Here is a 56,710-nt window from a genome sequence, read left to right on the forward strand (position 1 = left end):
CACGGACCACCCCCGCTCGCGCGGGGAAGACATTGCGCCACCGACGACGAAAATGTCCGGCGACGGACCACCCCCGCTCGCGCGGGGAAGACCAGGATTCCGCTCATTGCCTTGTCTCCCAACGTGGACCACCCCCGCTCGCGCGGGGAAGACCCAGATCGCCGCCTCGGGCACCTCCAGGCCGGTGGACCACCCCCGCTCGCGCGGGGAAGACCGCTTGGCCGGCCACCCGTCCAGCACGACACGGGGACCACCCCCGCTCGCGCGGGGAAGACGTCTGCGTGCGCGGACCCGGCGGCCCGCAGTCCGGACCACCCCCGCTCGCGCGGGGAAGACTAAGGAAAGCTCCCACCTGGGCTCTCTTCATGCGGACCACCCCCGCTCGCGCGGGGAAGACGGCAGCGGAAACCCAAGTCGTTTTTCTGAAGGGGACCACCCCCGCTCGCGCGGGGAAGACAGGGGTTTTGCGACTACTCGGCACCGGCAGCTCCGGACCACCCCCGCTCGCGCGGGGAAGACGTCGTTCTGCGCCATCCGGTCGAGCCGGTCGGCGGACCACCCCCGCTCGCGCGGGGAAGACGCTTGGCGTCTTAGCGCTAGCTCGGTGCTCCGGGGACCACCCCCGCTCGCGCGGGGAAGACGGCAGGATCAGGGTCTCGTCGAGCGTGGTGCGCGGACCACCCCCGCTCGCGCGGGGAAGACGTTGACGTCGAGCTGCTTCGCGGCTGCGGCCGCGGACCACCCCCGCTCGCGCGGGGAAGACCGCCAGCCGTGGCGGCCCGCACGACGACACCTCGGACCACCCCCGCTCGCGCGGGGAAGACACTTTCTGACCAGCGAGGTTACAAGGTGATCATGGGTTTTGCATTCGGTTCACGGCCGTCTCGTTAATCTGCTCAAGGGGCGTGGCGTCGCTGCACAAGTTACGGACTGGGTGCTGCAGGCGTTCAGGAGGGCAGTGGTCGTTCACCATGGGCAATGGCGTGGCCCCGGCCGCCTTGGTCTTCCTGCACGGGCAAGTGGGTCCGGTCCGGACAAGGCTTCACCGACTCGCCGCGGGTCCGGGTCGGCCTGCAGGAGGCTGCCGGGCAGCGGTGTCGGAGGCGATGTGGACGGCCAGGCTGGTGTGTCGGTCGAAGAGGCCGCCATCGCCGTTGAGGTACTGGTCGTCCGACGGTTCGGTCCAGGGTGTGTGCTGTCCTTTGTCGGCGCAGCGTCGCAGGGCGAGTTGCGTTGGAGTAGGCGTTCCAGTGACGGCCAGAGCCAGCGGTCCCGGTAGTGGATTGGGTTGGAGGTGGGGCCGGTGGCGCCGTGGTAGGCGTCCTGGGCGGCGGCGAGGAGGGCTGTGAGGTCTTCGACGGCTCGGCCGTGGAGGTACCAGCAGGGCGGGATGCGGTGGTGGGTGCCCAGTTCCTCGCGGGTGTTGAGGTGGTCGATGAAGTCTGCCAGCCAGGCCCAGACGACGGCGGCGCGTTCAGCGTTCGTGTGGGACCAGGACCAGGCGCCGGGGCGGGAACGTCGTGAGGGTGGAGCTTCCTGTTCCAGGGCTTCGAGGAGGTGTTCGACGGTGGCGGCGAGTTGGTCCTGGGTGGTGCGCAGGTCGGTGATGGCGGCGGCCAGATCCTGGGGTGTCGGTGGGGTCATGGTGTTCGGCCCATGCGGTGTTCTGCTTGCTGTTTGAGGCGGGCCAGTCGGTCGGCGTGGGGGAATTCGTACCAGGCGTCGAGTTTGACGATAGTCGCAGGGATGTTGCGGTAGAGCAGGAGAGCTTGGCCGTCGGGGAGTGTGCGGAGCTGGTCGATGCGCAGGGCCCGCTCCCAGCTGTAGGTGGTGGACCGGGTGTGGCGGAATTCGCCGGTGCTGGTGCTGGTACTGGTCTGCAGTGTCTTGATCTCGTCGACGAGGCGGGAGAGGTCGTCGAGGGTGTCGGCTTCGGCGACGCCGTCGAAGATCAGGCGGGTGGTGGCGGAGTTTCCGCGTAGCCGCACCACCGACAACGGGCCGGCGCATCGTCTGGTCAGGCGATGCGCCGGCCCTGCTCGCACAGCACGGTCACGCCCTGCTCTACCGCCTGCAACGCCGCGGCGAGACGGTCGGCCAACGACGGCTTCACCTTCGCCCTGGCCTGCTGGACCTTGTGGAACCCGGCGGAGAGGATCTCACCGTCGCCGAACACCATGCCCACCAGGTCGGTCTCACCCAGCACGCCGCCGTCGAACACGAACGCCACCCCTTCGGGGCGGCAGTCCTGCGGGCGCACGTAGTCCACCACCAGCAACTGACCCGGTGGCCGGTCCCAGCCCAGCTCCTCGGCCAACTCGCGGGTGGCCGCGGCCCACGGCGGCTCGTCGGCCTCTACGCCTGCGCCGCCGGGGACACCGACGAGGCGGTCCGCATCACGGCCCTGATCCGGCGGTACCTGGACGATCCGACTGCCCCCTGAACGCCGGGCGGCCGGATCGCCCTACTGGTGGCGGTGCGCGCCGTCGAAGTAGTTCGGCCACCCGCCGAACCCCTCCGCCGCCCGTCCCTTGTTCCTGTTCCGCTGCCTGGCCTCACATCCCACCCGGCGGGCTCAATGGATCACCCCGTGGCCCGGGTGGTCAGCGCCGGTTGGCCCGGAAGAAGTTCAGCAGCACGGGGTTGACCACGTCCGACCGTTCCCAGTGGACGTTGTGCCCGCACTCGTTGGCCACCACCGTGCTCACCCTGCGGAAGTGCCCGGCCAGCAGGCGCTGCACCGGCGGTGAGGTGTGCGGGTCGGCGTCCCCCCACAGCAGCAGGGTGGGCACGGTGAGCCGTTCGATCACGGCCCAGCTCAGCGAGGTCGCCCTGGGCTGGATGATCCCGTCGGGCCCGGACCGGTGATGGATGTCCAGCCACCTGGCGACACCGTCCGGGTCGATCGCGCGGTAGGACGGGCCCAACTCCCGGAAGTGGATGGGCAGCGCGTCGACCTCGGGCGACCGCAACCGCTCCACCATGTCCTGGTAGTCCTGCTCCCGGACCTGGAGCACGCACGCGCCGATCACCAGGCTGTGCAGCCGGTCCGGGTGGTTGAGCGCGTAGTCCATCGCGTACCAGCCGCCACCGGCAACGCCGACGACGTGAAACTTCCTGATCCCCAGGAAATCCACGAGGTCCTGCAGATCCTCGATGCCGGTCCTCGGGTCGTTCGGGTCCTGCACCGGCGAATTGGTGTACCCCCGACGCGAGTAGCCGATGACCCGGTACCCCGCACGGGCGAGGTACCGCTGCTGGTACGGCCAGCTCTCGCCACTGCCGCTCAGAGCGTGCAGCAGGACCACCGGCTCACCGGGCCCGCCGGTGTCCCAGTACCACAGCCGCGCCCCGGGCACCTGGAACAAGCCCTGGGTGGCCGGAACCTGCTCGGGCACCGGGATCGGGCGCACCGGGCTGCCGGGGCCCGGGACCGGAACGCCCGGTGGGTGCGCGTCGGCGGTCCCGTTGGCCAGGGCCGTGCCGCCGAGGGCGAGCCCGGTTCCCTGCAACAGGGTCCGGCGGGATATCGGGAGCGACGGGTTCGGGTTGGCCTCGGCGTTGCCCATGTGACCTCATCTCGGGTGACCGGTTCCCGCCGACGTGCCGGACGTGCCGAGGAGCCGAACCACTGGCGCATCGGTGATCACGTGCCGAGTCGGGCGGATGCGGCGGCCGTCCGGAGCGTAGCGAACGGTCCGCACCCGACTCCAGGCGTTCACCGTAAAGAACGCACCCTGGTGATTACCATTGCCTGTCGGCCGTTGCCATGTCGATCTGGCCCCGGTGGGTACGGAACGGGGACTGGTCCGCGTACCGCTGGCCTCGACGGGGAGCGACGTCGGGAGGGCGCCCCGCACACGAAGACGACCCGAACATGATCGGTCGGTGGGTGCGGGAGATCCGCAGTTGGCGGCGTATGAGCGTCAAGGCCACGGCTGAGCTCGCCGAGGCCGATGGTCCCGTCGAGTCGGCCGCCGTGTACGAGCCGTGCCGGTGACCCGCCGGTCGGGTCGGGGACGACCCGGCTCGACCGGCGGGCGGCCGCGGAACTACCTGGCGTATCGGCCCCTGGTCCGGCCGGGGAGCCGGGCAGGGGCGAGGCGCGTCACCGCGACCAGCAGCGCCACGGCGAGGACGGGCGTCAGCAGCACCCGCAGCGTGCCGGACCCGGACAGCGGTGTGGGGTTGACAGCCCTGACCGGTCGCCTGCCGTTGTTCGCCGCGTGGGAGCGACGCGTCGGCGCATCGCCGCCGTCAGTCGCGGCGCCTGCGTTCCACGGTCGTCGTGGTCACGGAGCAGGAAGTGCAGGGACTCCGTTCGGTGTCCGGGGTCGGCGGTGAGGTTTCCGGCCTGTTGCGTGGTCCATGCCTGTGTCGGATAGGCGCTGACGCCGCAGACCGGCCCGCCGCCCTGCGGTCATCACACTGCCGCCGTCCTCCACGCAGGATGACAGCGGCATCACTCGAACAAGTGATCCGTTCTCCCGGTAGTCGTGTCGCTCGGACAGCCTCATGCTGGCTTCACTACGTTCTGTGGTCATGACTGGAATTCGGGATCTCAAGTACCGCCAGTGGTTCAGGGGCGCGGACGGCGACGGCGACGGTGTGATCACCCTCCAGGACGTCCGGTTGATGGGCGAGCGCTACATCGCGGCCCGTGCTGCCGCCCCGGAGTCCGAGACCGCCCGCCGGCTGACCGAGGGGCTGGACGCGTTCTGGGCCACCGTGATCGAGCCGATGGACCGGGACGGGGACGGGAAGGTCGACCTGCGGGAGATGACCGAGGGGTTCCGGCGAGCGCTGGCCGATCCCGCCCTGTACCCGCAGCAGGTCGGACCGGTGGCCGACTGCTACTTCGACCTGGTCGACCTCGACGGCGACGACAGGATCGACCGTGCGGAGTTCCGGGAGATCTTCGGTCTGGCGGGCAACGTGTCCTCCGAGGACTGCGCCGCCGTCTTCGACGCGTTGGACGTGGACGGCTCGGGCGGGCTGAATCGTGCCGAGTTCCACCGGGCGCTCGCGGAGTTCTTCTACGGCGAGGACCCGGAAGCTCCTGCCGCGCACCTGTTCGGCCGGATCGCCGGCTGACCAGTCGTGCCGGGTCGTCCCGGTGCCGGGTTCCAGGGCGGGCGGGGCCGTTCGCACACCGGCGGAGGCCATCCGGCCGGGCGGGACGCCGGGTCTCGGGGTGATCGCGGTCCGCTCCGGGCGACGACCTGCGCTCCTGGCTGGACCTCACCGTGCCCGACGATCGGTTCGTCACCTCCACCCTCCTGCTGCGATCGCGGCACATCGGCTCAACGCCCTACGTCGCCACCAGTGACAACAACCTGCGAACCGGTTCTTCCCGGGTGATGCTGGAGTGGTGGAGGACCGTTACGTGGTGATCAACGGCAGGCGGTGGCGAGCCACCGATCCGGCGATCCCGGAGGAGAGGGCCGCGCGGTTGCGCAAAGCCCTCATGTCGGCACGGCGTGATGTCGGCGCGGCGTTGCGCGCCGGTGACGAGGTGGCGGAGGCCCAGGCCCGCCGCCGGGTCCACGCGGCGAAGGTGGCGCTGGGTGAGCGCGGGACGCCGTGGTGGGAGCAGACCGCCGAGGAACGCCGACAACGCTGGGAGTCGGCGACGGATCTGTGACGTTGCGGTCTGCGCATCCGCCGTGAATTTGCTGAACTGCACCTCGGAGCAGTCGCCGGGGGCGTCGGCGTGGGAGTCTGTCGCCCGGTTGAAGTAGCCATTGGGGGAGTTGTCGTGGGTATGACGCTGTCGTTCACCAGGGTCACGCCGGAGGAGTTGGACCGGGCGTTCGAGGACCCCGACCTGGCGGAGGGGTTCGTGGACGACGAGGGCCGGCCGTGCTGCTTCCTGGAGAAGTCGTGGGGCGGCATCGGGTTCCTGCTGCGCACGGCCGGTGTGGACGCGGACCTGTACGAGGACGGCGATCCGATCGCCAGCTGAAGCAAGTCTGTTGGTGGAGAGCATGTGCCCAATGGGCATCTCGGGCCTCGGACACGTTCACTACGCACACGGGTGGTTGCGGCCGGGTTTCGGCGGTGACTGCCCGTGTTTCGTCGTTGTAGGTGAGTCTCGCACCGAGTTGGCGGTAGAGTTCCAGCTTGTCCCCGGCCTCGGCTTGGCGCAGCGCGCCGGCGAGTCCGCCGAGTTGGTCCACGACCTGGCGTATCCGATCGGTGTCGGGCTGTTCCTGTTTCGTCGATCTCCTTCAACGCTTGGCGGGTCCCGTCGTGCTCGGGTGGTGCGGGGGTGTCGCGCAGGGCGGTGAGCGTGGCGTTGATGCGGGTGGGGTGGTCGGCGTGGACCCACTGCGCGTGGTCGTTCTGGACGAGTCGGGTGCGGTGGCCGAGCGCGACGTCGTCGACGTCGAGCAGGGACTCGTGCTTGCGCTGCTTGTTCCACACCTCCTGGTCGGTGTAGCGGGGGTTGGTCAGGATGGTGCGCACCGCGCCCTTGGACCAGGCCACACCGCAGCGGTGCCGGTTGCGTGCCGGGTCGGCCGCGGACGGGCACAGGATCCCTTCCGTCGTCAGCGTTGGGCGATGGCGAACACCCCGAACCCGGTCAGGTACTCGCGGAAGATCCGCTGCGTGGGCCTCGGAGTCCGGATCGATCGGCCCGCCCACCTCCGGCACCCACAACCCGACCCCGTAGTGCACGAACAGCGGGAAGGTGAGCCCGAACTGGTTGCCGTAGAACGTCCGCTGCGGCTCTCCGACCAGCACGGCGTCGAACCCGCGATCCTCCGCAACAACCGCAGCAGGGCCTCGGCGGTCCCTGGAGTCAGCACCGGAGGCTCCTCGGGCACCACGACGCGAACAGGCTGCTCGGTCACGACACCCTCCTCGGACTGGCGCGCACTACTCCGAACAGCCCGTGCCGCGAGAAACCACGTCGTCGGCATTCGACTCGTGAACCTGGAACACGGCGTGAAAAAGTCGGAACTGAGTGGTGTCCTACGGTCATTGCGACAGCTGGTACGATCTTGTTCGACAACCGATGGAGTTGTCGTGTGGCCCGTGGTCCGTTGGGGCTGGTCCGGCGAATAGCGGTGGAGGGTTGACGAGCATCTGCGTCATCGTTGATCACGGTAAGTCGTGACGGCGTTCCCGTTCCGGGCGAGTGGCGAAAAGCTGAGAAACCCGTGATTCACTTCTCTTTTGAGGTCCCAGGGGCCGGGTCGTTCTGGCGCGACACCTGGGACAAGGCGCGCCAACGGGTCGGCCCGGCAGCCATCAGCGAGACCGACCTCTGCTACAAGTACTTCGGGGTACGCGCAGAGCTGGTGGTCAATGGGGTTGAGGTCATATCCGGGCGGGGTCACCGGACCCTTGTGGACCTGGCCTTGTGCCTCCGTCATGCGGTGAACCGCCTTTCTTCGGGGGAAGATTCGGCGATCAGCTTCACGGAGAACGACGAAGTCATTCGACTTCGGTGCGAGGGGGATCGCGTCGTGATTACGTCGTCGAAGCGCGACTGGCGAGTCGCTGTCGATCGCGAAGAGCTCGTGGGTGCATTCGTTGAATTCCTGCGGGAGGCGCATTCTTGCCTGACCGGGTTCATTCCCGGGTTGGTGGACAATCCGGTTATCCGGGAATTCTCTCCGGAATAGGGGATGTCACCCCCTGTGAGGTGGCAGAACCCGAGGGCGCGGGCGGCCTCATCCGCCCGTGCGGCGCTGCTGCAGAGGCAGATCGTCGGTCCCCGCTCGGCGGCTGCGGCACAGGGACGGGGTCGGTCGGCCCCGAGGTCCGAGGTCCGAGGTCCGAGGTCCGAGGTCCGAGCGATGAAGGACCAGTGCTCCGGCGCGGTCACCTGCCGCCACAGCGCGATCTGCGACGTCGTGTCGCCTGCGGGCGCCGCCCTGACTGCCGCATCGAGGCGGTCCAGCCCGGCGACTGTCTCGGGATTGTCCCCGGTCATCCGGTCTCTCTCGTCTGCTCGGCTGTCCGCGGTGGCGGCCATGCGGTCGGACCTGTCGCCGTCGACCCTGTGCGACGGGCAAGGCTGCCGCCGACTCCGGCGACAGCCTTGCGCAGCACGGCGTAGTCGGTGCATGAGCCGCACCACCACCTCGACATCGTCACCGGCCGGCACCTCGGCCCCGGACCGCTTCGGATGCGGGTGTCCGCTCGCCGCCTACTTGAAGAACCTGGTGACCGAGCGCATCCTGTCGAACTGCTTGGCGGCGAGGTCTTCCAGGTCGATCAGGAAGCACCCGTAGTGGTTCTCGCTTCCGGTGGAGAACTGGGCGAGCGGCACCCACTCGCGGCTCAGCAGGTACTCCTCCACCTCACCGGAGTGCAACCGCTCCGCTCCCGGCAAGGCCGCTCGGGTCTCCGGTCGGCTGGTGAAGCCGGCCCCCGCCAGCTCGGCCAGCGGAGAATCGCCGTAACCGGCGTGCTCGCAGTACCCGCCGAGGTTGAACGTGCAGCACCGCCCCTCCGGCCAGAGCTCGTCGACCAGCTCGCACAGCTCGTCAACGTGCTCCAGCTCGTTGAACAACCGCTCCAGCACCTCCGAGTCGTCGAACTCGAACTCGTCGCGCTCCTCGATCCAGGGCGGCAGAACCGGCGCGACCGACGCCGAGAGCTCGAACTCGGGAGCGAGGAACGGGATGTCCTGGTGGAAGAACCCCTCCTCGTCGTGGCCGGGCGGCGGTGACGCGACCTCCGTCTCCGTGCCCGCCGGGACGTACACGACTCGCGCGTGCTCCGGGCCGTCCGCACCGAGCGGCGCCGGCCAGTCCTCCTCGTGGTTCAGGAAGAAGAGCAGCGAGCCGTCTTCGGGCAGGGGCAGCCCCTCGGCCCGCGGCAGGGCCGCGCAGTCGACGGAGGCGATGAACGGCAGCGGCCGTCCGCTCCGGCTGCTCGGCCACTCCGCGCCCACCGGTAACCGGGGAAGGCCGCCGCTCTGCCCGACGACCTCCTCGCCGGGCTCGGTGGAGCCCAGCAGGATCTCGAACCTGAGCTGATCGATGAACTTCTCGACCTCGTCGGCGGGGATGTCGCGATCGACCGCCGCGCGGCGGAATCGCTCGTAACTGTCCATAGAGGAATTGTTGCAGACGGCTGTGGGCGCCATTCGGAGTGTGTCCATACGAGATCGGTCTTCTGCGCGTTCGTCTCGACAGGTTGCCCGATCGGGCAGGTTCCTCTTCGTGGTGCCCGAGGACGGCATCGCGGCGAGCACGGCTCCGTGGAGGCCGAAGGGCCTACCCCGCCTGGCCCATGGCCCACCCTCGACTGATGGACGGGTCGCCCGCGGGTGGGCGGGAACGTGCCTCCCCGCCCACCCGCGTCGGGTGTCACGCGTCGTACCCGCTGACGACGTCGACGACCCAGACGACGCCGAAACGGTCGCGCAGCATCCCGTAGGCGGGCGCCCAACCCGCCGGGCCGATCGGGATCACGACGGTCGCCCCGGCGGAAAGGCCCTCCCAGTAGCCGGTGACCTCGGCGGCGGTCTCGCCGCGCACGGAGACGAAGAACCCGTTCTCGCCCTGGTCGTAACCCATTCCCGAGGGGACGTCGTAGGCCATCACGTGGAAGCCGTTCTCGGCGAGCACCTGGCCCCACATCACCTGGTCGGCCTCGGACTCCTGCTGGACGTTGCCGGCGTCCTGGTAGGTGACAACGGCGAGGTGGCCGCCGAACACGGACTGGTAGAACTCCAGCGCCGCACGCGCGTCGCCGCGGAAGTTCAGGTGGGTGGTGGTCGTGAGGGACAAGGTCGCTCCTAAGGTGAACTCGTTGCCTGATGCACGGCAAAGGTCGCAGGGGAAGCGGCCGGCCTGTGTCCTCTGCTGCGCGCGGGCCGAAAAAGCTCGGGTGGCGCCGAGCACACCCGCCGGCAGCCCGCCTGCTACCGGCTCCGAACGCGGTGGGGGCGCCGGGCACCTCGGTCAGCAGGCCGGGGCCGCCGAGCGAGTGAACGGCGCCCGGCAGGTGGGGGAACAGGTGCAGGCGGTCCACGAAGTCCTGCCCGTCCAGGAGCCGGCGGACCATGGCGGTGGGCAAGGATCGGAGCGGGCGGTTGACATCGCTTACCTGGACGACCTCGGACGGGAAGTGAACCGCCTCGACCGTCCGCAGGTCCCGGTCCGGCAAGATCGTGGACGAGGCGTTGTACGTGATCATGCGGCGGTCGAGGCTCGAACCGCTCGCCGTGGAGGAGTACCGGAAGCCTCTGGAGCTGCCCGGGGTGAGGCCCCCGTACGGGCGGTACCTCTGCTTCTTCCAGAGCTACCGGATCGAGGGCACCGACGAGTTCGCCTCGTCGGTGAACGTGGAGCACTACCCGGCGCGGTAAGACCCGTCCGGGGCGCCACATCAGCCGTGCGCCGGCCCGGATCCGAGCGCGTCGGCGGACCACCCAAGTCCACCCAGTCGGTCCACTGGCCGTTCGGAGTTGGTGCAGGATGGCCGGCGTGGTCGCACCAGTAGTGGACTCGTGGCGTGGAATCACGTCCTGGCTCGAAGTCCACGCCCCTGTGACATTCGCTGCCCTTGCACCGCCCGCTCGCATGGACGAGATACAGGCTGTGCGCGACGACGTCGGGCAGGACCTCCCGGACGACCTGGTCGCGTGGTGGCGGCTGTGCGGCGGCACCGAATCCGGCGGTGGGACAGGCCAACTGCTACCGCCGTTCTACGAGCCGTGCCCTCTGCGTGCTGTCCGTGCGATAAGGGGGTTCGCGGTCGGTTCCGGTTCAGCCGCCGCCATCCGCAACGCCGGCGCCGGTGAGGCGGGCAGCCTCACCGGGGCGTTCCTCGCCTCGTTCGTCCCGATCGCTGCCGACGGCGGCGGCGACTACCTCTTCGTCGACCTCCGCACCGGACCCTCACAGGGCTGCATCCAGCACTGGAGCGGCGACGACGGCGCTGCCGGTGTGGTGTGGTGGTCGGGTGTCGCCGAGATGCTCGCCGATGTGTCCGAAGCCCTGCGGTACGGATCCGAAGCACGTCGCGGCTACGCCGACGCAGCTACCCGACGGCACTTCCGGGTGTCCACGGACCGGGCATCGGTCAGCGACGGCCGGCTGATCTGGGAATCCACGCCGATCAGCCCTCCGCTGTCCGGCCGATGACCCGGCATCGCGATCAACCGCGGGCCGCGGCCGACACACGTCGTGCGGGCGCGTTGTGGGCCGCGATCGTGGCTGCGTCAACGCTTATCGCCACCACAGAGGATCCTGCTCCTCACGGCAGCCTGCTGTACGCGATCCAGGTCGACGACCGCACCTGTGTCATCGGCTATCTGAACCGAGTGCCTCTCGGGATGAGCGGCCCGTCGACGTCGAGGAAGAGCAGCGGACGCTGCCCAGGTCCGGTCACGGCAACACCGTAGCGGCTCGTTCCGTCCCGCGGCCCGGAACCGGCGGCGGCGACCACTGCCTGCTGTGGCAGTGGTTGTAGTGGTCTGGTGTCGGCGATGCCTGGGTGGGGCCGGTGGGTGTTGTAGAAGTGCTCGTACTCGCGCAGGGAGCGGAGCAGGCACGGGGTCCCGGGTCACCAGGTGACGGGGAGGCGGTCCAGGCCGCGCGCCATCCGCCCGTGCCGCCAGGACAGCTCCTGCTCACCGACTGCCAGGCGCAGTCCCGGGAAGCGGCGCAGCAGGGACCCGATGGCCACGCGCAGCTCGGCCTTGGCGAGCTGCGCGGCGACGCAGTAGTGCGGGCCGAACCCGAACGCCAGGTGCGGGTTCGGCCTGCGGGTGACGTCCAGTTCGTCGGGGCGCTCGAAGACGCGCCCGTCGCGGTTGGCGGCGTCGAGGTGCACCATCACCGCGTCACCGGCGCGGATGAGCACGCCGCCCAGTTCGACGTCCTCCAGCGCGATGCGGGTGAACCCCGCCGAGGTCACCAGGGGGTTGAAGCGCAGCAGCTCGTCCACCGCCCGGTCGATCAGCGCCGGGTCGGCGCGCAGCGCGGCGAGCTGGTCGGGGTGGGTGAGCAGGGTGTGGATGCCGTTGCCCAGTTCGCTGGTCGTCGTCTCCAGGCCCGCGTAAAGCAGGGTCACGCCCAGCACGACCAACTCGTCCTCGCTGAGCCGGTCCTCCTTGTCCCGCGCTTCGACCAGGGCGCCGAGCAGGTCGTCGCCCGGTTCGCGGCGGCGGGCGGCGACCAGGCCCGCCACGTAGCCCTTCAGCTCGGCGAACGCGTCGTGGATCTCCTCGCTGGAGAACGCGGTGGTGGCCAGGGCGACGTCGATCCAGCCGGCGAACCGGTCGCGGTCGGCGACCGGCACGCCCAGCATCTGGCAGATGACGGCGACGGGCACCGGCACCGCGAAGCCGGCGATCAGGTCCGCGGGCGGTCCCTGCTCCTCGATGCGGTCGAGCAACGCGTCGGTGACGCGCTGGGCGTGCTCGGCCAGGTGCTCGACCCGCCGGGGGCTGAACGCGGCGGCGACCAGGCGGCGCAGCCGGGTGTGCTCGGGCGGGTCCACCGTGTGCAGCGTCGCATCGGTGTGCCTGCGGGGCGAGGCGCGGGGCACGTCGCGGTCCAGCAGCGCGGCCCGGCTGAACCGGGGGTCGCCGAGCACCGCGCGCACGTCCTCGTGCCGCACCGCCAGCCACGCGTCGCCGCCGTGGGGCAGGGAGATGCGGCTGAGCGGTTCGTGCTCCCGAAGGTGGGCGTACTCCGGTTCCAGCACCAGTGCGGTCGGCTCGCGGAACGGGTAGGCGCGGGCTGCCTGCGCGGGTCGCATCGGTGTCCCCAATCCCGTGAGGTCCGGTCGTCACCACCAGTGGTCGTGCCGACGTGCCGGGGAGTTCCCCGACCCCGGCGGCGGTCCGCGTGCCGCGGGAACCGATCGGCGCCGGCCGACGACCAGTGGGGCGGGACGGGTGCTGATCCGCACGGGGACGACAGGGCTGGAGCGGCATGGGCTGGTACGAGGACGACGACCTCTGGACGGGGTTCGCCGAGGTGATGTTCCCGCCGCGCCGCGCGGCGGAGGCGGAGCAGGTGGTGGCCACGTCGCCGCTGTTCGAGGTCGCCCCGGGCGATCGGGTGCTGGACCTGGCGTGCGGGCCGGCGACGCACCTGGTGCCGCTGGCCCGGCGCGGGGCGGCGGTCACCGGGGTGGACCTGAGCGGGGCCATGCTCGCGCGGGCGCGCGAGGCGTGCGAGCGGGCGGGGGTCGACGCGCGGCTGGTGCGGGCGGACATGCGCGCGCACGTCGAGCCGGGCGCCTACGACCTGGTGATCAACATGTACACGTCGTTCGGCTACTTCACCGACCCGGGGGAGAACCTGGCGGTGCTGCGCAACGCCCACGCCTGCCTCGCCCCGGGCGGTCGCCTGCTGGTCGACGTGATGGGCAAGGAGGTGTTCGCCGGCTGGGTGGGCCGCCCGCAGGCCGTGGACGTCGGCGGTGGCACGGTCTTCATGCGCGACACGGTCCTGGACGACTGGACGCGCGTGCGCAGCGACTGGACCTGGGTGCGCGGTGACGAGGTGCGCCGCACCTCGCTCCACTCCACCCTCTACAGCGCCGCCGAGCTGCGCGGGCTGTTCGAGGCCGCCGGGTTCGGCGGTGTCGAGTGCTTCGGCGACTTCGACTGCTCGCCCTACGACAACCACGCCCGCCGGCTGATCGTGCGGGGCACCCGCGCCTGAGGCGCCGCGTCCCGGCCCGCCGGGTGACGGGCCGGCGGACCGGGACGGCCTGCCTCAGGAGGCTCGGGTGAAGCAGGCGCCCTTGGCGCCGGGGAACAACTCGGGCGCCAAGCCGATGGCGAAGTCGCGGATGAGCACGTCCACGTCCAGGTAGGTCTTGGCGCGGCACTCCTCGAAGTTCTCGTCGACGCCCGCGATGAAGGCGTTGTCCCTGAAGGGCCGGAACCGGCTCGTGCGCGGGTCGGCGGCCAGGGCGTCGCGGGTCGCCCTCATGGGGTCGTAGACGATGAAGAAGTCCGCGTCGGCCGCGGTGCCGACGGCCTTCTCGAAGTCGTAGGGCTGGCCGTTGGGGGCGGGGTTGTCGGGCGCGAAGACGTTGCCCACCCCGAGCTGGGTGAGCAGGCGGCCGACGAGGGTCTCGGCGCCGTGGCCGTGGACGAACTCGCAGCCGCGTTCGGGCGCGATGCACAGGTAGCCCGCGTTGCGGGCGCCGACCCTGCCCGAGGCGGTGGCGACGACCTCGTCGTACTTCGCCTTGATGGCGTCGAACTCGGCGTTGGCGGCGGCTTCGGCGTTGTAGAACGCCGCGACCATCTTGATCCACTCGGCCGAGGCCAGGGCGTGGCGCTCCAGCCGGTTGGACACGCTCACCCCGGGCATCCCGGCGGCGCGGGCGTTGCTGATGTCGTCGAAACCCCGCCCGAACCCGGACATCAGGACGACCTGGTTCCCCAGCCCCAGGACGGCTTCCTTGTTCAGGTCGGTGTACTCGCCCACCGACATGGGGTTGCCCGCGGCCTCGACGACCCCGGCGTACCACCGGTCCTTCCCGGCGTTGCCCAGGAGTTGGCCGCTCAAGCCGGTGACGGTGCTGTTCTTGCCGAGCCGGTCGACCATGGCCAGGGCGTTGAACGAGGTGACCGAGACGTTGGTGACCGGCACCTGGACGACCAGCGCGCCCTCCAGGTCCCCGACGGCCTCGGGCCGGGGCGTGCCGCACTGGTAGAGCACGTACTTGAGCCGGGAGCCGTCGGCGTTCTCGGTGTCGGTGAGCGTGATGGTCTTGTAGGAGCCGTGGTAGTCGATGTCCCACAGCTCCGACTCGGTGACCGCGCTCTTGTCGGGGAAGTAGTCGCGCCCCTCGGCGTAGTCGGTGACGCAGCCCTCGGCATCACCCCGGCCGCCCGACGCGCCGGGGTCCGAACCCCCGCACCCGGCGAGGGCGAGGGGCAGCGCGAGCAGCGCGACGGCTGAGCGGATGAGTGCGTTCACAGTGGTGCTCTCCTGCGTGTGGGTGGGGAGTCCGGTGGCGGCGGGGGTGGTCGTCGGCCGGCCGCGGTCACCCGGCCCGCGCGTCTTCGCGCAGCGGCGCGGCGCGACCGCGCAGGTGGGCGACGAGGGAGCCGAAGCCGACCCCGTGCGCGCGCTCCGCGCCCGGCGCCCGGACCCCGTCGACCCGCCAACGGCACGGTGCGCCGGGCTCGACGGTCAGGACGTGGTCGGTGGCGTCCGGGGTCGGGGTCCAGCCGGCCCGTCGGGCGGCGTGGTCGGCCCACTGCCGCAGCCGTCCCTCGCCGACCACCCGCACGGTGGCGCCGGGCACCTGGTCGTCGGCGACGACGATCGTGGCCGCCGCGTCGTCGAAGGACATGTTCCGGCCGGTGAAGGCGCGGGTGATCGCGTCGCCGCACGCGAGGTCCTCGGGCGCGCCGGCGGTCACCGCGCCGTCGCCGTCGACCAGCCACACCTGGTCGGCGCGGCGCAGCGCGAACGCCAAGTCGTGGGTGGACAGCACGATCGCCGCGCCGGTGGTCGCGCTCAGCCGGGTCAGCATCGCCGCGAACTCGATGCGGCGGGCCACGTCCAGGAACGCGGTGGGCTCGTCCAGCACCAGCACCGCCGGCTCCTGCGCCAGGGCGCGGGCCACCATGACCCGCTGCCGCTCGCCGTCGGACAGGTCGGTCAGCGGGCGGTCGCGCAGGTCGGCGACCCCGGCGTCGACCAGCGCCCGGTCCACCGCGGCGCGGTCCCGCGCGCTCGCCCGGCCGAGCCACGACCGGTGGGGGATCCGACCCAGCGCCACCACCGCCTCGACCCTCATCTGCCCCACGTCGACCGGCTCGGTCAGGGTGACCGCGAGCCGCCGGGCCCGCTGCCGCGCGGACAGGGCCGCCAGGTCCCGGCCGTCGAGCAAGACGTGGCCGGCCAACGCCGGCTGCGCCCCGACCAGGGTGCGCAGCAGGGTGGACTTGCCCGCGCCGTTGGGGCCGATCAGGGTGATCAGCTCGCCGGGCCGGGCGGCCAGGTGCACGTCGCGCAGCACGGTGACGGCGGGGTGGCGGCGGCGTCGCCGGTAGCCCGCGCTCACCGCGACGGCCTGCAGGGCCGGGTGGGGTTCGACGGTCATCGCGCCTGCCTCCTCGCCCGACCCGACAGCAGCACCCACAGGATCACCGGCGCGCCGACGAACGCGGTCACCGAGTTCAGCGGCAGCGAGGTCCTGGTCAACCCGTTGCCGCCCGCGACGTACTCGGCCACCAGCACGATCACCGCCCCGATCAGCGCGCTGGCCGGCAGCACCACCCGGTGGTCGGCGGTGCGCATCAGCCCCCGGGCCAGGTGCGGCGCGGCGAGGCCGACGAAGCCGATGGCGCCGCAGTAGGCGGTGATCACGCCCGACAGCACCGCGACGCCGGCCAGGGACAGGAAGTGGACCCGCCGGACGTCGATCCCCAGGCTGCCCGCGTACCGCTCGCCCAGCAGCAGGGCGTTGAGCGGCTGGGCCAGGAACACCGACAGCAGCAGCACCACCGCGCAGGACACGGCGACGACCCGCAGCTCGTCCCACGTCACGTTGCGCACCGAGCCGCGGGTGAACGTGGTCAGCGCCTGCAACCGGTCCGGGTCGGTGTAGTAGACCAGCATGTCCACCACGGCGCCGGCCAGGTAGCCCAGCATCACGCCCACCACCAGGACCACCACCGGGTCGCCGACCCGCCGGGCGATGCCCAGGGCGATCAGCAGCACCCCGGCGGCCCCCGCGACGGCCGCGCCGGTCACCCCGAGCTGGCTGACCACGCCGAGCCCGGACAACCAGCCCACGCCGCCGGTGCCCAGGATGACGATCGCCGCGCCCAGGATCGCGCCGGAGCTGACCCCGAGCACGAACGGGTCGGCCAGCGGGTTGCGGAACAACGTCTGCATCTGCACGCCGCCGACGGCCAGCGCGGCCCCGGCCAGCAACCCGGCCACGACCTTGGGCAGCCGGGCGTCCAGCACGATGGTGCGGCCGACCTCCGACTCGGCGCCCTGACCGGTCAGGATGCGCAGCACCTCCAGGACCGGGATGGCGATCGAACCCTGGGCGATCAACACCACCACGGCGCCCAGCAACAACAGGACCAGCAGCCCGAACAGCCCGGCCACGTACCCGACGCGCCCGAGGGACGCGGAACGGCGCTCCGGTGCGGTCCTGCCCGCGACCTCGTCCTCGACACCCGTGCCACTACCCGACACCGCGCACCCCGCTCCTCCCTCCGGAGTGGAACCGGCCACCACCACAGGAGTCGTGCCACGACGGCGTTCGGTTCCCGGGATCGGGAAAACACCGGTGGACGCAATTCCGCACGGCCGGGAACCCCGCTGATCGGCGAACCGACCTGTGGGGCGTGTGGTGGTGCGACGAGCGGCGTCCACCGGCAGCCCGGCCGTGGTCGACGACGCAGGCTCCCGGGCGCCGAGCCCGGACGACCGCGCGTTCCCGACCGCAAGCCCCCCTGCCCACCCGTTTCGCCGCCACGCGGCAGTGCCCGGGACGACGCGGGGGTTCGCGCAACCCCGCGTCATCGACCGCCGGGGACGAGCCCACCACGTCGGCCGCTGAACCGACCCTCGGAGGACCTTCCATGGAGAAGCACGGACCGGAGACCTACGGCGAGCTGAACGCCGACGTCTACGACGAGTGGCACGCCGCGCACGACCCCGCGGAGGCCGTGCGGGGCTTGGTCGAGCTGATCCGGGAGGGGCCCGCCGGCCCGGTGTTCGAGCTGGCGGTGGGCACCGGGCGGGTGACCATCCCGCTGGCCGCGACGGGCGTCGACCTGCGCGGCGTCGACGCCTCCGAGGCGATGGTCGCGCGCCTGCGCGCCAAGCCCGGCGGCGACCGCATCCCGGTCGTCATCGGCGACATGGCCGACGTCGACCCCGGCACCGACGACCTGTTCGCCATGGTGTTCGTCGTGTTCAGCACCTTCTTCTTCCTGGCCGACCAGGAGCAGCAGGTGCGCTGCTTCGCCAACGTCGCCGAGCGCCTGCTGCCCGGCGGCCGGTTCGTCCTGGAGTGCCCGGTGCCGGACGTCGCGCGCTACGAGCGCAACCAGACCCTGGAGACTTACCAGGTCGGGCTCGACCGGGTCCGGGTCGTCGCCGTCCGCCACGACCCGGTGAACCAGCGCCTCGACGGGCACCACGTGCTGATCACCAACGACGGCACCCGGCTGGCACCGGCGTTCATGCGCTACGCCTGGCCGGCCGAGCTCGACCTCATGGCCCGCTTGGCGGGGCTCGAACGCGTGCACCGGTGGGGCGGCTGGCGCCGTGAGCCGTTCCGCGGCGAGGGGAATCACGTGACCGTCTACGAGAAGCCCGCGGGGCCGACCCCCTGATCACGCGGGCGCCCGGCGCCGCACCGGCCCGCGCGGGTCACCTCGCGCGGAGCCGGCGCCGCGCCGCCACCAGCACCAGCGGGGGGAGCAGGACGCACTGCGCGGCGACGGCCAGCCAGAACCCCGGCAGCAGGCCCGCCTGCTCGAACCCCCCGTACGCGGCGCCGCCGACGACGCCGCTGAGCAGCGAGCCCGCGCCGACCGCCAGCCGCTGCTGCCCGAAGGTCACCGTGGCCGACCGCCTCGACCCCGCCAACGCCTCCAGGTCGTTCTTGAGGAACAGCACCGCGGTGCCCGCGCTCATCAGCACGACACCGACCGCGAGGGCGACCGGCCGGCCGCCGGCGAAGGCCAGCATCCCCAGCGCCATGCAGCCGAAGCCCGCCGCCATCGCCACCGGGTAGCGGACGCGGTCGACGCGCCCCGCCAGGAGCGGTTGCGCCGCCACCAGGCCCAGCGAGTACCCCGTCATGATCACCCCGTAGACCGCCGTGGGCATCCGGCCCTCCGCGAAGGTCGACAGGTACTGGTAGAACTGCATGTACAGGTAGTGGGTCAGCACGGTGACCGCGAAGGGCAGCACGGCCAGGCCCCGCAGCACCCGCCGGAACGGCTCGACCACGGGCCCGGCCGCCGCCGCCCGCTCCGGGCGCAGGAAGAGGTGGCCGACCGCGAGCACCGCGTAGAGCGCCGTGGTCATCGTGAACAACCGGCTCGGGGCGTGCAGGAACAGCGCCCCGACCACCGGTCCGAGCGCGATGCCGAGGTTGCCCGCGGCACTGCCCGCCGACAGCAGCCCCGGGCGCTGCTCGGCGGTCGCCCGGTGCACCAGGTAGCCGCGGTAGGCCGGTGAGTAGAGCGCACCGGCGGCACAGCCCAGGAACAGCGCGAGCACCGTCAGCGCCGGGTCGTCCGCCCCGACCAGGTAGGTCGCCGCGCTCAGGAAGTACACGAGCGTGGCCGAGGACAGGCACCGCTTCAACCCGATCCGCTCGGCGAGCGCCGCGGTGAACGGCGCGCTCGCGAACTGCACCAACGTGGCCACGCCGAGCACCACGCCGACCTGCGCCATCCCGACGCCCAGCCGGTCCCGCAGCAGGACGGCCAGGTACGGGTAGACCGCGAAGGTGCCGGTGTTGACCAGGCACCCGCCCACCAGCAGCGCGGACCGGGCGCCGGTCGGACCCCGTCCCACCCCGCCGCCCCGGGAACGCCTTCGGGCTCCCGTACGAGGCGACATCCCCGTGCCCATCGACCACCCCAGCCCCTGCGCGGCTGCCCTGCTCCTGCCGTGCCCGGCACCAGCCGGTCCGCAGGGCTCGGCACGGAACTGGTCGTTCCACCACCCGGGAGAGTTCCCGGGCGCGCGCACCCGATTCCACCGCCCCGGGAACCGGCGGAGTCCCGCCGACGACCAGTAGTACCGGAGCGGTGCGACCCCCGAACGGCGGGCCGACCGCGTGGAGGGACATGCGCCCGCACGAGGGCACCACGGTCCGGCTCCGGTCCGTCCCCAGGACCGGGCGCAGATCTTCGACGGCAACCGGCTCCGGGAGCGCCACGGCCCGGCCGGGCGGTCCGGCAGCGGTCCCACGCGCCCTCGACCCGCACCGGCGCCGCCCGGCGACACGACCACACCCGAAGGGGCTCGACCATGACCCTGACGCGCACGACGGCGACACCGGGCACAACGCGCTGCCCGCGACCGATCGGGAGGTGAGGACCGTGCTCGACCACAACGCCACGGCGCCGCAGGTCCACGAGCACGTCACCGACGCCATCAAGACGCCCGCGCTGATCCGGCTCACGCCCAACACCGTGCTGGTCCGCTTCGAAACCCTCAAGGTCTACGCCGCGCTCGGCGCGGTGCGCCACCTGCTCGACACCGGCGCGGTCCGCCCGGGTCAGACGGTGGTGGACAGCTCCAGCGGCATCTACGCCCTGGCCCTGGCCCTGGCCTGCCACCGCTACGGCCTGCGCTGCCACATCGTCGCCTCCACCACGGTCGACGACACCATGCGCGCCCAGTTGGAAGTCCTGGGCGTCACCGTGGACCGGATGCCGCCCTCGGACGACTTGCGCCTGGACCAGAGCAGGCGGGTCGCGCGGGTCCGGGAGCTGCTCGCCGGGCGGCCCGACATGCACTGGATGCGGCAGTACCACGACCCCGTGCACCACCTCGGCTACGCCGAGCTGGCCGACCTGCTGGTCCGGGCCCTGCCCGGCGAGTCGCTGACCGTGGTGGGCAGCGTGGGCACCGGCGCCTCCACCGGCGGGCTCACCCGCGCGCTGCGCGAGCACGACCCGCTGGTGCGGCTGGTGGGCGTGCAGCCCTTCGGCAGCGTCACCTTCGGCAGCGAGCGCTTCACCGACCCCGACGCCATCATCGCCGGCATCGGCAGCGCCATCCACTTCCACAACGTCCACCACGAGCTCTACGACCGCATCCACTGGGTCGACTTCCGGCACGCCATGGCCGCCACCATCGGCCTGCTGCGCGCCCACGCGGTGTTCGCCGGGCTGTCCACCGGCGCCGCCCACCTGGTCGCCTCCTGGGAGGCGCGGCGGGACCCCGCCCGCACGCACGTGGTCATCGGCGCGGACACCGGCCACCGCTACACCGAGCGGGTCTTCAACCGCCACCGCGAGGCGCTGGACCCCGCCCTGCTGGCGCCGGTGGTGATCACCTCGCTGGAGGACCTGGCCCCGCCGTGGGCCGCCATGGACTGGGCCCGACGCCCTCACGGATCGATCGTCCCCACCCAGGAACGCCGGAAGGACCCCGTGCCGTGACCCTCGTGCTGCTGGAAGCCCTCACCTTCGGCCTCGGCCGGCTCGCCGACGCCGCGGAGGACGCGGGGCACGACCTCGTCCTGCTCACCGGCAACCGCTCGATCTACACCCACGAGCTGTCCCGCCACGGCGACCGGCTGCGGGTCGTGGACGTCGACACCACCGACGTCGCCGAGTGCGAGCGCGCGCTGCGGAGCACCCCGGACCTGGCCGGGCTGATCAGCTCCACCGACACCTGGGCGCTGCCCGGCGCGGACCTCGCCCGGCGCCTGGGACTGCCCGGCCCCGACCCCGCCGCGATCCGCGTCCTGCGGGACAAGGCCGCCGTCCGCGCCGAGCTGCACGCGCACGGCCTGAGCCGCAGCGGCCCCCTCGACCCCGCTTCGACCGGGGTGTTCCCGCTGGTGCTCAAGGACTCGGCGGGCACCTCCTCCCGGGCGGTGTGGCTGGCGCGCTCCCCGGCCGAGCGCGACGCGGCCCTGCTGGAGGCCGCCGTCACCCCGCTCAAGGGCCGCCTGGTCGCCGAGCCCTACTTCCAGGGCCCCCTCTACAGCGCCGAGACCATCACCTGGCAGGGGCGGACGCGGCTGCTGGGCGTGCTGAGCCGGGGCCTCTCGCCCGAGCCCGCGCGCCGGGAGGAGACCTCCGCGTTCCCGGTCGCCTTCCCGGAGCCCGACCTCGCCGGGCTGGGGGACTGGATCAGCCGGGTCCTGGCGGCGGCGGGGCACGAGCGCGGCTTCGCGCACACCGAGTTCGTCCTCACCACCCACGGCCCCGAGGTCGTCGAGGTCAACGCCCGCATCGGCGGGGCCCTCGTCGGCGAGGCCCTGTGCCGGGCCCTGGGGGTCAACGCCTACGACGCGATGGTCCAGATCGCCCTCGGCGCGCGGCCCGACCTGCTCGACGGCGCGACGGGCGGGGGCACCGCGACCGGTTTCGTGGCGCTCTACCCGCGTGAGGCCGGGGTGCTGGAGGGGTGGACCGGGCTGGAGCGCCTGGCCGACCTTCCCGGCAACCCCGAGTGGTACCCGACCGCGCGCCCCGGCGACGTGCTGGAGCACCTGGCCGACCAGCGCTCCTGCACCGGCATCGTCCTCGCCGAGGGCCCCACCGCCGAACTCGCCCTGCACCGCGCCCTGGCCGCCGCGGGCGGCATCACCCCGCTGGTCCGGGTCGGGGAACGCCTCGACGCGGTGGTGTGACGGCGACGCCGACGACCGCGGCGCACGGGTGCTCGCACCGACGTCGGCCGCCTCCTCGGCGGGCGAGCACCCGTGCGCCACCGGGTGACGCGAGCGGTGCGCGTCCGGATGGAGGACACAAGCCGGCCGCTTCCCCTGCGACAGTGGGGGCGCGGGGCGGGGTTCCCCCTCTCCTCGCGCGGTCCCTCCGGACCACGTTCACCACCCGCACGTGACAGGACACCACCGCGATGAGAACACGCCCCCTCGGCCGCACCGGGATCCAGGCCGGCCCCTACTGCGTCGGCGCCGTGGACTTCGGCATCGGCGACCCCGAGCGTGACGACCGCGCCCGGATCGTGCCGCCGGGCGCCGACCCCGGCCCGCTCGACACCTCCTGCGTCCCACCGACCCCTGAAGACCCGGCGTCGCGCCGTCGCCACGCCGCCGAACGAGCAGCGGGCCGACGATGACCGTGCTGAGCACCCGGGCGCTCAACCGGGCGACGCTCGCCCGGCAGTTGCTGCTCGATCGCGCCGAACTGCCGGTGCTCGACGCCGTGGCGCACCTGTGCGGAATGCAGGCGCAGGAACCCCAGGAACCGTTCGTCGGGCTCTGGTCGCGGCTGCGCGCGTTCGACCCGGCGGCACTGGACGACCTGCTGACCGGGCGGCGTGTCGTGCGGACCCACCTCATGCGCCGCACCGTTCACCTGGTCACCGCCCAGGACGCCCTGGAGTGGCGCGCCCGCCACGAGCCCATGCTGCGCCAACGGGTGCTCGGCGTCTACCGCCGCGAGTTCGACGGGGTGGACCTCGAAGAACTCGCGGCGGCGGCCCGTGCGGTGTTCGCCGACGACGAACCCCGCACGATGTCCGAAGTCGGCCGGACGCTCGCCGCGCGCCGGCCTGCCGCCGGACCGCGGGCGCTGGGCGAGATGGCGGTCGTCGCCCTCGTCCCGACCGCCCAGTTGCCACCGCGCGGGCTCTGGCGGAGGAAGGCGGGCGCACGGACCGCGCCACTCGCCGCTTGGCTGGGCCGGGAGAGCGACCCGCCCGCCGCGGACGGCGCCGATCCGGTCGGCGAAGCGCTGGTCATGCGCTACCTGGCCGCTTTCGGACCCGCAGCAGTGGCCGACCTGCGCGCCTGGTGCGGGCTCGCCGGACTGCCCGACGCGGTCGAGGCGACCCGCGGGAAGCTGGTGACCTTCCGCGACGAACGGGGCAGACAACTGCTCGACCTCCCCGACGCGCCGCGGCCGGACCCGGACACGCCCGCCCCCGTCCGGTTCCTGCCCGCCTTCGACAACGCGGTGCTCGGCTACCACGACCGCAGCCGGATCATCGACGACGCCCATCGCGGCCTGTCGGTCACCGGTGCGCGCTTCGTCCTGGTCGACGGTCGCGTCGTCGGCACGTGGACGGCAACGGAAGGGACCGTGACCGTCACACCGCTGCGGCGGTTCACCAGGGCCGAGCACACCGCCGTCGCCGAGCAGGGCCGGGAACTCGCTTCGTTCGTCTCGGGCGACGACGATGGTCGCGTCGTGGTGACAGCAGTGCCACGCTGAGCGAGTGCCCCGTTCGGCCATCACAGGCTCGGCGGCCCGGCCTTGACCGCCGTGGGCCTGGCGTCCCTGCTGCCGGGCCTCGGCACGGGTGGCCGCGGCGGCGGTGATCAGGACTTCCACTCGCCGGTCATCTCGACGTAGTTCTCGCCACGGACGTGCCTGCCGCCGTACCTGCCGGTGAACGCCGCCGTGGCCTCCAGGTAGCCGCTCCCGTCGGGGGTTTCGATCTCCTGGTCCGGGTTTCCGGTGACCTGCACGTCGAGTTCGGCCTGCAGGGCGGGAATCCGGACGTGCCAACGGGTGGGGTACGTCTGGCCGGTGGCCGGACTGGTCCACCGACGGGAGACGCCCTGGGCGAGCGGTTCGACGGCGACCACGTCGTAGGAGCCGTCCGGGTGCAGGACCGTCGCCCAGGTGTTCCTGGTCCCGGCGCCGACCGTGTCCCAGAGGGCGACCTTGTCGCCGTTGGGCATGGCGAGGTTCATCCAGGTCCACCGGACGAGCGACGGGGGCATCTCACCCCACTGCCTGTCCAGCCAGGAGGTGCCCCTGACCTGGTGCTCCACGCCCTCGACGACGAGCATTCCGGACGTCCGCACCGCCGGGAGCGCGAACTCGTGGTTCGGCACGCCGTCGACCAGGGTGAAGACACCGGTCGACGCGTAGTTCAGGGCAGGGCCGGTCGGCGACAGCTGGACGTCGAGCGATCCCCAGGGCGTCTCGACCCGCACCGACTGGCGGACGTCATCACCGGTCCAGCTCAATCCCGGCGCTGTGATGTCGAGCTTGCCCTGGCTCCACCGGTAGTCCTGCGGCTCGACCATCACGGCGTGGTCCCGGTACCACCCGGTGGTCTTGTTGATCACCGAGAACGTCCAGCGGTACGCGGCCTCGCCCCGGTTGGGGAGGATGCGCGTGTGGACCTGCAGGCCGAACTCCTGACCGTTCGCCCGCACCGAGCTGGTGAAGTAGATCGAGTCGAACCAGGTCGGCTGGGGCCCCGGCGCGTGCCGGCCCAGGTCGGCCGCGGGGTCGACGAAGGCCGGGATCCCCGACGTGGCCGAGCGGCCGGCGGGTGCCGCGGCCGGGGCCGCTTGGACGGAAGAGCCGGCGGGCACACCGAGTGCCGCGGTCGCCGCTGCGACGGCCAGGGCCACCGCTCGACGCCAGGAACGGAAGGTGGACATGGAAATTCTCCTCGTACTCGAGTGATCGGTCTTCTTGCCGGCGATGCGCGCGGTCAGGCGACCGCGGTGGAGCTGCGGGCGATGTCGAGATCCCTTTCCCGACTGGTCCTGCTGTTGGCCCGCAGGAAGCGGAGGGCATCGCCGATCACCGGAAGCCGGACTCCGCGCGCGATGATCGACCGAAGTGCGATCTGCCGTCGGTTGTCGGGTGTGAAGAAGAACCGCCCGCTCACTCCGGTCTGCTGGTAGCCGGTGAGGTGGGGGCGCAGTTGGGCTTCCCAGGACGTGAGCGCGCCGGGGATGTGGCCGGGGTGGCGCTGCAGCATGGTGCCGAGCAGGTCGGCTCCGGCCAGTGCGGCGGAGGCCCCCATGCCGGCGTAGAGGCTGACGCACCAGGCGGAGTCGCCGACCAGGACCACCCGGCCGCGCGACCAGGAATCCATTCTGGACTGTTCCACGGTGTCGAACAGGAAGCTGTCGGTGTTGTCGAGCACGTCCAGTGCCGGCCCGAGCAGGGGACCGGCCGGTTCCGGGCCGAAGGCGGCGCGGACCCGGTCGGCGGGTCGTCCGGTGAACTGCCCGTCGACGTCGTCGGTGCGGTAGGAGAACAGCAGGCTCTGCGGCCGGTCGGCGAAGGGGAAGAGCCACATCGCGCGACCTGGTTCGAACAGGCTGACGCCGTCGCGCGCGGGGACCCCGTCGAGCGGGTTCGGCAGGGGCAGGGCGGCGATCATGTAGCCGAGCCGGTGGAGGTGGCGCTCGTGCGGGCCGAAGACGAGCTGCCGGACCGTGGAGCGCAGGCCGTCCGCTCCCACGACGAGGTCGAACCGCTCCGTGGTGATCGCGCCGTTGCGGTCGAGGGTCACGTCCACACCGGACTCGTCCTGCTCGATCTTCGTGGGTCGGGTCGCGAAGCGGATCTCCACGTCGCCGGGGAGCGCGTCGAACGCGGCGGCCTCGACGTCACCGCGCAGCACCATGCGGTGTTCGCCGGGGAGGTCGCCGAAACCCAGGCCGGGCCTGCGGTGACCGGCCCGGTCGACGACGTAGGTCCTGCCGTCACGCACGGATCGATCGGGGATGGCGTGGTCGAAGCCGAGTCGCCGCGCGGCGGCCTGCCCGGCGCCGAAGAGGGCGACGAAGTAACCGCCCGACCTGCGGCCCGGCGCTCGCTCCGCGATCACCGGTTCCCAGCCGATCCGGCGCAGGCTGATCGCGGTGGCGAGACCGCTGATGCCGAGACCGACGACGAGACAGCGCTTGTGGCTGTTGGGTGACATGGCTCTCCTCCGGGAGGGTTGGGAACCGGTGGGCCGGCGCCTCGCGGGACGCAGGCGGTGCGATCGCCCGTCTTCCCGCTCCACGTCCCGGTCGCCAGGGCGAGCGGCACAGGACGGGCCTGCGCGACGATCTCGCCCGCGGGCACCGCGATGGCGGGCGTCGGGAGCGGACGGGCGCGCTCCGGCCCGCGACGGAGCCGGTGCGGTGGGGGCGGGGTGCTGCGGTGGAGCGTCGAAGCCGGTGGCGACCGCGGCGGGCATGACCGTCCCTCAGGTTTGGTTTGTATTACGTACTACTCTGAGCTTGATTGGTAATGCCAACTATGTCAAGTAGGATCACGGCATGAGATCCGACGACGCGCTCGAGGACGCCCTGGTCCGGACGTCCTTCCGGGTGATGGCCGTGCTCACCCGCATCGGCTCCGACCACGACCTGTCCCTCACCCAGCTGCGGGTGCTCGGCCTCCTGCGCGACCGCCGGCCGCGCATGACCGAACTGGCGGCGTTCCTGGGCCTGGACAAGTCCACGATGTCCGGCCTCGTCGAACGGGCCGAGCGGCGGGGGCTCCTGGCGCGGGACAGGTCACCGGAGGACCGCCGTGCGGTCGACGTCTTCATCACGCCCGCGGGACGCGAACTCGCCGAGCAGGTGCAGGACGAGGTCCGCGAGGCACTCGCCCCCTTCACCGACCGACTGCGCGCGGACGACCGCCACCTGCTCACCCGCCTGCTCGACTCGCTTTCCGGTGCGGCAACAGCGAAGCAGGCCACGAGGGGCGCCACCGGCACCTTGCCCGCCGACGGCCCGTAGGGCCCTTGTGGCGGCCAGGACGACCCGCGGACGCGGCTGACGCACGCCGGCATCACGAACCGGCCGGACGACTCGGACTTTTCGGGGTCGGAGCGGTTCCACCTGGGGCGAGGTGGAGGAGTACCGGCTGACTCGTGAATGGGTGCCGCTCGCCCGGTTCGGCACCGGAAGCCGGCACCACTACGGGCGCTTCCCGATCAATCGCGAGGATCTCGCCGCCAAGCGCTTCGGCCTGGCGCTGTCGTTCACCACGTTCCTCGAGTGGTTGGGAAAGCGCGGACACCCCCGACACCGGCGCCGGCGCTACGAGCCTTCGACCGCGGTGCGGGGTCGAGCACGACGAGGCCACCGTGCCGCTGAGCGACCCGGGGGTGTACGTGCGCGGCGCGATGTCGCCCGCGGCTGAGAGCGAGGTGCTGGTCGCCGGGTCGGCGGGGAATTACGGTTGTCGGGTTCACCGGTGGGGGGCGGAGCGGGTGGCGGCGGCGTTCGAGGCCGATCCCGATGACGTCGACGGGCGGGTCGAGGAGTTCCTGGTGCGGCTGTGGCCGGTCAGCGCAGAGGCGGGCAGCCCCGGCGCCGACCGGGTGAGGAGCCCTGAGGAGGACCGGTTCGAGGCGATCGCGCGCTGGGCGCGCGAGCAGGGCTGAGAAGCGGCCCGATCACCCGGGTGCCGGCGCGATCCGCTCGGCACAACGGCTGTCGGCCGACCGCCAGGCGCCTGACGCGGACTCGAGGCTCGTCGACAACTTCGGGATCATCGGCGTCGACCCGCGCGGTGCCGGCGCCAGCACCAACATCACCTGCGCCAACGCCGGCTCCCTGATGGCGACCGACCCCCGCGACCGGAGCCGGGAGAACGTCGAGCTGAGCTACGACGCGGCAGCGCTCCACACCCAGGGGCTGTACAACAAGGCCAACTTCCCCTACACGGCACAGACGTTCTCGGAACTCGCCCGACCCACAGCCCAGCCCGCCACCGCAGCCCCGCCCGGAGTCCGCTACCCCGACGCCGCAAGCGCCACCGCGTTCGCCATCTCGCGCAACGACACGAAGTGGCCGGCTGGTACCAGACAACAGCCCCGTGCGCGTTCTGGAAGCGACCGCCCCTCAGACTGAAGACCCCCACCGGCAAGGGCGTGCCGCCGGTCCTGATGGTGCAATCGGTTCGGGATCCCGCAACGCCCCTGGAGGGAGCGCAACGAGCCCACCAGAGGTTCGCGAACTCCCGCCTGCTGACCGTGGTGGACGAGGGCGACCACGGCGTGTACGCCTTCGGCAACCCCTGCGTGGACGACGTGGTCGAATCCTTCATCGTGGACGGGAAGGTCCCCAGCGAAGACTCGACCTGCCCTGGGGTCCCCCTGCCCGACCCGACCGACCAAGTCCAAAGGAAGGTCCCACTGGCCACCACCTACTTCTAGCCGGTGTTCCAACGCCGTGCGGCGCAGTTCCGCACGGCGTTGGAAAGGGCGATCCGCGGCAGCGGCCTGGAGTGGATTCTCCTGCGGTCCGGGCGGGCCGAGTTCCTGCACCCAGGTCGACCAGGTGCAGGCGATCGCGACAGCCATCGGCAGGCCGGTGAAGTGGGTGGAGCTGTCCGGGGAGGAAGCCGCCGGGCAACTGCTGTCCTGGGGGTGGCCGCGGGCGACGGTCGAGGGCGCGTTGCGCGGGTGGGCGGACACGGTCGCCTGCGCCGCCACGCCCGTCGCGTAGTGGCCTTGCTGCGAGTCTGCCGGCTTCTCGCCGAGCCGGAAGCACTGCCCCGGCCCGATCGACGCGTGGAACACCTGATCACCGACACCGCGTCCGCGTTCCCAACCGCATCGAGGACGTGAGGTTCACGCGGGTGTCCAGCCGCTCGTGGTCGCACGACGGGTGCCGGCCTCCGAGCAGGCCGGCTCCGCTCCTCCTGCCTGGGATCGGTGACATCCGATCGCCTGCACCCGGTACGGTGAGTCACCGAGCGTGCGCGTTGAGGGGGAATCGGGGGTGTCCGGGGTGGCCACCGGGACAGCTGGGGACCTGCCGGAGCTGGCTGAGCTGCTGCGCGCGGTCCGCGCGGAGGTCGACGCGACCCTCGGCGCGGAGACCGGGTTCGACAAGGTGGTCCTGACCGAAGGTCGGGCGGTGGGCGGTGACGGCGAGCAGCACGAGTACTCGTTCGCCGCCCGCGGCTGGAAGGACTCGTTCTCCGACCGGCCGCTGCTGGTGCGCGCCCGGCCGCGTGCGAGCTGGGAGCCGGCGGAACTCGTCGTCGCCGAACGCGGCCGGCTCCGCCTGCGCACGTCCGCCGAGCTGGGCGCGAAGGCCGAACTCCGCGAGGACGACACGTCCGGCCTGGTCGCGCTGGCCGAACAGCTCGAACAGGCCACCTCCGGATCCGGCGGGTTGAACCTGACCGCGGCCGGGTGGCTGGTCGGCCGGGACCTGCCCGCAGCCGGTCGGTGCCCGGACCCGGAGCGGTACGTGCGCGACTGGCGGACCCTGCAGCTCAACGACCGGCAGCGGGCTGCCGTGGTGCGCGCCCTCGGCAGCGATCTCACGTTCATCTGGGGACCGCCCGGCACCGGCAAGACCGAGGTGGTCGGCCATGTCGTGGAGGGCAACCACAGGCAGGGGCACCGGGTGCTGTTCCTCGCGCCGACCAAGGTCGCCGTGGACCAGGCGGTGGAGCGGCTGTGCGAGCTGTTGAGCGCCGAGAGCGGGTTCGCCGACGGGCTCGTGCAGCGGGTCGGGGACATCGCGGTGGGCTCGCTCAAGGAGGAGTACGGCGACCGGATCGAGCCGCAGAAGGTCGTGGCGCGGTTGAGCGCTGCCCTGGCTGCCGAGATCGGGGCGTTGCGCGATCAGCTCGACGTCGTCGACGGCCGCTTGGCGCTGCACCGCGAGTACGCGGAACTCACGCGGAGCCTTGCGCAACTGCGCGGCGCCGCCGGGCAGGCCGCGCAGAACGCCGCCGCGGCCGCGGCCCGGGCCGACCTCGCCGGGCAGGAGGCGGCCCGGCTGCACGCCGAGCTGACCGGGATCGGGGTGCCGTCCGGCCTGTTCGCCGCGCGGAAGGCGCGACGACGGGACGAGCTCCTCGGCCGGCTCCGGGCGGTCGACCGGGACATCGCCGACCTGGCCGCGCAGCACCAGTTCGCCACTGCTGAGCAGCAGCGCTGCACGGCGCAGGCGGAGGCGGCCCAGCGCAAGGTGAGCGCGCTGCTGCCCGAGCTGGCCGGGACCGCGCCCGCCGACCAGCTCGTCGTGCTGGCGAAGAACCTGCGGGAACGCCTCGAAGCGCGGCAGGAGGAGCTCCGCACCGTCGAGCAGGTGGTGCGCGGCAACTGCCGCGTCATGGGGACGACGGTGGCCAAGGCGGTGCAGTCCCGCTACCTGATCGACGAGTTCGACACCGTCGTCATCGACGAAGCGGGCATGGTCAACCTCCCCTCGGCGTGGTACGCGGCCGCGTTGGCGAAGAAGCGGGTGGTCGTGGCCGGCGACTTCCGGCAGTTGCCCGCGGTGACCCGGGCGTCCAGCGACCGCAACGCCCGTCCGGAGACGCGGTCGCACTCCGAGCGCTGGATGGATCGCGACGCCTTCCACGCGGTCGGGCTCGTCGACGGCCAGGGGCGGGTGCAGCCCCATGACTGCCTGGTCGGGCTGAACACCCAGTACCGGATGCGCCCGGCGATCTGCGCGGTCGTGAACACGATCGCCTACCCCGACGCGCCGTTGATCACCGGGCGGGCGGACACCAGCCGGTTGCCGCCGTCGCCGTTGCTGGAGGCGCCGCTGGTGCTGGTCGACACCGCGTCCCGGCGCTCGGCCACCCGGGGCGGCTCGGGTGGTCACAAGTCCAACCCGGTGCACGAGGCCGTGATCCACGAGCTCATCCGGGGACTCCAGCACGACGGCGTGCTGCCCGCGCGCAGGGAGGAGGACGGGCCGCCCGGCGCCCGGCCGGCAGCGCGGATGGCGGTCATCGCCCCCTACCGCGACCAGGTCAGGGCGTTGCAGGGCAGCCTCGCCCACCGGTTCGGCGCCGACTACGACGGTGTCGTCGACACCGTGCACCGGTTCCAGGGCAGCCAGCGACCCCTGGTGGTGATCGACACCGTCGCCGGCGCCGGTGACAAGGTCGGCTTCTTCTACGAGGGAACGGGCCTGTCGTCCGCGACCTGCCGGCTGCTCAACGTGGCGGTGAGCCGCGCGCAGGACCACCTCGTGGTGGTCGCCGACGTCGACTTCCTCGGCCGCAACCTCAACCCCCGCGGCGAAGCCGCCCGCATGGTGGACTACCTGCAGCGGCACGCGCACCGGCTCGACGTCGGCGACCTCGTCCCGTTCCGCGCGGCCGCCGACCTGGCCGGCCTCGGCCCGCACGAGCTGACCCGGCCGGCCTTCTTCCCCGCCGACGAGGTGCCGCGCGCCGTCGCCTGGGACATCGCCCACGCTCGGCGCAGCATCGACATCTACTGCGCGTTCCTCGACGCCGATCCGGTCGAACGCTGGCTCTCGGAGCTGAAACCCCGGATCGACAGCGGCTTGCGCGTCACCGTCCACACCCGACCGGCCCGGCGGGCCGACGACGGGAGGCAGATCTCGGCCCTGGAGGCGGCGGGTTGCACCGTGGTCCAGCGCGAGCGGATGCACGAGAAGGTCGTGATCGTCGACGACGAGGTGCTCTGGCACGGGTCGCTCAACCTGCTCGCCGGCACCGGGCCCACCGACCTGATGATGCGCATCACCGACCCCGGGTCCTGCGAACGCGTGCGCCACATCGTCGGGCGCGCCCGCCCCGACCCGCCGGCCCGTCCCACCCGTCCGGCCCGGTCCGCTCGCCCCGAGGCGCGGCCCGCGCCCGGGTCGAACGGCAACGGCGCAGGCCGGTTGTACCTGAACGTGCCGTACGCGGAGAAGGAAGCGGCCAAGAAAGCCGCGAAGGCCCGGTGGGACGCCAAGGTCAAGCGTTGGTACGTGCCGCACGACACGCCCCGGCACCTCGTGGAACGGTGGCTGTAGCACTCCCGGGGCACGGCAGCGGTGGAACCGGCCCGTCCCAGTTCGTGTTCCACCCGGTGGCGCCGCTGCCGGCGATCGCGGTTCTGGTCAGCGGGATCACCGGTTTGCGGCCGCGGGGGAGCCCAGGGGGCACACCCGCCTGAGGAACGACAGTCGGGTTATCCGTCGGGGTGTCGCCCGGACTCCGAATCCGGGCGACACCCCAATGGCTCGTTACGTCGAAGTCACCGGCTTCGCCGCCCGAGGGCGCGACCGATCTGCTGCGCCACTACCCGAGCCGCACGCCCGAGGCGGTCAGGGCCGCGCTCAAGCGCCCGGACGTGGCTCGGACCCCCTGATCCGTTCGAGGAGTTCGTCGCGGTACCCCTGCGCCGCCTGAAACTCCGGTTCGTCACCGGTCGCCCGCTTCAGCGCGCCTTCCAGGACCTTCAGCCCCTGGCGCTCGTCGCCGCGCGCATCCGCCTGCCTCGCGGCGTTCTCCATGGCTTTGGCGAGCTTGGTCTGCGCCTCGGGCTCCTTGGCGGCTTTGTTGATCCGGATATGGTTGCCACCCGGGTCGACGACGGTGAACCCGGTGTACCGGTCGTTGCGCAGCCGCGGCCGGGTCATGCGCGGGATGCCGGAGATGAGCACCTTTCCGTGCACGGACCGCATCCCCGCTGCGAAGGTCTCGAACAGCTCGTTGGTGTCCGCCACGATGACCAGGCACGTGCTGTACGACTGCGCCGGGTCGTAGCCCTCCATCCCGAAGAAGTGCAGGTTGATGTCTTCCCGTCGCACCGCGACGTACGGGTTCGGCCGCGTCTGCCGGTAGGTCACCTCGAAGCCGAGCATCTCGTAGAACGACGCGATCTCGTCGATGGAAGGACAGGGCAGGAGCGGAATGGTCAGTTCGTTCGCCACCGCCCGAAGCTAAGCCCGGAACCGCCGAAACGACACGAATCTATTTGCTCGTGCGAACACCGCGCGGGTTCCGCTTTCGAACGGCATGGGCTCATGGTGTGCGGCCACCGCGGCTCAGCGCCCAGCGCAGTGTTCCGGCACCCCCTAGGAACCTCGACGTGTGGGGCACGATGGTGTGGTGGCACCGACCGAACAGCCCGAACGTGAAGTGCGCGCCTGGTACACCGACGAGACCATCAGGGTTTACCAGGCGTACCCGCCGCCGATCGCCGAGGCCGCCTTGGCCGCCGGGACGTTCGTGCCGCCCTTCAAGCGCGAGCGCATGACCTGGATCAAACCCTCGTTCCTGTGGATGGCCTACCGCTGCGGCTACGCGGGCAAGCCCGGGCAGGAGAGGGTCCTGGCCGTCGACATCACCCGTGAGGGGTTCCACTGGGCCCTGGCCCACGCGGCGCTCAGCCACTTCGTTCCCGCCGTGCACGGTGACCGCGCCGCGTGGGCCTCGGCGGTCAAGGCGTCCCCGGTGCGGGTCCAGTGGGACCCCGAGCGGAGCCTGCGGCTCGGGCCGCTGGGGCACCGGTCGCTCCAGGTCGGCCTGGCCGGGGACGCGGTGCGGCGCTACGTGGAGGAGTGGATCACCGCGATCACCGACGTCACCGACCTGATGCGGGCCGTGGGCGGTCTGGTCTCGGCCGGCCGTGACGAGGAAGCGCACGCCTTGCTGCCGGTGGAAAACCCCTACCCGCTGCCGCAGCACCTGATCACCCGGTTGGGTGCTGGCTGAGCTTGCGGCGCGCCCAGTCCCGGACCGCGTCCGACCCCAGCTCCGCCGCCTCGGCCACGAGTCGCCGCGCCTCGACGGTGCCCACCGCGTCGACCGCCCACAACGCCTTGACCCCGATGTGGTCGAACTCGTCCCACTCCGGCTGCCAGTAGAGCACTTCGCGCAGGCAGGTCAGGGACGCCGGATCCTTGATCTCGGCCAGCACCTGGAGGGCGTCTTCGTTGGGCACGGAGCGCGACTTCAGCCGGAGTGCACCGCACAGGACCGGGGTCATCGACGGCGTGGGGTGGTGGAAAGCGGCCCACAGGTACATCTCGAACGCGTCCCAGTCGTGGGCGGCGAGCGCGTCCGAGACCTCGTGTCACAGCACCGGCGGTTCGATGTCCTTGGTTGCGGAGGGCAGGCCGAGGAGCACCGGCTGGCCACCGAGTCGAACGAAGATCAGGTACAGCAGTCGTGACGTCGCGTTCCACGACCACGCCGCCGTGGCGCATGGCGTGCGATCACCGCTGATCGGCAGCCCGGTGCAGAGTTCCGGCACCCCACAGGCACACCGCCCGGACCGAACCGACCGCCGTCCCGGTGCCACCGACCCGATCCGGGTGACAACCGCCTCGGGTCATCGGGGGCACCTCACTGCGGAGGGACCGCCCGGCCGCTGGGATGATCGCGGGATGATGCCTGCCAGGCGTGCCCGCCACGAGGAACTCTCCGCCCTCCTCGCGTCGTGCACCGACGTCGAGCTCGCCGCGCTCGTGGACGCGGGGCGGGTCGGCGGCGTGGGCGTGGGTGGCGGCTCGGCGGTGCTCGACGTCGACGGCACGCCGGTGTTCGTCAAGCGCATCCCGCTGACCGACCGGGAACTCGCCCACCCGCGCTCCACCGCCAACCTGTTCGACCTGCCGGTGTTCTGCCAGTACGGCGTCGTCAGCCCGGGGTTCAACGCATGGCGCGAGCTGGCCGCGAACCAGATCGTCACCGAAGCGGTGCTGGCCGGCGGGACGGAGTCGTTCCCGCTGCTGCACCACTGGCGGGTGCTGCCCGGCCGCTCACCCGTCGCGGCCGAGCACGCCGACGTCGACGCGGTCGTCGCCGCGCTGAACGGCTCCCCGGCCGTGCGCGCCCGCCTCGAAGCCCTGGCCGCCGCGACGCGCAGCCTCGTGCTGTTCTGCGAGTACATCCCCCACCCGTTGTCCGACTGGCTGGGCGAGGACCCGGCGGGCAAGGCCGACGCGGTCGAGCGGCAACTGTCGCGGATCGTGGGCTTCCTGCGCCGTCACGAACTGCTGCACATGGACGGGCACTTCGGCAACATGCGCACCGACGGCGAGCGGATCCACCTCACCGACTTCGGCCTGGCCACATCGCCGCGTTTCGACCTGTCGGCCGCCGAGCAGGAGTTCGTCCGGCGCAACGCGACGCACGACGCCGCCTACGCCGCCATGCGACTGGTCAACTGGCTGGTGACCGAGGTGTGCGGGGTGGCGGTGCCGCCAGGCGGCGTCCCCACCGCCCGCAACGAGTACGTGCTCCGGTGCGCCGCCGGCCACGTCCCGGATGACGTGCCGCCGACCGTGGCCGCGATCCTGGCCCGGCACGCACCTGCCGCCGCGAAGATGAACAGCTTCTACTGGCGGCTGTTCGACGGCGACATGACCGCGGAGTACCCCGGCCTGTAGGACAGTCCCCGCTCGAAAGGCCATCGCCGCGCCACCTCACCTCCCGGGCGACGCGGACCCTCCGCCTGCGGCGCCGCTCACGCGGGTTCGTCGGGGTGCAGACCGGGTTCGTGGGTCATGTCCGGGGCGATCGGTGTCGGGCTGAGCGAGGTGTCGTCCTCGCCCTCTTCGAGGAGGGTGTTCGCGGCGCCGACGATGCGCCCGTCCGGTTCGCCGACGACGCCGAGGTCGCGGTCGGCGTAGTCGAGGCGGGCCAGCACGCTGCGCATCGCCTCCAGGCGCGCGCGGCGCTTGTCGTTGCTCTTGACCACCGTCCACGGGGCCTCGGCGGTGTCGGTGGCCCGGAACATCGCCACCTTGGCCTGGGTGTAGTCGTCCCAGCGGTCCAGCGAGGCCAGGTCGTTGGCGCTGAGCTTCCAGCGCCGGACCGGGTCGACCTGGCGGATGATGAAGCGGGTGCGCTGCTCGGCCCGCGACACCGAGAACCACAGCTTCACCAGGACGACGCCGTCGTCGACCAGCATCCGCTCGAACTCCGGCGCCTGGCGCAGGAAGCGCTCGTACTGCTCGTCGTCGCAGTAGCCCATGACCCGCTCCACGCCCGCGCGGTTGTACCAGGAGCGGTCGAACAGCACCATCTCCCCCGCGGTGGGCAGGTGCTCCACGTAGCGCTGGAAGTACCACTGCCCCCGTTCGCGCTCGGTCGGGGTGCCCAGCGCGACCACCCGGGCGCCGCGCGGGTCGAGGTTCTCGGTGAAGCGCCGGATCGTCCCGCCCTTGCCCGCCGCGTCCCGGCCCTCGAACACGATGACCACCCGTTGGCCGGTGTCCTGGACCCAGTACTGCAGCTTGAGCATCTCGATGTGCAACAACCGCTTCGCCCGCGCGTACTCCGCCCGGCCCAGCCGCTCGGTGAACGGGTGGTTCTCCCGCCACGTGTCGACCTCGGTCCCGTCCGGGCGCAGCAGCACCGGCTCCTCGCCCTCGGGGAAGCGGACCTTGACCTCGTCGGACAGTTCGGGGAACACCTCGGCCGCGGAGAGCAGGTCGGACTCGGTCATGGCCCGCAGGTACCCCCGCTCGACACGGGAGTAAACCGACATTCCGCTACCGCCGTCGGACCGGGGCCCCGCCCTCGCCGGCGCCGGTCGGTCCCGCTGGTGGAGGGGCCCGCCCATTCGGGCATTCGGTGGGCTGTTGACGGGCCTTCGGCGTTGTGCCACGTTGTGATCGGGGGCGCACCACTGTCGACGGGCGCTGGGGGATCCGGGGTGGGGGTCGGCGGCAGCCGCTTTCTGCGGACCTCTTGTCGTGCGTCGTCCGACACGACTGTGGGAAGGCGATGGAAAAGCGGGTTTTCGTGCTGTCGGCACACCTCGACGACGCTGTGCTGTCCGCCTCGAACCGGCTGATGCAGCCCGGTACGACGCTGGTGACGGTTTTCTCCGGAATGCCACCGGACGACGTCGCGCTCACGTACTGGGACCGGCTCACCCGGGCCTCGTCGTCCCGGGAGCGCCAGCGGGAACGGCTGGCCGAGGACGACGAGGCGCACCGCGTCCTCGGCTGCGACTCGCTGCGCCTGGGCGAACAGGAGGAGCAGTACCGGTCCGGCCCGCTGGACGGCGAGCGGCTGGCCGCGCGCATCGGTGACGTGATCGGGCGGGCCGCCGAGGTCTGGATCCCCGCCGCCATCGGCGGGCACAACGACCACCGCGCCGCGCGCGACGCCGCGCTCGCCGCGGTGGAGGCCGCTCCGGAGCGCCCGGAGGTCCACCTCTACGCCGACCTGCCCTACGCGCTCTGGTACGGCTGGCCGTCGTGGGTGACCGGCCGGGAACCCCGCGCGTACCTGGACGTCGACGCCTGGCTCGACGGGGAGCTGAGCTACCGGGGCCTCGACCCGCGGCGGATGACCCGGCAGGCGGTCGAGTTGTCGCCGCGCGCGAGGGCGCTCAAGGAGAAGGCGATGTCGGCCTACCGCTCGCAGCTCCCCGCGTTGTCGCTGGACGGCTCGAACCCCGAGCGTTTGCGGAACGTGCTCAGCCACGAAGTCGCCTGGCTGCTGGAGCCGTGAGCGACGTGGGTCGGCACCGCGCGGCGGACCCGCGTCGGTATGGTCGCGGGTCATGGGGGAGATGAGGACCGCGAAGGCTTTCGCGGCCGTGGCACTGCTGTTCGCCACGGCCTGTTCGGGTGCGCAGGAGCCGGTCGCGGCCACGGCTCCGCTCGCGGCGCCGGGTGATCGGGCGTACCTGCGCGGCACGTGCCCGGACAGGGTGGTCATCCAGACGAACTGGTGGCCGCAGGCCGAGTACGGCGCGCTGTACCGCCTGCTGGGCGACGACGCGAGGCCGGACGCCGACCGCAAGAGCGTGTCCGGCGCGCTGGTGAGCGGGGGCGTCGACACCGGTGTCACGCTGGAGGTGCGGTCCGGTGGTCCGGCGACCTCGTTCACCCCCGCCGCGAAGACGTTGTTCGTGGACGATTCGGTGCTGCTCGGCGGCGCCGACCTGGACCAGGTGGCCCAGGTGAGCGGGGAGCAGCCGGTGCAGTCGGTGTTCGCGCCGATGGACGCCTCGCCGGTCGTGCTGATGTGGGACCCGGAGACCTACCCCGGGTTCGGGTCCGTGCGCGACGTCGGCCGGTCCGATGCCCGCGTCCTGTACTTCCCGGGCTCGGTGTACGTGGACTACCTGACGGGTGCGGGTGTGCTGAAGAAGGACCAGGTGGAGGGCTCCTACGACGGCACGCCTGCGCGGTTCGTCGCCGAGGGCGGCAAGGTCGTGCAGCAGGGCTACATCACCAACGAGGTCTTCCAGTACGAGCACGAGATCCCGCAGTGGCGCAAGAAGGTGGGCTACGCGTTCGTCGAGGACGCGGGCTACCCGAACTACGTGGAGACCATGGCGATCCGCGCCGACCGCAAGGCCGAACTGTCGCCGTGCCTGCGCAAGCTGGTGCCGATGTTGCAGCAGGCCGCTGTCGAGTACGTCGCGGACCCGGCCGGGACGAACCGGTTGATCACCCGACTGGTCGAGGACTACAACGCCTACCCCTACAGCCTCGAACGCGCCGCGTACGCGGCCGAGGCGATGAAGCGGCACGAGGTGATGGGCAACGGGGCGAACGCCGTGATCGGCGACTTCGACACCGACCGCGTGCGACGCCTCACCGAAATCGTGCGGCCGATCTTCGCCGGGCAGGGCGCCACCGTGCCCGAGGACGCGCAGCTCGCCACCAACGAGTTCCTCGACCCCGCCATCGGCGTCGAATAGTGGAATGCGCCGGCCGTGAATTCTGCGGAGCACGGGAATCGCCCTCCCGTCGGCCGCGTGGTGGCGAGGTCGAGCGAAGTCGAGCGAGGTCGAGTGCGCGACGCGGTGACCGGGCGGGCAGTAGGCTGAACCCATGGGTTCCGTGCGACGGGGATCGCCGATGCGGGTCGGGGAGGACCCGGCGGCCGGGCCGGGTGAACCGGGAAGCGCGTTACCGGTGGTGCTCGCGCTGGACGGGGTGGCGAAGACCTACGCGGACGGCACGAGCGCGCTGGCGCCGGTGACGTTGTCCGTCCGGGCGGGCGAATTCGTGAGCGTGCTCGGTCCGTCCGGCTGCGGCAAGAGCACGCTGCTGCGGATCGCCGCAGGTCTCGCGGCGCCGAGCGGGGGCGTCGCGGACCGGCGCACCGACGAGGTGGCGTTCGTCTTCCAGGAACCGACGCTGATGCCGTGGCGCACGGTGCGGCGCAACGTCGAGCTGGTCGGGGAGTTGCGCGGGCTGCCGAAGGCGCGCCTGCGGGCGCGCGCGGCCGAGCTGATCGAACGGGTCGGGCTCGGTGGCTTCGCGGACCACCTGCCCGCCGCGCTGTCCGGTGGGATGCAGATGCGCGCGGCGCTGGCACAGGCCCTGGTGATGAGGCCGCGGCTGTTCCTGTTCGACGAGCCGTTCAGCGCGCTGGACGAGCCGACCAGGCAGCGGCTGGCGGACGAACTGCTCGCCGTGCAGGCCGCGGACGGGTTCGGCGCGGTGTTCGTGACGCACTCGGTGAGCGAGGCGGTCTACCTGTCGACCCGGCTGGTCGTGCTGTCCCCGCGGCCCGGCCGGGTGCTGGCCGACCTGCCGGTCCGCTTCCCGCGGCCACGTGACCACGAACTGCGCTACCACCCGGAGTTCGCGGGGCTCGCGGCCGAGGTGTCCCGGCTGCTGAGGGGCGCGACGCCGTGAAGTCCAAGGTCCTGCCGGTGCTCGCGGTGTCCGCGCTGATGATCGGCGCGTGGTACGTCGTCAGCCTGGTCGTGCTGGCGCCGCAGCGCCGGTTCCTCCTGCCCGCGCCGCACGAGGTGCTGCTCGTCGGGTTCGGCGACCGCGACAAGCTGCTGGAGCTGCTGTCCGCCCTCGTGGTGTCGGCGCGGGTCGCGCTGCTGGGACTGGTGATCGCGGTCGTGGTCGGGGTCGCGCTCGCGGTCCTGATGAGCCTGGCGAGCTGGGTCGAGCGCGCGGTCTACCCGTACGCGGTGGTGCTCCAGACGGTGCCGATCCTCGCGCTGGTGCCGCTGTTCGGCTTCTGGTTCGGCTTCGGCCTCGGCAGCAGGGTGCTGGTGTGCGTGCTGGTCGCGGTGTTCCCGGTCATCGCCAACACGCTGTTCGGGCTGCGGTCGGCCGGGCGGAACCTGCACGACCTGCTCAGCCTGCACCGGGCGGGCACGTGGCGCACGCTGGTGAAGCTGCAGTTCCCGGCCGCGCTGCCCGCCGTCTTCACCGGTCTGCGCATCTCGGCCGGTCTCTCGGTGATCGGCGCCGTTGTCGGCGACTTCTTCTTCAAGCAGGGCGAACCGGGCATCGGGATCCTCATCGACCTCTACCGGCAGCGGCTGCAGTCCGAGCAGATGTTCGCCGCGGTGCTGCTGTCGTCGGCGTTCGGCATCGTGGTCTTCTGGTTCTTCGGCTTCCTCGCCAAGCGGGTCGTGGGCGGCTGGTACCGGTTCGAGCGCGACGGCGCCCCGGGGTGAGAACCGGGGGTCGGACCGCCGTCGCCGCTCCCGGCGGTCCTCCGACCGCCGGGCTCAGAACCCCGAGGTGAGCCCTTCCTGCCTGCCGTCGTCCAGCCCGTAGACCGACTGCGGGCGCCGCTCCAGCACCCGCAGCACACCACCGACACCGGTCCGCACCCGCAGCACGTGCCCCGCGTCGCGCAGCCACTGCTGGACCTCCGCGGGCATGGACGAGTCGACCTGCAGGTGCTGCGGCACGCCCGCCTCGGTTTTGTCCGCCCCGGGCAGGTACGTCCACCGCGGGCGGTTCAACGCCGCCGACGGGCCCACCCCGTCCAACAGCATCGCGGCGAGCACCTGCGCGTTCCACTGGCACTGGCCGTCACCGCCGGGGGTGCCGCCGAGCAGGCGCACCCCGTCGGCGTCGCCGGCGCTCCAGGCGAAGATGGTGTTGACCGGACGCCGGCCGGGAGCGACGCCGTTCGGTTCGGTGGGGGAGAGGGTGGCGCTGCGGCCCAACCGGTTGCACAGCAGCAAACCCAGCTCGCCGATGCCGACGCCGGAACCGAAGCCCAGTCCGAGGCTCTGCGTCCAGCTCACGCTGTTGCCCGCCCGGTCGGCGATCGCGAAGTGCGTGGTGTCGCCCTCGCGGTAGTGCCCGGCGTACCGGGTGGCGGTGGGCCTGTCCGGGTCGACTTCGGCCGCCAGTTCCGCGAGCACCGCCTCCGCCAGCGGGTCCGCGGGCGGCGTGGACACCGGGTCGCCCAGGTGCTCGATCCGCCACGCGTACGTCTGGTGGAAGATCTCCGACAGCAGGTGCACCCCCGCCCCCGAGTCGGCGCTGTGCCCGCCCCTCAGCCGCGCGTAGAGCAAGAGGTTCTGCAGCAGCAGCACGCCCTGCGTCGGCGCCGGGTTCGTGGCGACCCGCGCGCCTGCCACCGACGCGGTGGCGGCGGGCACGATCTCCCCGACCCGCACGCGGCAGTCACCGGGCGCGAAGAACCCGCCCAACCGGTCGCTGAGCCTGGTCACGCTCGCGTCGAGCTCGGCCTCCAGCTCGTCCACCGAATCGGCCATCAGCCGGTACAGCGCGGCGAGCCCGGGGTTGGGGAGCAGGCCGCCCACGGCGGAGGGCGTCGCGTGCGGCCCGTACAGCCCGGCGAACTCCGGCTGGCTGAGCACCGCCAGGTTGTCCTGGATCCAGCGCGCCGTCTGCGCGGTGACCGGGGTGCCCTGCTCGGCCAGCGCGACGGCCGGCGCGACCAGCCGGGACCACGGCATCGTGCCGTGCCGGTCGTGCAGGGCGCACCAGGCGCCCAGCAGACCCGGTGTGGTGGCCGACTCGATCCCCCGGCCGGGCACGGTCCGGTGGCCCCGCGCGGCGAAGTTCTCCACCGTGGCGCGCGCGGGCGCCCGGCCCAGCCCGGTCAACGACCACGCCTCGGGCGAGCCCGCGAGGTGGAACACCGCCGCCGCGTCACCGGCGGGACCCGACGCCATCGGCATCGCCACCGTCAGCACCGCCGACGCCGTGATGGCGGCGTCGAACACCGTGCCGCCCTCGCGGAGCACGTCCAGCGCCGCCAGCGTCGCGGCCGAACTGCCGGTGGACACCATCGCCCGCGCGCCCCACTGCTGGCGGTCGCGCAACACGTCACGCATGATCGCCCTTGCGCAGCCTCAGGAACACGCTCGCGTGCACCAGCTCCACCTCTCCGCCACCGAGCACCGAGCGCAGCGCGTCGACGGCTTCGCGGGCGGGCACCTGCGCCGCCGTCCACGGCCCACCGCTGGCCACCCACCAGCGGGCGCGGACCTCCGCCGGGACGGAGGCGGTCCGTTCCACCACGAAGGCGTCCCGCACCTCGAACCCCGCGGCGCCCGCGAGTTCCTCCGCCGCCGCCACCGTGAGCCTGCGCGCCTCGAACGGGTCCGGCTCGGACAACCCGGTCAGCCGGGCCAGCGCCGCCCGGGACTGCTCGGCGAACCGGTCCGTCGCCGCCGTGCGGCCCGCCGTCGCCACGCAGGCCAGCCCACCGTCGACCAGCAGCGCGTTCATCGTCGCGAACACGTCGGCGAAGCGGGGGTGCATCCAGTGCAGCGCGGCGTTGGAGAACACCGCGTCGTAGTGCCGATCCGTCGCCACATCGGGAAAAGCGCCCTGCGCGAAGCGCACCCGCGCCGGCCAGCCCTTCGCCTCCGCCACCGCGAGCATGTCGGCCGACACGTCCACGGCGTCGATGTCGGCCGAGGGCAACCGGTGCACCAGCGCCTCGGTGAGGGCGCCGGTGCCGCAGCCGATCTCGTAGACGGCCCTCGGTTCGGCGGGCCGGGGGTGCAGCCCGGCGACCAGCTCCGCGTTGCGGAACTGGACGCGCCGGGCCAGCACGTCGTAGTCGGCGGCGCTGTTCCAGCGGTGGCCGGCGGCCGTCACGTGCGCACCACCTGCGGCAGGCCGATGATCTCGCGGACCTGCTGCGGGGTGGCGGGCTCGCGGCCCATCTCCCGCGCGATGCGCACGATGCGCTCCACCAGCCGGGGGTTCGTGGTGGGCTCCCTGGTCCTCCAGTCCAGGTACGGGTTGTCCTCCAGGCCGACCCGGACGTGCCCGCCGAGGCTGAGCGCCAGCGTGTTCGCGGCCAGCTGGAACCGGCCGATGCCCGCGAACGCCCAGGTGGACGGCTGGGGCAGCGCGCCGAGCACCGCGGCGGCGTTGGCCGCGCTCACCTCGGCGGTCCCGATCGAGCCGAACAGGACGTTGAGGTAGTACGGCGGCTGGAGGACGCCCCGGGAGATCAGGTAGTTGGCGTAGTTCACCATGCCGACGTCGAAGATCTCCAGTTCCGGCACGATGCCGCGCTCCCGCATCGCGCGCGCCAGGCCCTCGATCGTCTCCGGCGAGTTCACCGAGGGCCCGGACACGAAGTTCATCGAGCCCAGCGTGAGCGACGCCATCTCCGGGCGGGCCAGGCCGTCCACCGTCAGCGACGCGGCGCGCTTGTCCAGCTCGGACCAGTTCCGGCCGCTGGTGGTGACCACCAGCACGATGTCCGGCGTGAGCGACACCACCGCGTCCACGATCTCGGTGAACCGCCGCGGGCTCCAGGTGGGCTCCTCGTCGTCGTCCCTGGCGTGCAGGTGGACCATGCCCGCGCCCGCCTCGTAGCAGCGGCGGACGTCCGCGGCGATCTCCTCGGGGGTGATGGGCACGTCCGGCACCTTCGCCCGGCGCGGCACCATCCCGGTGGGACACAGGTTGACGATGACCTGATCGGGAAGACTCATAGCCCTCAGCTCTCCTCGGTCGCGGACAGCCGCCACACCCCGGTCCACTGCCCCGGGGCGGGCGCCTGCCCGGCGGGCCGGCAGCGCAACGTCGCGCCACCGTCGATGTCGATCAGTTGGTGGTCGTCGGCGGCAGGGGCGCCCGCACCGAGCACCACGGCGTGCCCGGGGGCCAGGTCGCGTTCCACCGCAGGCGCCCAGCGGTAGCGCCGGACGTCCGGGGCCGCGCGCCACAGCGGTTTCGCGGACGCCCAGAAATCGGTCAGCGCGGGCGGTGGATCGGCCCACACCGACTCCCGGTCCGCGAAGTCCCGCCACAGCCAGTACACGCACAGCTCGGTCCGGTCGTCCGAGCGCACCAGCACCTGGTACCTGAGCAGCCCCGGCACGCGCAACGCCCGGCCCAGCACGACGTTGAGCCGCAGCAGCTCCGCGCCCTGCCCGGGGCGCGCGAACTGCCTGCCCAACACCGCCACGGCGGCGCCGCTCATCCGGCGCGCCCGCCGCCCGACGAGTCCAGGTGACCCATGAGGACGTCCTTGACCCTCAGGTACTCGGAGTTGTGCGGACTGACGAAGCCGCCGTGCGGCACCCGCTCCACGGTCAGACCCGCGTCGACGAGCGCTGCGACCTTGCTCGGGTTGTTCGTGGCCAGCCGCAGTTCGGACACGCCCAGCCGGCGCAACGCCTCGGCGGCGGCGCGGTAGTCACGGGCGTCGACGGGAAGGCCGAGGTGGACGTTCGCGGCCACCGTGTCCAACCCCTGCTCCTGCAACGCGTACGCCTTGATCTTGTTGACCAGGCCGATGCCCCTGCCCTCGTGCCGGGGCAGGTACAGCAGGATTCCGTGCTGCACCTGCGCCATCAACCGCACCGCGGCGACGAGTTGCGGTCCGCAGTCGCAGCGCAGCGACGTCAGGATGTCGCCGGTGAAGCACGCGCTGTGCAGGCGCACCAACGGCGGTTGGTGCGGGTTCGGCTCCCCGTGCACGAGCGCGATGACGTCCTCACCCCCTTCGGGGTCGCCGAAGACGTGCAGCGTGAAGTCGCCGTAGGACGTCGGCAACTCGCAGCTGGCGAGCAACGCCGTTGTCGGCACTTGATCGTCCCCCCCATCAGCCAACGTGTCGCTTCAGGCGCGGTACCGGTCGATGCGGCCGATGGCGCCTTCCGGTTTCCAGGACAGCAGGGGGATGTGGGCGTTGACGGTCTGGCCGTTGTTGAGCAGGGCCGAGGAGGGGTGGTGCAGGTGCAGCATGCGGTCGCCGTACTGGTCGAACGCCGTGGCCAGTTGCACCCTCAGCACGAAGTCGAGGTCTTCGCGCCCCCATCCCTCGAACCGCTCGTCCATGCCCCCCACCGCGTCGAACACGTCCCGCCGCAGCCACACGCACAACCCGGGAGCGCGGTGGACCACGAAGCCGCGCAACCGGTCCGGGTCCGCCTCGGCCCGGTCCGCCACGCAGCGGTCGGCGATCGCGCGGGCCGTGGCGGGCTCGTCGACGTAGACCACGTCCCGGAACGGCAGGAACCCGCCGGAGCCGTCCCGGTCGAACCGGGCCACGTTGCGCCCGATGAAGTCCCTGTCCACCAGGGCGTCCGCGTCGAGGACGCAGACGAGCGGCGCCGGTCGCGCGGTGGTGGTCACGCCGACGTTGACCGTCCAGCACTTGTTGAACGGCCCGTCGTGCGGTGCGAACACGTGCTCGTCGGCGTACTTCTCCACCAGGTCCCGCCACCGCGGCTCGTCGTCGGACTCGACGACCGTGACGTGGTAGGTCGACCGGTCGACCCCCTGGTCGGCCAGGGCCTTCAGGCAGGCGGCCAGGTTCCGGCTCCGGTGCCCGTCCCCGTCCCGGTTGCGGAACGGGATCACCACCTGCGCCGCCGGTTCCCCCGACCCACCGGGTCCGGCTGCCTCCCACCGCCGCCAGTCGTCGCTCGTGGTCGCCGTCCGGTCGTAGGCGTCGCCCACGTGGTAGCCCAGCCGGGACCGCCGCAGCAGGTCCCACGCCGCCCGCGCCAGCCCCTCCGCCTCGCGGCCGGGACCGTCGATCACGGCCTTCGCCAGCGCGCGGACCCGTTGCCAGTCGGCGGCGCTGCCCGGGTCGGCCTCCAAGGCCGCGACGGCGGCGGACAACTCCGCGTCACCACAGGACCCGACCGCGTCCACCACCGCCTTGAGCAGGCCCTGGGTCCGGTGCCAGTAGTACGGGTTCGCGCCTCGCGCCCCGTCGTCCACCTTCAACACCACGGCATCGGCAACGGCGCGCGCAGGCTTGTCGGAGTCTGCTGACGGCCTCATCTGTCCTCTTCTCATGCGGTAGCTGGTTGCTGCGCGGACTCGTCCCGCCGCGGCGTCTTGTCGTCGATCTCCGGGGGGAGCCGCCGGCGCAGCAGGGACAGCACGAGCGCGCCGGCCGCGGCGAACGCGGCGAACACCTGCCACACGGCGGTGGCCGACATCGCGAGCAGACCTCCGGCGATCGCGGGTCCGCTGATGTTCGAGACCGACCAGGACATCTGGAAGACCGACACGTAGCGGCCCCGCCAGGCGCGCGGCGCCGCCGCCACGGACAGGCTGGTCGCGGCCGGGCCGGCGGCGGTCTCGCCGAGCGCGAGGAATACGACCCCGGCGAACACCAGCGCGACCGCGAGGGCCGTGCCGGTCGTCGCCGACGCGGACGCCAGCAACGCGATCGCGACGAGGAAGAAGCCCGCACCCGCCATCGCGGTCGTGGTCCTGCGCAACGCGCCCAGCCGCGCGGTGACCGCCGACTGGAGCACGGCGGCCAGCACCATCTTCACCGTCAGCGCCGACGCGGCGACCCACACGGCGAGCACCGTGTGCTCGGCCACGTACAGCGGCAGGACCAGCGACGGGATCAGCCAGGCGAACGTGAGCAGCGTGTTCGCCAGGGTCAGCGCGAGGTACCTGCCGTCGCGCAGGAGCGCGGGCCAGCCGCCCCTCGGCACGGCGGCGCGCGCCGTGCGACCGCCGCGCACCGAGGCGAACAGCGCCCCGGCGACGAGCGACGACGCGATGTTCAACGCCAGCACCACCCGCAGCCCGCCGCTGCCGCCGAAGGCCAGCGCCGCGGCGCCGAGCGCTCCCCCCGCCGCGAGGCTCGCGCTCTTGGCGACGTTGACCAGGGAGTACCACCGGTCGAGCCCCTCGTCGCCGACCTGCTCGCCGACGAACACCGGCCACGTCGCCCAGTACATCCGGTCCGAGAGCGTGACCAGCGCGACACCGCAGACCAGCACGGCCAACCCGGTGACGTGGAAGTAGAAGGAGAACCCGATCGCCGCCACCACCGTCTGCGCCACCAGCACGCTCCGGGCGCCGACGCGGTCCACGAGCTGCCCGATCAGCGGTGTGACCGGCAGCCCGACCAGGCTCGCCACCGTGACGGTGAGGCCGAGCTGCCCGAGCGGGATGTCGGTGTTCTCGGACAGGTAGAGGAACGCGAGCGGGAAGAACGCGCCCGCGCCGACCGTGTCCACCAGCACCGCGACGAACAACCGGCGACGGCCGGCCGGGGTCGCGGTCACCGCCCCACCGCGCGTTGTCCACAAAGGACAAGAAACGCCACGAGTCGTACCCCCCCGAACATCGTCGGACGACCCTGCGGCCGTCCTCGTCCATGTATACCACCGAATGCGGTCGGACCGGGCAGGGCGGCAGGGCGGCGCCTCGGGCTGCTCAGGGTGACGAAGGCGCCCTGGTTTGCTCCCTTCGGGTGGTTTCCACTTCGCACTCGCGGTGGTGGGGGGAACGTTCGCCATAGTCACATCCACGCCGTCCGGCTCTGGGGTCCCGACGGCGATCCGAGACGAACTCCTCTAGCTCGAAGGGGCTTCGATGTCCAGGACAGATCGGGGCACTGGGGAAGACCCGGCCGAGATCGCTCGCCGGGTGCAGGACGGAAGCCTCTCCCGACGTGGCCTGCTCAAGTTGTTCGGTGTGTCGGCGGCGTCGGTCGCGCTGGCCTCGACCACGGGGACGGCGAGCGCGACACCTCTCTGCTACGACTACGTCATCGTGGGGGCGGGGTCGGCCGGGTGCACGCTGGCCGCGCGCTTGCTGGCCGACTCGTCGGCCAGCGTGCTGCTGATCGAGGCGGGCGGGACGAACGACCTGCCGGTGGTGCGGGACTTCACGAGAGCGGGGGAGACCACCGCGCCGGGTTCCGGGCTCGTCTGGCCGTACCAGTCGGTGCCGCAGCAGCAGTTGTCGAACCAGCCGCAGTCCTTCGTGTCGGGGAAGCTGGAGGGCGGCAGCAGTTCGGTCAACGGGATGGTGTGGGTTCGGGGCAACCCGGCCGACTACGACAACTGGGCCGCCCAGGGCGCCACCGGCTGGGACTACGCGGGCGTGCGGCCGTCACTGGACGCGCTGACCGGGCCGATCCGGCCGTCGAGCGAGCTGACGCAGCGCAACCTGCTCTCCCAGGCCACCGTGAACGCGGCCGTCGACATCGGCTACGCGTTCAACCCCGACTACAACGGCGCGACCCAGTTCGGTGTCGGGTACACGCAGCTCAACGTGGTGGACCAGGTCCGGCAGGACGCGTTCACCTCGTTCCTGACCCCGTACCTCACCGACCCGCGCCTGACGATCATGACGGACGCGGAGGTCGCGCGGCTGACGTTCACCAGCCGCAAGGCGGTCAACGGCGTCGTCATCAACGCGGGCAGCCGCCGGTTCACGGTCCGGGCCGACCGGGAGGTCATCGTCAGCACGGGCACGGTCAACACGCCCCGGCTGCTCCAGCTGTCCGGTGTCGGCGCGGCGTGCGACCTGCGCCCGCTCGGCATCCCGGTCGTCGCCGACGTTCCGGGTGTCGGGCAGAACCTGCACGACCACCTGATCTCGGTGGTGCTGAAGAAGCTCCGCGCCCCCGAGCCCGCGTCGCACCTCACCGCGATGGACGTCAGCGCGTTCACCGGCAGCGGACGGGTGCCGGGCACCCCCGCGTACCAGTTCCAGGTGTACTACACCCGCAACGGGTACCCGCCGTACCCCGGGAACTCGACGTCGATCGGGGTGATCAACCTGCACCCGACCAGCCGGGGGTACGTCAAGCTGCGGTCCGCCGACCCCTCCGTGCCGCCGATCATCCAGCCGAACTTCCTCCAGACCGGCGAGGACCTCGAAACCCAGCTGGCGGGCTACGAGCTGGCCCTGGAGTGGATCAACTCGCCGGGGCTGCGCGACTGGGTGACCGACGACGAGTCCATCCCCGGTCCGGGCGTCGACACCAGGGAGGAGCTGATCCAGGCGGTGCGCACCTACTCCCAGGGCGACTTCCACGCGGTCGGCACCTGCCGGATGGGCACCGACGAGCAGGCCGTCGTGGACCCCCAGCTGCGGGTGCGCGGCGTCACCGGCCTGCGGTTGGCCAGTGCCGCGGTCATGCCCAGCATCACGTCGGGCAACACCAACGCGCCGTCGATGATGATCGGCGACCGGTGCGGGCGGCTGATCCTGGGACTCGCCTGACACCGCGCCCGGGCGGGCAGCCGGTCGGAACCGGCTGCCCGCCCCCGGCCGAGGCGCCGACGGGCCGCGCGCGCCGCGCTGGTCAGGAAACCCGGCCGGCGTCGCGCACGGCGTCCACCGGGACCCCCGGGGAAGCCCGCCACAGGTCGGCGAGCCGGTCGACGGAGAGCCGGTCGAACGCTGTCGTGACCCCCGGCAGGTCGTGCGGGATGAGCTCGGCGGCCAGCGCGCACTCGGTCCACCGATCGCGCGCCCCCCACTCGCGGACCTCGCGCAGCGCCTCGTCCAGGCCGACCACCTCGCCGTGCTCGCGGCGTGCCGCCAGCCGTGACCGCATCCGCTCGCGCCCCCGCGGCGTCAGCCCGTCGAGCAGGGTCGACAGGTCCAGGCTGACCGGGTCCGACGGCGCGGCCGATGACCACGGCCCGGTCCCGCCGCCCGTCGCCGGCAGCGCGAGGAGCAGCTCGACCGCCGGTGCGCCGCCGAGGACGTACACGTCGCGCAGCAGGTCCGCCGGCTCGTCGGGGCAGTGGACGAACGCGATCATGCGGTTGGCCATGCCCAACTCGGTGCGCAGCTGCCCGGCCCTGCGCAGGCCCGCGTTCGACGACCCCTTGCGCTCGGCGACCCACATCGTCAGCGGCACGTCCCCACCGGGGACCTCCCGGCGCACGAGCAGGCACCGCGACGGCTCGCGTTCCGACATCAGCACGTGCAGGCGAACCCGGTCGCTGGTCGCCTTGACCCACGGGTAGGACCACAGGGCGTGCGACCTGGCCGCGTCCAGCTCGGTGTCGAACGAGGACACGGCCGACAGCCCGTGCGCGGCGAGGAACCGGCGCACGGCGGCCAGGCGCCCGCTCACCAGGGCTTCCGGTTTCACGACCACCAGGGCCAGATCCCACAACCGGGCGGCGAGGTCGCCCCCGCACCCGTCGGCGACGGCCATCGCCGACCGGGTCAGCGGGTCGGCGCGGTACGCGCGCTCCTTCTCCTGGAGCCTGGTCAACGCCCCCCAGCCGGTCCCGCTCACCTCAGCAGCTCCCGGGCCACCGAGGCGAGCTCGTCCGCGCCGATGCCGTAGTGCGCCAGGACGTCCAGCTGCGGGCCGTTGACGATCGGCTCGTCGGGGATGCCGAGCCGGCGGAACCGCACCCCGATCCCCTCGGTCATGAGCGCCGCGGCGCACGCCTCGCCGAGGCCGCCGTGCAGGCTGTGCTCCTCGGCCACGACCAGCGCGCGAACGCTCCTCGCGACGTCGAACAGCGCTCCGGTGTCGAGCGGCCGGACCATCGGCATGCTGACGACGGTCGCCTCGACCCCGCCGAGCGCCAGCACCTCCGCCGCGCCGAGGGCGACGCCCACCGTCTCGCCGGTCGCGATGACGCCCACGTCGCCCCCGGTCCGCAGCCGGGTGGCGCGCTCGACGGACACCGGCTCGGCCGAGGGGCCGTGCACGCAGGACAGCGCGCGTTTGCCGAACCGGACGTACATCGGGCCGTCCGTCGCGGCGGCCAACCGGATGGCCGCCTCCGCCTCGCAGTTGTCCGCCGGCGCGACGACCGGGATGCCGGGCATCGCGCGCAGCGCCGCGTAATCGGCGATGGAGTGGTGCGAGGCGCCGAGCGCGCCGTAGCTGATCCCGGCGCTGATCCCGATGAGCCGCACGGGGTTGCCGCTGTAGCTCACGTCCACCTTGATCTGCTCCAGCGACCTGGCCGTCAGGAAGCAGGCGGGGGAGATGACGAACGGCTTCATGCCGCACGCCGCGAGCCCGGCGGCCACGCCGACGAGGTTCTGCTCGGCGATGCCGACCTCGACCACGCGGTCCGGGAACTCGCGGGCGAACGGTTCGAGCTTGCCCGATATCCGCGAGTCGGCGGTGAGCACCCGGATGCTCGGGTCCGAGCCCGCGAGGTCGCGCAGGGTCGCGTCGAGCACTTCGAGGTTCGCCGAACCCGGTTCGGCCGCGGTCCGCCGGCTCATGCCCGGCTCCTCAGCTCCGCGATGCGGTTGTCGACGTCCTGCCGCGCGATGGCGTACTCCTCGTCGTTCGGCACCCGGTGGTGCCAGCGGATGTTGTGCTCCATGTACGAGATGCCGCTGCCCTTGACGGTGTCCGCCAACACCATCGTCGGGCGCCCGGGCACCGTCGGGGCCGAGGAGAGGGTGTGCTCGACCAGGGCGAGGTCGTGCCCGTCGATCTCGTGCACGTTCCACCCGAAGCTGGTGAACTTGTCCGACAGCGGCTCGGAGTCCAGGATCTCCGCGGTCGAACCCGCGATCTGGTAGCGGTTGCGGTCGACGATGGCCACCAGGTTGTCCAGGTCGTAGTGGCTCGCGGACATCGCGGCCTCCCACACCGAGCCCTCGGCGATCTCGCCGTCACCCATGAGCACGAACACGCGGTAGTCGAGCCGGTTCTGCTTCCCGGCGATCGCCATGCCGACCCCGAGCGACAACCCGTGCCCCAGCGCGCCCGTGGACTGCTCGATCCCCGGCACGCTGCGGGTCGCGTGACCGACGAGGTCCGTGCCGAACCTCAGGTAGGTGTCCAGCAGCGCGCGGTCGAGCAGCCCGGCGCCGGCGAGGACCACGTACAGCGCCTCCACCGCGTGCCCCTTGCTCTGCACGTACCGGTCCCGCTCCGGGTGGCGCAACGTGTCGGGCGAGATGCGCAGGACCCGCTCGTACAGCACGGTCAGGATGTCCAGGCAGGACAGGCTGCCGGCCATGTGCCCGTTGCCCGCCGAGCGGATCAGGTCGATGACGTCCATCCGGTACCCCATGGCCCGGACCGCGAGTTCGACGTCCGCTCGGACGTCGTTGGCGGTGCTCATAGAACTCCCCTTCTGAGCCCGAGGGCGGATTGTCGGTACAGCGGGTCCCCGGCGCGGAGGTGGTGGTGCCGGATCAGGAAGTCGAGGACCACGAGGTTGCAGTCCGGTTTGAACTCGCGCGACCCGGTCACCGTGCCGATCAGCTTCTCGACCGGGTGCAGCTCGAACCCGGCGACCTCCGAGTCGACCGGCCTCGGCACGAAGTCCGCCGGCAGTTCGAGGTCGAAGACGTGGTTGACGTCGCGGGAGATCACGTCGCCGTGCTCCATGAACATCGTGACGGCGCTGGTCGGCCGGATCGGCTCGACCAGGTCCGCGTCGATGCCGGCCTCCTCCCACGCCTCCTTGCGGGCGACCGCCTCGGGTGTCATCGACGCGATGACCCCGCCGGCCACCACCTGGTCCAGTCGGCCCGGGTAGGTGGGCTTGTCCGCGGACCGCCTGGCGACCCACATCAGCACGTCGTCCCCGTCGCGCACGTAGCCGTTGACGTGGGCGCCGACGTTGATGAGCCCGAACAGCCGCGTGAGGGCCCGTTCCATCCGCAGGACCACCGGGCCGCCCGGGTAGGGCACGACGTCGTACGGCTCGTTCCGCCAGCCGGGCACCAGGTCGAGGTCGTGCCACCGCTGCGCCAACTCCGCCACCGCGGCGGTCCGCAGGCTCGGCGTCGCCAGGTCCTCGTCCAGCATGACCAGGTCGGGGAAGACCGTGAACGCCCGTTCCGCCCGGATGAGGTCGAGCCTGGTGCGGTTGATCCACCCGAGGTGGAACCCGCCGGCCGCGAAGGGCACGTACTTCCGCAGGTCCCGTTCGTTGCAGATCGAGCCCCAGTCGTAGGTCCGCCCGCCGGCGTGGTCAGATGTCGGCAATCCGGCTCCCGGCGGGATCGTAGTAGAAGAGCATCTGGCGGCGGTCCTTCACCGACTCGTACAGCGCGCGCAGCTCGGGCAGCCGACCCAGCCGCTGCTTCTCCGCCCGCAGGATGCTCCGCAGCGTCTCCAGGGTCTCTTCCAGGTCGTGGTTGGTCACGTGGTAGTGGTGCATGTCCACATAGGACAAGTCCTGCACGCCCATGTTGAACTTCAATTGGAGCTTGTCGCCGTGCTCGGACGAGCGGCCCGCCAGCCGGTCCCGCAGCACCTCCATCGAGGGCGGCGCCACGAACACGCCGACCACCTGCTCCGGGAACGCGCGCTGGAGGTTCAGGTACAGCTGCGGCGTGTAGTCGAACAGCAGGTCGCGGCGTTGTTCGATGGCGTCGAGGAGCGGTTGGCGCGGAGTGCCGCTGTAGTAGCCCTTCTGCGGGTTGACCCACTGCGCGAGCTGGTCGGTCTCCACGAGCTCCCGGAACCGCGCCCGCGAGACGAAGTCGAAGAAGTCGTCGTCGTTCACCCCCGAGGTCGGGTCGGGTGGGCGGCGGTTCCGGGTCGTGACGTTCTTGACGTACCCGATGTCGGGATCGGCCTTGAGCCACCTCCGGATCAACGTGCTCTTCCCGGTCCCACCGGGGCCGGAGAGGACGAAGAACACGGACGACGAGCGCCCGTCCAGCTCGGTGGTCATGTGCTCCGCGATGTTCGCGGGTGGGACGACGGTCATCGGTTCACCCCTTCCTGGGGTTGTGCTGGGCGTGGTCGTGGGTCGCGGCTCACAGCGACTCCTGGTACAGGGTGCGGATCAGGTCCACGTCGATGTCGGGCACCGGGTCGTTCCCGGTGTCCCCGGTGACGCCGCCCACGAGCGCGTCGACGTCGGTGGCGCGGAACCCGTGGGAGCGCAGAGGAGCGCCGACTCCGGTGGTGTCGAGCAACCGGGTGACGGCGGTGACCGCGTCGTCGGCGCCGAGCGCCTGCGCGACCGTCGCGAACGCGCCCTCGGCGTGCGGTTGCGCGTGGCGCAGCCAGGCCGGGTAGACCGCCGCCAGCCCGCGCCCGTGGGAGATCGTCACCCGCGGCACCGAACCCATCGCCTGCTGCAGGCGGTGGGGCAGGCAGGTGCTCGCGTTGGCGACGTTGATCCCGCCGAGCAGGGCGGCGAGGGCGAGGTCCGCCCGCAGCGCGGGATCGTCCGCGCCGGCCGCCAGCCGGGGGAGGCGGCTGCCGAGGATGTCCAGCGCCCGCACGGCGAGCGCCCTGGTCACCGGGTTGGCCTTCCGCGCGACGTACCCCTCGACGGCGTGGGTCAGCGCGTCGAACGCAGAGGCCGCGACGACCGGGGCCGGCACCGTCCTGGTCAGTTCCGGGTCGATGATCGCGACCCGGGGGAACAGGCTGTCGCCGCGGATGCCCGACTTCAGCGCACGGTCGTCGTCGGTGACGATGGCGCCCTTGGTCACCTCGGCCCCGCTGCCGGTGACGGTGGGCACGGCGATCACCGGGAGGGCGTCCTCGACCGCCGGCAGCGTCGTTCCGACCAGCGGCCCCACCGGCCCCACGCGCAGCCCCACCGCGACGGCCTTGCCCGCGTCGATCGCGCTGCCCCCGCCCAGCGCGACGACCACGTCGCACCGCGCCCGCGCCGCGACCCCGACCGCGGCGTCCACTTCGGACGCGAGTGGTTCCGGGGAGATGTTGTCCGACACCGCGACGGCGAGGCCCGCGCGTTCCAGCTCGGCCGAGGCCGCCGCGAGCAGGCCGTGCCGCCGCGCGGCCGTCCGCCCGCAGACCAGCAGCGCGCGACCGCCGTACCGCGCGGCGTGCCCGCCCAGTTCGGCGAAGCGGCCGGCTCCGAACACGACCGCGGTCGGGGTGTGCAGGTCGATGATCACGTGGTGCCCTCCGATCCGGTCCGCACGGCGTCGAGGACGGGGCACGTGCCGTGCGCGAGGAAGTGCAGCGCGGCGCCGCCACCGGTGGAAACGCGTCCCTCCCACGGTAGTTCGGCGATGGTGTCCCCGCCCATCAGCAGGGCGTCGACCCCCGGCGCGGCGAACGCGGCCAGGAGCTGTTCGGCGCTGTCGCGGAAGCCCGCCGCGTACCGGCAGGGCGTGCCCGCGATGAACGCCCGCCCGCCGTCCCCGACCAGCCGGGTGAGCGCGTCGCGCAGCCACGGCAGGGGAACCAGGTCGGCGATGGACCACCCGGGCGGGATCTGTTCCACCGCGACGGTCCGGGCGGCGCCGCCGCGCGTGACGACGACGTGCCGCGGGATGTGGATCCTGGCCCGGTTGGCGCGGCCGAGCACCGCGCGCGCCACCCGGAGGCAGCCGTCGGGGTCGTCACCGAGGTCGGAGGCGCCGACGTCGTGGCCGAGCGCCCGCAGCAGCGAGTTGAGCACCACCCCACCCGGCACGACCACGTCGTAGGCGCGGCTGACCGCGTCCAGCCCGATGACGGTCTTCTCCCGCTTGACGCCACCGAGCACCGCGACCGAGAAGCGGTCGGAGACGCCTGCCCAGGGTTCGAGCAGGGCCACCTCGCGGAGCACGCTGTCGGTCACGTAGCCGGGCAGGAAGCGCAGGATGCCCGCGTTCGACGCATGAGCCCGGTGCGCCTTGGAGAACCCCCCGACGGCCACGGCGTCACCGAGCGCGGCGAACCGGCGGGCCAGCTCGGGGTCGTTGCGCTGCTCACCCGCGTGCCGGCGGGTGTTGCCGAACAGGGTGGCCGTGCCGGGGCGCAGCGCGCGGGCCAGCCGTGCCGCTCCTGCGGTGTCGTTGTCCCGCACGTAGCCCACCGCGGACCCCAGGCGGTCGGTGAGGTACGCGGCGACGTGGTCGAGCTCGTCGGCGTCGCCGTGGCTGCCCTGGTGCGACAGGATCGCCACCCGCCCGCCCGCGTGGAGGATCCGCTCCAGGTCGGGTAGCTCGGCGTCGATCCGCACGGTGTCCCGCAGGTCCGGCGCCACGTTGAACCCGGCTGAGTAGACCCACCGGTCACCCGGCCGGATCTCCTTGTCGCGCAGCCTGTTCACAGCGCGTACGCCGTCAAGCCGGCGCGTTCGTCGAGGCCGAGCTGGACGTTCATGTTCTGGATCGCGGACCCGGCCGCGCCCTTGACCAGGTTGTCGGTCACGGCGACGACCCTGGCGACGCTCCCGGCGCGGGCCACGTCCAGACCGAGGTGGCAGAAGTTCGAGCCCACCACGTGGGTCAGGTTCGGGTAGATCTCGTACCTCTTCTCGTTCAGCTCACCCCGCTTGGGCAGCGTGTTGACGAGGACGAAGTGCTCGGTGTCGTGGCCGTCGCCGTAGAACCCGGTGTACAGCTCCAGCAACTCGTCCCGCGACTTCGCGGCGCCGAGGTGGACGTCGGCCCGCAGGTGGATGCCGCGGGCGAAGTTGCCGTGGGCGGTGTCGAGGTCCACCGTGACCGGGTGCCCGGTCAGCGTGGACAGGAACGCCTCCAGTTCCGGGCCGTGCCGGTGCCCCTCCAGGCTGTAGGACAGCATCGCCCCGCTCACCTCGGCGTGCATGATCGCCTTCTTCGGGGTGTTGCCGGCGCCGGTCGTGCCGTTGACGGCGTGGATGCCGACCGGTGCGCCCGGCCGCGCCAGGTCGGCGCGCAGGAGCGGCGCCAGGGCGAGGATCGCGGTGATCGCGTAGCACCCGGGGTTGGCGACCAGCCGGGCTGCGGC

General features: G+C 72.2%; 54 protein-coding genes, 1 pseudogene and 1 CRISPR repeat array (2 of these 56 only partly in view). Of the genes and pseudogenes, 24 read left to right on the forward strand and 31 right to left on the reverse strand.

Features of this window, described 5'->3' with window-relative positions; translation table 11 throughout:
- Positions 1-824: direct repeats of the CRISPR family, unit length 28 nt; unit sequence GGACCACCCCCGCTCGCGCGGGGAAGAC; it begins 3,172 nt to the left of the window's first position.
- Positions 825-1,640: 816 nt separating this feature from the next.
- From JOE68_RS26225 to JOE68_RS26235, 3 genes are all read right to left on the reverse strand, one after another.
- Positions 1,641-1,997, reverse strand: coding sequence for a type IV secretory system conjugative DNA transfer family protein (locus JOE68_RS26225; protein WP_204844943.1), 357 nt, complete (start codon positions 1,995-1,997; stop codon positions 1,641-1,643).
- A 20-nt stretch (positions 1,998-2,017) separates the two neighbouring features.
- Positions 2,018-2,428 carry an NUDIX domain-containing protein gene (locus JOE68_RS26230; protein ID WP_204846302.1) on the reverse strand — a complete coding sequence of 137 codons (411 nt, stop codon included), beginning with the start codon at positions 2,426-2,428 and terminating at the stop codon, positions 2,018-2,020.
- Between the two features lie 175 nt (positions 2,429-2,603).
- Positions 2,604-3,569: an alpha/beta fold hydrolase gene (locus JOE68_RS26235; protein ID WP_204844944.1), complete on the reverse strand. Its 966-nt coding sequence runs from the start codon at positions 3,567-3,569 to the stop codon at positions 2,604-2,606.
- Between the two features lie 973 nt (positions 3,570-4,542).
- On the opposite strand from JOE68_RS26235, the gene JOE68_RS26240 reads away from it, so the two are divergent.
- From JOE68_RS26240 to JOE68_RS26260, 4 genes are all read left to right on the forward strand, one after another.
- Positions 4,543-5,094, forward strand: coding sequence for an EF-hand domain-containing protein (locus tag JOE68_RS26240; RefSeq protein ID WP_204844945.1), 552 nt, complete (start codon positions 4,543-4,545; stop codon positions 5,092-5,094).
- Between the two features lie 277 nt (positions 5,095-5,371).
- Positions 5,372-5,644 (forward strand): hypothetical protein, encoded by a 273-nt coding sequence (locus tag JOE68_RS26245; protein WP_239562361.1) that lies wholly within the window; start codon positions 5,372-5,374, stop codon positions 5,642-5,644.
- 120 nt (positions 5,645-5,764) lie between these two features.
- Positions 5,765-5,965, forward strand: coding sequence for a DUF1877 family protein (locus tag JOE68_RS26250; RefSeq protein ID WP_239564836.1), 201 nt, complete (start codon positions 5,765-5,767; stop codon positions 5,963-5,965).
- 1,201 nt (positions 5,966-7,166) lie between these two features.
- On the forward strand, positions 7,167-7,634 hold the full coding sequence (locus tag JOE68_RS26260; protein WP_204844947.1) for a hypothetical protein: 468 nt from the start codon (positions 7,167-7,169) through the stop codon (positions 7,632-7,634).
- Between the two features lie 527 nt (positions 7,635-8,161).
- On the opposite strand, the gene JOE68_RS26265 is transcribed toward JOE68_RS26260, so the two are convergent.
- The gene (locus JOE68_RS26265) at positions 8,162-9,073 is read right to left on the reverse strand and encodes a DUF1963 domain-containing protein (protein WP_204844948.1); all 912 of its coding nucleotides are present in this window, start codon (positions 9,071-9,073) and stop codon (positions 8,162-8,164) included.
- 256 nt (positions 9,074-9,329) lie between these two features.
- Positions 9,330-9,752: a VOC family protein gene (locus JOE68_RS26270; protein ID WP_204844949.1), complete on the reverse strand. Its 423-nt coding sequence runs from the start codon at positions 9,750-9,752 to the stop codon at positions 9,330-9,332.
- Between the two features lie 383 nt (positions 9,753-10,135).
- On the opposite strand from JOE68_RS26270, the gene JOE68_RS26275 reads away from it, so the two are divergent.
- Positions 10,136-10,333: a hypothetical protein gene (locus JOE68_RS26275; protein ID WP_204844950.1), complete on the forward strand. Its 198-nt coding sequence runs from the start codon at positions 10,136-10,138 to the stop codon at positions 10,331-10,333.
- A 214-nt stretch (positions 10,334-10,547) separates the two neighbouring features.
- Positions 10,548-11,111, forward strand: a complete 564-nt coding sequence (locus JOE68_RS26280; protein ID WP_204844952.1) for an SMI1/KNR4 family protein — start codon at positions 10,548-10,550, stop codon at positions 11,109-11,111.
- 421 nt (positions 11,112-11,532) lie between these two features.
- Here the strand turns inward: JOE68_RS26280 and JOE68_RS26285 are convergent, their stop codons facing one another.
- The gene (locus JOE68_RS26285) at positions 11,533-12,732 is read right to left on the reverse strand and encodes a cytochrome P450 (protein ID WP_204844953.1); all 1,200 of its coding nucleotides are present in this window, start codon (positions 12,730-12,732) and stop codon (positions 11,533-11,535) included.
- Between the two features lie 176 nt (positions 12,733-12,908).
- Between JOE68_RS26285 and JOE68_RS26290 the strand changes: the two genes are divergently transcribed.
- Entirely contained in the window at positions 12,909-13,646 is a 738-nt protein-coding gene (locus JOE68_RS26290) for a class I SAM-dependent methyltransferase (protein WP_204844955.1), read from the forward strand.
- A 54-nt stretch (positions 13,647-13,700) separates the two neighbouring features.
- Here JOE68_RS26290 and JOE68_RS26295 read toward each other — a convergent pair whose 3' ends face one another.
- The 3 genes from JOE68_RS26295 to JOE68_RS26305 form a co-directional block, all read right to left on the reverse strand.
- Positions 13,701-14,918 carry an ABC transporter substrate-binding protein gene (locus tag JOE68_RS26295; RefSeq protein WP_204844957.1) on the reverse strand — a complete coding sequence of 406 codons (1,218 nt, stop codon included), beginning with the start codon at positions 14,916-14,918 and terminating at the stop codon, positions 13,701-13,703.
- Between the two features lie 67 nt (positions 14,919-14,985).
- Positions 14,986-16,053, reverse strand: coding sequence for an ABC transporter ATP-binding protein (locus JOE68_RS26300; RefSeq protein WP_204844959.1), 1,068 nt, complete (start codon positions 16,051-16,053; stop codon positions 14,986-14,988).
- Positions 16,050-17,162, reverse strand: a complete 1,113-nt coding sequence (locus JOE68_RS26305; RefSeq protein WP_307819910.1) for a FecCD family ABC transporter permease — start codon at positions 17,160-17,162, stop codon at positions 16,050-16,052. The genes JOE68_RS26300 and JOE68_RS26305 overlap by 4 nt, the downstream gene beginning before the upstream one ends.
- Positions 17,163-17,551: 389 nt before the next feature.
- Here JOE68_RS26305 and JOE68_RS26310 point away from each other — a divergent pair, with 389 nt between their 5' ends.
- Entirely contained in the window at positions 17,552-18,310 is a 759-nt protein-coding gene (locus tag JOE68_RS26310; RefSeq protein ID WP_204844961.1) for a class I SAM-dependent DNA methyltransferase, read from the forward strand.
- Positions 18,311-18,347: 37 nt separating this feature from the next.
- Here JOE68_RS26310 and JOE68_RS26315 read toward each other — a convergent pair whose 3' ends face one another.
- Positions 18,348-19,505 carry an MFS transporter gene (locus JOE68_RS26315; protein ID WP_204844963.1) on the reverse strand — a complete coding sequence of 386 codons (1,158 nt, stop codon included), beginning with the start codon at positions 19,503-19,505 and terminating at the stop codon, positions 18,348-18,350.
- A 530-nt stretch (positions 19,506-20,035) separates the two neighbouring features.
- Between JOE68_RS26315 and JOE68_RS26320 the strand changes: the two genes are divergently transcribed.
- From JOE68_RS26320 to JOE68_RS26335, 4 genes are all read left to right on the forward strand, one after another.
- Entirely contained in the window at positions 20,036-21,103 is a 1,068-nt protein-coding gene (locus JOE68_RS26320) for a pyridoxal-phosphate dependent enzyme (protein ID WP_204844965.1), read from the forward strand.
- On the forward strand, positions 21,100-22,305 hold the full coding sequence (locus tag JOE68_RS26325; protein WP_204844967.1) for an ATP-grasp domain-containing protein: 1,206 nt from the start codon (positions 21,100-21,102) through the stop codon (positions 22,303-22,305). Before JOE68_RS26320 ends, JOE68_RS26325 begins: the two co-directional genes overlap by 4 nt.
- Positions 22,306-22,535: 230 nt before the next feature.
- A complete protein-coding gene (locus JOE68_RS26330; protein ID WP_204844969.1) occupies positions 22,536-22,757 on the forward strand; it encodes a hypothetical protein in 222 nt (73 codons plus the stop codon).
- Complete coding sequence (locus JOE68_RS26335; protein ID WP_204844971.1) at positions 22,754-23,854, forward strand: winged helix DNA-binding domain-containing protein; 1,101 nt, start codon at positions 22,754-22,756, stop codon at positions 23,852-23,854. The genes JOE68_RS26330 and JOE68_RS26335 overlap by 4 nt, the downstream gene beginning before the upstream one ends.
- 107 nt (positions 23,855-23,961) lie before the next feature.
- Here the strand turns inward: JOE68_RS26335 and JOE68_RS26340 are convergent, their stop codons facing one another.
- The gene (locus tag JOE68_RS26340) at positions 23,962-25,041 is read right to left on the reverse strand and encodes a lipocalin-like domain-containing protein (RefSeq protein ID WP_204844974.1); all 1,080 of its coding nucleotides are present in this window, start codon (positions 25,039-25,041) and stop codon (positions 23,962-23,964) included.
- Positions 25,042-25,094: 53 nt separating this feature from the next.
- Positions 25,095-26,321, reverse strand: a complete 1,227-nt coding sequence (locus JOE68_RS26345) for an FAD-dependent monooxygenase (RefSeq protein ID WP_204844976.1) — start codon at positions 26,319-26,321, stop codon at positions 25,095-25,097.
- 343 nt (positions 26,322-26,664) lie between these two features.
- Between JOE68_RS26345 and JOE68_RS26350 the strand changes: the two genes are divergently transcribed.
- The 5 genes and pseudogenes from JOE68_RS26350 (at position 26,665) to JOE68_RS26370 (ending at position 32,145) form a co-directional block, all read left to right on the forward strand.
- Complete coding sequence (locus JOE68_RS26350) at positions 26,665-27,132, forward strand: MarR family winged helix-turn-helix transcriptional regulator (RefSeq protein WP_204844978.1); 468 nt, start codon at positions 26,665-26,667, stop codon at positions 27,130-27,132.
- 350 nt (positions 27,133-27,482) lie between these two features.
- The gene (locus JOE68_RS26355) at positions 27,483-27,782 is read left to right on the forward strand and encodes a hypothetical protein (protein WP_204844979.1); all 300 of its coding nucleotides are present in this window, start codon (positions 27,483-27,485) and stop codon (positions 27,780-27,782) included.
- Between the two features lie 408 nt (positions 27,783-28,190).
- Positions 28,191-28,556: pseudogene (locus tag JOE68_RS26360) on the forward strand (alpha/beta hydrolase); the annotation flags it as partial.
- Positions 28,557-28,680: 124 nt separating this feature from the next.
- Positions 28,681-28,848: a hypothetical protein gene (locus tag JOE68_RS26365; protein WP_204844981.1), complete on the forward strand. Its 168-nt coding sequence runs from the start codon at positions 28,681-28,683 to the stop codon at positions 28,846-28,848.
- Between the two features lie 285 nt (positions 28,849-29,133).
- Positions 29,134-32,145, forward strand: coding sequence for an AAA domain-containing protein (locus JOE68_RS26370; protein WP_204844983.1), 3,012 nt, complete (start codon positions 29,134-29,136; stop codon positions 32,143-32,145).
- A 306-nt stretch (positions 32,146-32,451) separates the two neighbouring features.
- Here JOE68_RS26370 and JOE68_RS26375 read toward each other — a convergent pair whose 3' ends face one another.
- Positions 32,452-33,048 carry a DUF8817 family protein gene (locus JOE68_RS26375; protein WP_204844984.1) on the reverse strand — a complete coding sequence of 199 codons (597 nt, stop codon included), beginning with the start codon at positions 33,046-33,048 and terminating at the stop codon, positions 32,452-32,454.
- 178 nt (positions 33,049-33,226) lie between these two features.
- Between JOE68_RS26375 and JOE68_RS26380 the strand changes: the two genes are divergently transcribed.
- Positions 33,227-33,832 (forward strand): DUF4291 domain-containing protein, encoded by a 606-nt coding sequence (locus JOE68_RS26380; protein ID WP_204844986.1) that lies wholly within the window; start codon positions 33,227-33,229, stop codon positions 33,830-33,832.
- Here JOE68_RS26380 and JOE68_RS26385 read toward each other — a convergent pair.
- A complete protein-coding gene (locus JOE68_RS26385; protein WP_204844988.1) occupies positions 33,810-34,061 on the reverse strand; it encodes a hypothetical protein in 252 nt (83 codons plus the stop codon). The two genes, JOE68_RS26380 and JOE68_RS26385, sit on opposite strands and share 23 nt — an antisense overlap.
- Before the next feature lie 132 nt (positions 34,062-34,193).
- Positions 34,194-34,373, reverse strand: a complete 180-nt coding sequence (locus JOE68_RS26390; RefSeq protein ID WP_204844990.1) for a hypothetical protein — start codon at positions 34,371-34,373, stop codon at positions 34,194-34,196.
- A gap of 133 nt (positions 34,374-34,506) precedes the next feature.
- Here JOE68_RS26390 and JOE68_RS26395 point away from each other — a divergent pair, with 133 nt between their 5' ends.
- Positions 34,507-35,511: a BUD32 family EKC/KEOPS complex subunit gene (locus tag JOE68_RS26395; RefSeq protein WP_204844992.1), complete on the forward strand. Its 1,005-nt coding sequence runs from the start codon at positions 34,507-34,509 to the stop codon at positions 35,509-35,511.
- 77 nt (positions 35,512-35,588) lie between these two features.
- Here JOE68_RS26395 and ppk2 read toward each other — a convergent pair whose 3' ends face one another.
- Entirely contained in the window at positions 35,589-36,572 is a 984-nt protein-coding gene (gene ppk2 / locus JOE68_RS26400; RefSeq protein ID WP_204844993.1) for a polyphosphate kinase 2, read from the reverse strand.
- 281 nt (positions 36,573-36,853) lie between these two features.
- Between ppk2 and JOE68_RS26405 the strand changes: the two genes are divergently transcribed.
- The 4 genes from JOE68_RS26405 to JOE68_RS26420 all read left to right on the forward strand — a co-directional run bounded on the left by JOE68_RS26405 (position 36,854) and on the right by JOE68_RS26420 (position 40,520).
- Entirely contained in the window at positions 36,854-37,588 is a 735-nt protein-coding gene (locus JOE68_RS26405) for a PIG-L deacetylase family protein (RefSeq protein ID WP_204844995.1), read from the forward strand.
- A 52-nt stretch (positions 37,589-37,640) separates the two neighbouring features.
- On the forward strand, positions 37,641-38,789 hold the full coding sequence (locus tag JOE68_RS26410; protein WP_204844997.1) for an ABC transporter substrate-binding protein: 1,149 nt from the start codon (positions 37,641-37,643) through the stop codon (positions 38,787-38,789).
- 133 nt (positions 38,790-38,922) lie between these two features.
- Positions 38,923-39,735 carry an ABC transporter ATP-binding protein gene (locus tag JOE68_RS26415; protein WP_204844999.1) on the forward strand — a complete coding sequence of 271 codons (813 nt, stop codon included), beginning with the start codon at positions 38,923-38,925 and terminating at the stop codon, positions 39,733-39,735.
- Complete coding sequence (locus tag JOE68_RS26420) at positions 39,732-40,520, forward strand: ABC transporter permease (RefSeq protein WP_204845002.1); 789 nt, start codon at positions 39,732-39,734, stop codon at positions 40,518-40,520. Before JOE68_RS26415 ends, JOE68_RS26420 begins: the two co-directional genes overlap by 4 nt.
- A 54-nt stretch (positions 40,521-40,574) precedes the next feature.
- Here JOE68_RS26420 and JOE68_RS26425 read toward each other — a convergent pair whose 3' ends face one another.
- From JOE68_RS26425 to JOE68_RS26455, 7 genes are read right to left on the reverse strand one after another with little or no spacing between them, the layout of a single operon-like run.
- The gene (locus JOE68_RS26425) at positions 40,575-42,164 is read right to left on the reverse strand and encodes a gamma-glutamyltransferase (protein ID WP_204845003.1); all 1,590 of its coding nucleotides are present in this window, start codon (positions 42,162-42,164) and stop codon (positions 40,575-40,577) included.
- Positions 42,157-42,936, reverse strand: a complete 780-nt coding sequence (locus JOE68_RS26430) for a class I SAM-dependent methyltransferase (RefSeq protein WP_204845005.1) — start codon at positions 42,934-42,936, stop codon at positions 42,157-42,159. Before JOE68_RS26430 ends, JOE68_RS26425 begins: the two co-directional genes overlap by 8 nt.
- Complete coding sequence (locus JOE68_RS26435) at positions 42,933-43,787, reverse strand: beta-keto acid cleavage family enzyme (protein ID WP_204845007.1); 855 nt, start codon at positions 43,785-43,787, stop codon at positions 42,933-42,935. Before JOE68_RS26435 ends, JOE68_RS26430 begins: the two co-directional genes overlap by 4 nt.
- A gap of 5 nt (positions 43,788-43,792) precedes the next feature.
- Positions 43,793-44,278 (reverse strand): putative quinol monooxygenase, encoded by a 486-nt coding sequence (locus tag JOE68_RS26440; protein ID WP_204845009.1) that lies wholly within the window; start codon positions 44,276-44,278, stop codon positions 43,793-43,795.
- Entirely contained in the window at positions 44,275-44,886 is a 612-nt protein-coding gene (gene ribA, locus JOE68_RS26445; protein ID WP_204845011.1) for a GTP cyclohydrolase II, read from the reverse strand. Before ribA ends, JOE68_RS26440 begins: the two co-directional genes overlap by 4 nt.
- A gap of 33 nt (positions 44,887-44,919) precedes the next feature.
- Positions 44,920-46,092: a glycosyltransferase family 2 protein gene (locus JOE68_RS26450; RefSeq protein ID WP_204845013.1), complete on the reverse strand. Its 1,173-nt coding sequence runs from the start codon at positions 46,090-46,092 to the stop codon at positions 44,920-44,922.
- 11 nt (positions 46,093-46,103) lie between these two features.
- Positions 46,104-47,342 (reverse strand): MFS transporter, encoded by a 1,239-nt coding sequence (locus JOE68_RS26455; protein WP_204845015.1) that lies wholly within the window; start codon positions 47,340-47,342, stop codon positions 46,104-46,106.
- Between the two features lie 412 nt (positions 47,343-47,754).
- Here JOE68_RS26455 and JOE68_RS26460 point away from each other — a divergent pair, with 412 nt between their 5' ends.
- Entirely contained in the window at positions 47,755-49,293 is a 1,539-nt protein-coding gene (locus JOE68_RS26460; protein WP_307820049.1) for a GMC family oxidoreductase, read from the forward strand.
- An 82-nt stretch (positions 49,294-49,375) separates the two neighbouring features.
- Here the strand turns inward: JOE68_RS26460 and JOE68_RS26465 are convergent, their stop codons facing one another.
- The 8 genes in view from JOE68_RS26465 to argC are tightly spaced (at most 49 nt apart) and all read right to left on the reverse strand, a layout consistent with a single transcriptional unit that may run on beyond the window.
- Entirely contained in the window at positions 49,376-50,326 is a 951-nt protein-coding gene (locus tag JOE68_RS26465) for a hypothetical protein (protein WP_204845018.1), read from the reverse strand.
- The gene (locus JOE68_RS26470) at positions 50,323-51,279 is read right to left on the reverse strand and encodes a transketolase family protein (protein WP_204845020.1); all 957 of its coding nucleotides are present in this window, start codon (positions 51,277-51,279) and stop codon (positions 50,323-50,325) included. The genes JOE68_RS26465 and JOE68_RS26470 overlap by 4 nt, the downstream gene beginning before the upstream one ends.
- Positions 51,276-52,133, reverse strand: coding sequence for a transketolase (locus tag JOE68_RS26475; protein WP_204845022.1), 858 nt, complete (start codon positions 52,131-52,133; stop codon positions 51,276-51,278). The genes JOE68_RS26470 and JOE68_RS26475 overlap by 4 nt, the downstream gene beginning before the upstream one ends.
- Positions 52,130-53,005: an NUDIX hydrolase gene (locus JOE68_RS26480; protein ID WP_204845024.1), complete on the reverse strand. Its 876-nt coding sequence runs from the start codon at positions 53,003-53,005 to the stop codon at positions 52,130-52,132. The genes JOE68_RS26475 and JOE68_RS26480 overlap by 4 nt, the downstream gene beginning before the upstream one ends.
- Entirely contained in the window at positions 52,992-53,735 is a 744-nt protein-coding gene (locus JOE68_RS26485; protein WP_204845026.1) for a guanylate kinase, read from the reverse strand. The genes JOE68_RS26480 and JOE68_RS26485 overlap by 14 nt, the downstream gene beginning before the upstream one ends.
- Before the next feature lie 49 nt (positions 53,736-53,784).
- Positions 53,785-54,903 (reverse strand): iron-containing alcohol dehydrogenase, encoded by a 1,119-nt coding sequence (locus JOE68_RS26490; RefSeq protein ID WP_204845028.1) that lies wholly within the window; start codon positions 54,901-54,903, stop codon positions 53,785-53,787.
- Positions 54,900-56,048 (reverse strand): phosphoglycerate kinase, encoded by a 1,149-nt coding sequence (gene pgk, locus JOE68_RS26495; RefSeq protein WP_204845030.1) that lies wholly within the window; start codon positions 56,046-56,048, stop codon positions 54,900-54,902. The genes JOE68_RS26490 and pgk overlap by 4 nt, the downstream gene beginning before the upstream one ends.
- Positions 56,045-56,710, reverse strand: the 3' portion of a protein-coding gene (argC, locus tag JOE68_RS26500; protein WP_204845032.1) for an N-acetyl-gamma-glutamyl-phosphate reductase. 426 nt of this gene lie beyond the right edge of the window; 666 of the gene's 1,092 nt are visible here — the last part of the coding sequence; the start codon falls outside the window, past its right edge; the stop codon is at positions 56,045-56,047. Before argC ends, pgk begins: the two co-directional genes overlap by 4 nt.

Source organism: Saccharothrix algeriensis (assembly GCF_016907655.1).
Lineage (GTDB): Bacteria > Actinomycetota > Actinomycetes > Mycobacteriales > Pseudonocardiaceae > Actinosynnema > Actinosynnema algeriense.

What these genes read in the sequence shown, in the direction of transcription:
- JOE68_RS26235 (WP_204844944.1), bottom strand. Translation starts at nt 3,569, where the DNA reads ATGGGCAACGCCGAGGCCAACCCGAACCCGTCGCTCCCGATATCCCGC.
- JOE68_RS26240 (WP_204844945.1), top strand. Translation starts at nt 4,543, where the DNA reads ATGACTGGAATTCGGGATCTCAAGTACCGCCAGTGGTTCAGGGGCGCG.
- JOE68_RS26250 (WP_239564836.1), top strand. Translation starts at nt 5,765, where the DNA reads ATGACGCTGTCGTTCACCAGGGTCACGCCGGAGGAGTTGGACCGGGCG.
- JOE68_RS26265 (WP_204844948.1), bottom strand. Translation starts at nt 9,073, where the DNA reads ATGGACAGTTACGAGCGATTCCGCCGCGCGGCGGTCGATCGCGACATC.
- JOE68_RS26280 (WP_204844952.1), top strand. Translation starts at nt 10,548, where the DNA reads ATGGACGAGATACAGGCTGTGCGCGACGACGTCGGGCAGGACCTCCCG.
- JOE68_RS26285 (WP_204844953.1), bottom strand. Translation starts at nt 12,732, where the DNA reads ATGCGACCCGCGCAGGCAGCCCGCGCCTACCCGTTCCGCGAGCCGACC.
- JOE68_RS26290 (WP_204844955.1), top strand. Translation starts at nt 12,909, where the DNA reads ATGGGCTGGTACGAGGACGACGACCTCTGGACGGGGTTCGCCGAGGTG.
- JOE68_RS26300 (WP_204844959.1), bottom strand. Translation starts at nt 16,053, where the DNA reads ATGACCGTCGAACCCCACCCGGCCCTGCAGGCCGTCGCGGTGAGCGCG.
- JOE68_RS26310 (WP_204844961.1), top strand. Translation starts at nt 17,552, where the DNA reads ATGGAGAAGCACGGACCGGAGACCTACGGCGAGCTGAACGCCGACGTC.
- JOE68_RS26330 (WP_204844969.1), top strand. Translation starts at nt 22,536, where the DNA reads ATGAGAACACGCCCCCTCGGCCGCACCGGGATCCAGGCCGGCCCCTAC.
- JOE68_RS26335 (WP_204844971.1), top strand. Translation starts at nt 22,754, where the DNA reads ATGACCGTGCTGAGCACCCGGGCGCTCAACCGGGCGACGCTCGCCCGG.
- JOE68_RS26340 (WP_204844974.1), bottom strand. Translation starts at nt 25,041, where the DNA reads ATGTCCACCTTCCGTTCCTGGCGTCGAGCGGTGGCCCTGGCCGTCGCA.
- JOE68_RS26345 (WP_204844976.1), bottom strand. Translation starts at nt 26,321, where the DNA reads ATGTCACCCAACAGCCACAAGCGCTGTCTCGTCGTCGGTCTCGGCATC.
- JOE68_RS26350 (WP_204844978.1), top strand. Translation starts at nt 26,665, where the DNA reads ATGAGATCCGACGACGCGCTCGAGGACGCCCTGGTCCGGACGTCCTTC.
- JOE68_RS26395 (WP_204844992.1), top strand. Translation starts at nt 34,507, where the DNA reads ATGATGCCTGCCAGGCGTGCCCGCCACGAGGAACTCTCCGCCCTCCTC.
- ppk2 (WP_204844993.1), bottom strand. Translation starts at nt 36,572, where the DNA reads ATGACCGAGTCCGACCTGCTCTCCGCGGCCGAGGTGTTCCCCGAACTG.
- JOE68_RS26405 (WP_204844995.1), top strand. Translation starts at nt 36,854, where the DNA reads ATGGAAAAGCGGGTTTTCGTGCTGTCGGCACACCTCGACGACGCTGTG.
- JOE68_RS26410 (WP_204844997.1), top strand. Translation starts at nt 37,641, where the DNA reads ATGGGGGAGATGAGGACCGCGAAGGCTTTCGCGGCCGTGGCACTGCTG.
- JOE68_RS26415 (WP_204844999.1), top strand. Translation starts at nt 38,923, where the DNA reads ATGGGTTCCGTGCGACGGGGATCGCCGATGCGGGTCGGGGAGGACCCG.
- JOE68_RS26425 (WP_204845003.1), bottom strand. Translation starts at nt 42,164, where the DNA reads ATGCGTGACGTGTTGCGCGACCGCCAGCAGTGGGGCGCGCGGGCGATG.
- JOE68_RS26435 (WP_204845007.1), bottom strand. Translation starts at nt 43,787, where the DNA reads ATGAGTCTTCCCGATCAGGTCATCGTCAACCTGTGTCCCACCGGGATG.
- JOE68_RS26440 (WP_204845009.1), bottom strand. Translation starts at nt 44,278, where the DNA reads ATGAGCGGCGCCGCCGTGGCGGTGTTGGGCAGGCAGTTCGCGCGCCCC.
- JOE68_RS26450 (WP_204845013.1), bottom strand. Translation starts at nt 46,092, where the DNA reads ATGAGGCCGTCAGCAGACTCCGACAAGCCTGCGCGCGCCGTTGCCGAT.
- JOE68_RS26470 (WP_204845020.1), bottom strand. Translation starts at nt 51,279, where the DNA reads ATGAGCCGGCGGACCGCGGCCGAACCGGGTTCGGCGAACCTCGAAGTG.
- JOE68_RS26475 (WP_204845022.1), bottom strand. Translation starts at nt 52,133, where the DNA reads ATGAGCACCGCCAACGACGTCCGAGCGGACGTCGAACTCGCGGTCCGG.
- JOE68_RS26485 (WP_204845026.1), bottom strand. Translation starts at nt 53,735, where the DNA reads ATGACCGTCGTCCCACCCGCGAACATCGCGGAGCACATGACCACCGAG.